Source organism: Streptomyces violaceorubidus (assembly GCF_000717995.1).
GTDB classification, from domain to species: Bacteria; Actinomycetota; Actinomycetes; order Streptomycetales; family Streptomycetaceae; genus Streptomyces; species Streptomyces violaceorubidus.
In genome coordinates this window covers 1-57,671 of record NZ_JODM01000030.1, presented here as the reverse complement: position 1 = coordinate 57,671, position 57,671 = coordinate 1, and the positions used below count along the sequence as shown (strand labels likewise).

38 protein-coding genes and 2 pseudogenes (1 of these 40 running past the window's edge) are annotated in these 57,671 nt (G+C 73.0%); 15 read left to right on the top strand and 25 right to left on the bottom strand.

All coding sequences use genetic code 11. The features are described 5' to 3' along the window. The 3 genes and pseudogenes from IE94_RS0128045 to IE94_RS38470 form a co-directional block, all read right to left on the bottom strand. On the bottom strand, positions 1–523 hold the 5' portion of the coding sequence (locus tag IE94_RS0128045) for a M23 family metallopeptidase (RefSeq protein WP_030189652.1). Its footprint begins 653 nt before the window's first position; only the first 523 of its 1,176 coding nucleotides appear in the window; its start codon is at positions 521–523; its stop codon lies beyond the left edge, outside the window. Between the two features lie 159 nt (positions 524–682). Beyond that, a complete protein-coding gene (locus IE94_RS0128040; protein WP_030189649.1) occupies positions 683–3,367 on the bottom strand; it encodes a SpoIIE family protein phosphatase in 2,685 nt (894 codons plus the stop codon). A gap of 273 nt (positions 3,368–3,640) precedes the next feature. Further along, positions 3,641–4,080: pseudogene (locus IE94_RS38470) on the bottom strand (family 4 glycosyl hydrolase); the annotation flags it as partial. A gap of 191 nt (positions 4,081–4,271) precedes the next feature. Here IE94_RS38470 and IE94_RS0128035 point away from each other — a divergent pair. After that, the gene (locus IE94_RS0128035; protein WP_030189647.1) at positions 4,272–4,493 is read left to right on the top strand and encodes a hypothetical protein; all 222 of its coding nucleotides are present in this window, start codon (positions 4,272–4,274) and stop codon (positions 4,491–4,493) included. Between the two features lie 16 nt (positions 4,494–4,509). Here the strand turns inward: IE94_RS0128035 and IE94_RS0128030 are convergent, their stop codons facing one another. The 5 genes from IE94_RS0128030 to IE94_RS0128010 all read right to left on the bottom strand — a co-directional run bounded on the left by IE94_RS0128030 (position 4,510) and on the right by IE94_RS0128010 (position 10,738). Next, positions 4,510–5,931 (bottom strand): cellulose binding domain-containing protein, encoded by a 1,422-nt coding sequence (locus IE94_RS0128030; protein WP_030189645.1) that lies wholly within the window; start codon positions 5,929–5,931, stop codon positions 4,510–4,512. Next, positions 5,928–7,544 (bottom strand): beta-N-acetylhexosaminidase, encoded by a 1,617-nt coding sequence (locus IE94_RS0128025; protein ID WP_030189643.1) that lies wholly within the window; start codon positions 7,542–7,544, stop codon positions 5,928–5,930. Before IE94_RS0128025 ends, IE94_RS0128030 begins: the two co-directional genes overlap by 4 nt. 76 nt (positions 7,545–7,620) lie before the next feature. After that, complete coding sequence (locus IE94_RS0128020) at positions 7,621–8,478, bottom strand: carbohydrate ABC transporter permease (protein WP_030189641.1); 858 nt, start codon at positions 8,476–8,478, stop codon at positions 7,621–7,623. Then, positions 8,475–9,407, bottom strand: a complete 933-nt coding sequence (locus IE94_RS0128015; RefSeq protein WP_030189639.1) for a carbohydrate ABC transporter permease — start codon at positions 9,405–9,407, stop codon at positions 8,475–8,477. Before IE94_RS0128015 ends, IE94_RS0128020 begins: the two co-directional genes overlap by 4 nt. Before the next feature lie 62 nt (positions 9,408–9,469). Further along, positions 9,470–10,738, bottom strand: a complete 1,269-nt coding sequence (locus IE94_RS0128010; protein WP_030189637.1) for an extracellular solute-binding protein — start codon at positions 10,736–10,738, stop codon at positions 9,470–9,472. Positions 10,739–10,963: 225 nt separating this feature from the next. On the opposite strand from IE94_RS0128010, the gene IE94_RS0128005 reads away from it, so the two are divergent. Together IE94_RS0128005 and IE94_RS0128000 are read left to right on the top strand one after the other, a co-directional pair. Continuing rightward, positions 10,964–11,809 (top strand): GntR family transcriptional regulator, encoded by an 846-nt coding sequence (locus tag IE94_RS0128005; protein ID WP_030189635.1) that lies wholly within the window; start codon positions 10,964–10,966, stop codon positions 11,807–11,809. Positions 11,810–12,013: 204 nt separating this feature from the next. Then, positions 12,014–13,438, top strand: coding sequence for a Gfo/Idh/MocA family protein (locus IE94_RS0128000; protein WP_030189633.1), 1,425 nt, complete (start codon positions 12,014–12,016; stop codon positions 13,436–13,438). 52 nt (positions 13,439–13,490) lie between these two features. Here IE94_RS0128000 and IE94_RS0127995 read toward each other — a convergent pair whose 3' ends face one another. Beyond that, positions 13,491–14,243, bottom strand: a complete 753-nt coding sequence (locus IE94_RS0127995) for a hypothetical protein (protein ID WP_030189630.1) — start codon at positions 14,241–14,243, stop codon at positions 13,491–13,493. A 330-nt stretch (positions 14,244–14,573) separates the two neighbouring features. On the opposite strand from IE94_RS0127995, the gene IE94_RS0127990 reads away from it, so the two are divergent. Continuing rightward, the gene (locus tag IE94_RS0127990; protein ID WP_003978336.1) at positions 14,574–14,777 is read left to right on the top strand and encodes a cold-shock protein; all 204 of its coding nucleotides are present in this window, start codon (positions 14,574–14,576) and stop codon (positions 14,775–14,777) included. A 179-nt stretch (positions 14,778–14,956) separates the two neighbouring features. On the opposite strand, the gene IE94_RS0127985 is transcribed toward IE94_RS0127990, so the two are convergent. From IE94_RS0127985 to IE94_RS0127915, 14 genes and pseudogenes are all read right to left on the bottom strand, one after another. Further along, positions 14,957–15,775, bottom strand: a complete 819-nt coding sequence (locus IE94_RS0127985) for an SAM-dependent methyltransferase (RefSeq protein ID WP_030189629.1) — start codon at positions 15,773–15,775, stop codon at positions 14,957–14,959. Positions 15,776–16,055: 280 nt separating this feature from the next. Beyond that, a complete protein-coding gene (locus IE94_RS0127980) occupies positions 16,056–16,790 on the bottom strand; it encodes an SDR family oxidoreductase (RefSeq protein WP_030189628.1) in 735 nt (244 codons plus the stop codon). 223 nt (positions 16,791–17,013) lie between these two features. Further along, positions 17,014–17,592: a TetR/AcrR family transcriptional regulator gene (locus IE94_RS0127975; RefSeq protein WP_030189627.1), complete on the bottom strand. Its 579-nt coding sequence runs from the start codon at positions 17,590–17,592 to the stop codon at positions 17,014–17,016. 224 nt (positions 17,593–17,816) lie between these two features. Next, positions 17,817–19,048 (bottom strand): annotated as a pseudogene (locus IE94_RS36145) (globin domain-containing protein). Positions 19,049–19,205: 157 nt separating this feature from the next. Beyond that, complete coding sequence (locus IE94_RS0127965; protein ID WP_030189626.1) at positions 19,206–20,381, bottom strand: YncE family protein; 1,176 nt, start codon at positions 20,379–20,381, stop codon at positions 19,206–19,208. Next, complete coding sequence (locus IE94_RS0127960; protein ID WP_030189624.1) at positions 20,378–21,031, bottom strand: ankyrin repeat domain-containing protein; 654 nt, start codon at positions 21,029–21,031, stop codon at positions 20,378–20,380. Before IE94_RS0127960 ends, IE94_RS0127965 begins: the two co-directional genes overlap by 4 nt. A gap of 454 nt (positions 21,032–21,485) precedes the next feature. Then, entirely contained in the window at positions 21,486–22,139 is a 654-nt protein-coding gene (locus tag IE94_RS0127950) for a maleylpyruvate isomerase N-terminal domain-containing protein (protein ID WP_030189620.1), read from the bottom strand. 110 nt (positions 22,140–22,249) lie between these two features. After that, positions 22,250–23,341, bottom strand: a complete 1,092-nt coding sequence (locus tag IE94_RS0127945) for an AI-2E family transporter (RefSeq protein WP_030189618.1) — start codon at positions 23,339–23,341, stop codon at positions 22,250–22,252. Positions 23,342–23,474: 133 nt separating this feature from the next. After that, positions 23,475–24,998 (bottom strand): glycerol kinase GlpK, encoded by a 1,524-nt coding sequence (gene glpK, locus IE94_RS0127940; protein WP_030189616.1) that lies wholly within the window; start codon positions 24,996–24,998, stop codon positions 23,475–23,477. A gap of 148 nt (positions 24,999–25,146) precedes the next feature. Next, on the bottom strand, positions 25,147–25,977 hold the full coding sequence (gene nadE / locus IE94_RS0127935; protein ID WP_030189614.1) for an ammonia-dependent NAD(+) synthetase: 831 nt from the start codon (positions 25,975–25,977) through the stop codon (positions 25,147–25,149). A gap of 134 nt (positions 25,978–26,111) precedes the next feature. After that, positions 26,112–29,120 carry a 3-keto-alpha-glucoside-1,2-lyase-like domain-containing protein gene (locus IE94_RS0127930; RefSeq protein WP_030189612.1) on the bottom strand — a complete coding sequence of 1,003 codons (3,009 nt, stop codon included), beginning with the start codon at positions 29,118–29,120 and terminating at the stop codon, positions 26,112–26,114. Between the two features lie 187 nt (positions 29,121–29,307). Beyond that, complete coding sequence (locus tag IE94_RS0127925; protein WP_030189610.1) at positions 29,308–30,627, bottom strand: DEAD/DEAH box helicase; 1,320 nt, start codon at positions 30,625–30,627, stop codon at positions 29,308–29,310. A 130-nt stretch (positions 30,628–30,757) separates the two neighbouring features. Continuing rightward, on the bottom strand, positions 30,758–31,717 hold the full coding sequence (locus IE94_RS0127920; protein WP_030189609.1) for an alpha/beta hydrolase family protein: 960 nt from the start codon (positions 31,715–31,717) through the stop codon (positions 30,758–30,760). Between the two features lie 130 nt (positions 31,718–31,847). Then, complete coding sequence (locus IE94_RS0127915) at positions 31,848–32,282, bottom strand: PGPGW domain-containing protein (protein ID WP_030189608.1); 435 nt, start codon at positions 32,280–32,282, stop codon at positions 31,848–31,850. A gap of 304 nt (positions 32,283–32,586) precedes the next feature. On the opposite strand from IE94_RS0127915, the gene IE94_RS0127910 reads away from it, so the two are divergent. Next, a complete protein-coding gene (locus IE94_RS0127910) occupies positions 32,587–34,452 on the top strand; it encodes a CocE/NonD family hydrolase (protein ID WP_030189607.1) in 1,866 nt (621 codons plus the stop codon). 38 nt (positions 34,453–34,490) lie between these two features. Next, positions 34,491–34,730, top strand: coding sequence for a DUF5302 domain-containing protein (locus IE94_RS0127905; protein WP_030189601.1), 240 nt, complete (start codon positions 34,491–34,493; stop codon positions 34,728–34,730). 85 nt (positions 34,731–34,815) lie between these two features. On the opposite strand, the gene IE94_RS0127900 is transcribed toward IE94_RS0127905, so the two are convergent. Next, a complete protein-coding gene (locus tag IE94_RS0127900) occupies positions 34,816–35,763 on the bottom strand; it encodes a methionyl-tRNA formyltransferase (RefSeq protein WP_030189599.1) in 948 nt (315 codons plus the stop codon). Between the two features lie 174 nt (positions 35,764–35,937). Here IE94_RS0127900 and IE94_RS0127895 point away from each other — a divergent pair, with 174 nt between their 5' ends. The 8 genes from IE94_RS0127895 (at position 35,938) to IE94_RS0127860 (ending at position 56,126) form a co-directional block, all read left to right on the top strand. Then, a complete protein-coding gene (locus IE94_RS0127895; RefSeq protein ID WP_030189596.1) occupies positions 35,938–37,293 on the top strand; it encodes a lysine N(6)-hydroxylase/L-ornithine N(5)-oxygenase family protein in 1,356 nt (451 codons plus the stop codon). Between the two features lie 11 nt (positions 37,294–37,304). After that, positions 37,305–38,369: a FecCD family ABC transporter permease gene (locus tag IE94_RS0127890; RefSeq protein ID WP_030189595.1), complete on the top strand. Its 1,065-nt coding sequence runs from the start codon at positions 37,305–37,307 to the stop codon at positions 38,367–38,369. 11 nt (positions 38,370–38,380) lie between these two features. After that, positions 38,381–39,472, top strand: coding sequence for a FecCD family ABC transporter permease (locus tag IE94_RS0127885; protein ID WP_425337988.1), 1,092 nt, complete (start codon positions 38,381–38,383; stop codon positions 39,470–39,472). Between the two features lie 38 nt (positions 39,473–39,510). Then, a complete protein-coding gene (locus tag IE94_RS0127880; protein ID WP_030189591.1) occupies positions 39,511–40,371 on the top strand; it encodes an ABC transporter ATP-binding protein in 861 nt (286 codons plus the stop codon). 90 nt (positions 40,372–40,461) lie between these two features. Further along, complete coding sequence (locus IE94_RS0127875) at positions 40,462–41,514, top strand: iron-siderophore ABC transporter substrate-binding protein (protein WP_030189589.1); 1,053 nt, start codon at positions 40,462–40,464, stop codon at positions 41,512–41,514. 2 nt (positions 41,515–41,516) lie between these two features. Beyond that, positions 41,517–43,322, top strand: coding sequence for an ABC transporter ATP-binding protein (locus IE94_RS0127870; RefSeq protein ID WP_030189587.1), 1,806 nt, complete (start codon positions 41,517–41,519; stop codon positions 43,320–43,322). A gap of 53 nt (positions 43,323–43,375) precedes the next feature. Then, positions 43,376–54,439: a non-ribosomal peptide synthetase gene (locus IE94_RS0127865; protein WP_030189585.1), complete on the top strand. Its 11,064-nt coding sequence runs from the start codon at positions 43,376–43,378 to the stop codon at positions 54,437–54,439. Further along, entirely contained in the window at positions 54,426–56,126 is a 1,701-nt protein-coding gene (locus IE94_RS0127860) for an ABC transporter ATP-binding protein (protein WP_030189583.1), read from the top strand. Before IE94_RS0127865 ends, IE94_RS0127860 begins: the two co-directional genes overlap by 14 nt. 48 nt (positions 56,127–56,174) lie before the next feature. Here the strand turns inward: IE94_RS0127860 and IE94_RS0127855 are convergent, their stop codons facing one another. Continuing rightward, positions 56,175–57,266: an alpha/beta hydrolase-fold protein gene (locus tag IE94_RS0127855; RefSeq protein WP_030189582.1), complete on the bottom strand. Its 1,092-nt coding sequence runs from the start codon at positions 57,264–57,266 to the stop codon at positions 56,175–56,177. A gap of 89 nt (positions 57,267–57,355) precedes the next feature. Between IE94_RS0127855 and IE94_RS0127850 the strand changes: the two genes are divergently transcribed. After that, entirely contained in the window at positions 57,356–57,568 is a 213-nt protein-coding gene (locus IE94_RS0127850; RefSeq protein WP_030189581.1) for an MbtH family protein, read from the top strand. Positions 57,569–57,671 lie beyond the last annotated feature (103 nt).

Here is a 57,671-nt window from a genome sequence, read left to right as displayed (position 1 = left end):
CCATGATGGCGTCCGCCGGGTCGCGGGGGGAGGAGTGCCCGTTGCCGTCGTCGTCCTTGCCCCAGGCCCGCCACTCGCTGTCGGTGAAGGCGGCGATGCCCTTCTGCCCCGAGAGTTCGTCCGAGTCGTCGCTCCAGCCCGAGAGCTGGTCGATCTGCGCGGCGAGCACGGACGGCTCCAGCACGGTGCAGGCCGAGGCGGCCCTGCGCAGCCACGGGACGTAGGACGGATCGATGTCGGCCCCGGCGGACGCGCCCGCCTCGGAGTCCTCGGACCCGGTATCGGGCAGTCCGCCGAGGGCGAGGAAGGCGGCCACTCCGGTGACGGTCAGGAGCGCCGGCAGCAGCAACAGGGTGACGGGCCCCGGCCCCCGGCGCTTTCGCCCGCGGGCCCGCTCCGGCGGATCCAGTGGCTCCGGCTGCTCATGCGGCTCCGGCTGCTGCGCCGGCTCCGGCTGGTCTGCTGCCGGTGGGGCGCCCGTGTCGGCGGCCGTCTGCGCCACGGTCAGCCGCTCGTCGTTCATCTGGCCGCTCGCCGGGACGTGATGCTCACGCGGGGACGCTATCGCCGCCCCGGTGGGGTCGTCAGGAGCCGTGGAGGCAGAAGGAGATGCCCGAACGGGCACGGCCCACGGCGCCCGTCCGCCCGGCCGGGGCACACGGACGACGACCTGTCCCGGCCGTCACCCCCGGGGCGACCCGGGCCCCGCGGCCGAGGGCGGCGAGGGACGGACCGCGAGGACCGCGATGTCGTCCGCGTTGTCCGCCCCCAGGCCGATCAACAGCTCGTCGCAGAAAGTCTCCAGGGGCTCGCGGGCCAGATCGGCGGCGCGTCGGCGCAGCCGGTCCAGGGCGCTGTCGAGGGGCTCGTCGCGGCGCTCGACGAGTCCGTCGGTGTACAGCAGGAGCGTCGAGTGGGCCGGCAGCGCGTCGACGGCCGTGCCCCGGGCCGCGTACGGGTCCATGCCCAGGAGCAGGCCCGCACCGCCGTCGAGGTAGCGGGTGTGGCCGTCCCGGGTGGTGAGCAGCGGCGGCGGATGGCCGGCGGAGGAGTGGGTCAGCTCCCAGGGGCCCTCGGGAGGGCCCTTGATCAGGCCGTAGACGCAGGTGCCGGTCGCCTCCCGGTGGAGGCTGTGGTTCGCCAGGTCCAACCGGCGCAGCACCTCCGCGGGCGGCTCCTCGCGGTCCACCGCGATGCCGCGGAGCATGCTGCGCAACTGGCTCATCGCGATGGCCGCGTCCAGGTCGTGCCCCGTCACGTCGCCGATGACCAGCGCGGTGTTCCCGCCGGGCAGGACGAAGCTGTCGTACCAGTCCCCGCCGACCTGCGCGGTGGTCGAGGAGGCGGCGTAGCGGGCGGCCAGCCGCAGCCCCTCGACCTCCGGCAGCACCGGCAGCAGCGAACGCTGGAGCCGTTCGGCGATGGAGCGGGTGTCCTGGTAGAGGCGGACGTTGTCCACGCCCAGCGCGAGACTGTGCACCAGGTCGTCGACGAGCGTGAGGTCCTCCTCCGTGAACGGCCGCCCGCCCGAGGCGCGGACCAGGGTCAGGGCGCCGAAGATCTTGCGGCGGGCCCGCAGCGGGGCGACGACGGCGCTGCCCGCCCCCAGCTCCCGGAACAGGTCGGCATACGTCCTGTCCAGCGCGCTCTCGGTCTGGCCCGCCCGCGGTGCCTCGGTGAGCAGCAGGGGCCCGGCGCCGCGCAGCACCCGGGCGAGCGGCCCCCGCGACTCCTCGGAGACCTCCGGGAGCGTCCCCTCGTACGCCCCCGGACGCAGGGCCCGGGGATCCCGGTGGACGACACAGACCCGGTCCACCCGGGCGTCGGCGGTGAACAGGTCCACCACGCACCAGTCGGCCAGCCGCCGCGTCAGCAGCCGGCCGGCGCGTTGCAGCCCCTCGTCCAGGTCCAGCGTGTTGTTGAGCTGCGCCGCGAGTTCGGCCAGGAGGGTGAGCCGGTCCAGCGCCGCCATGCCGCCCCGGACACCGGCCGCCCCGGCCCCGGCCCCGGCCCCGCCTCCGGACTCCGGAACGGCCCGGGACCGGCCTCCGTCGGGCTCCCCGACCGCCGCCTCCCGGATCCTGCCGGGAGTGCGTGGACCGTCGGTGAACGTGGTCGCCCGGGGGACGAGCTGGGCGACGAAGACGGTGCGGCCGTCGGCCGTCTCCTGCGTCTGGATGTACAGCCGCACCGGGACCAGCCTGCCGTCACGGTGCAGCGCCGGAAGGGGCACCGAGCGCCCCACGATGCGGGTGCGGCCGGTGAGCAGCATCGCGGTGAACGCCGCCGTGTGCCGGCCGCGCAGATGCTCGGGGACGAGGGTGGTGAGACGACGTCCGACCAGGTCGTCGGGGTCCCAGCCCAGCAGGTCCGCCGCGGCCCCGTTGGCCGCCACGATCCGGTTGCCCTCGTCGGCGGCGACGGTCGGCATCCTGCTGGCCCGCACCTGGCCCACGTCCCACGGGACCAGCTCGGCCGAGCTCACCTCCGGCTCACGGGCGATCACGGTCCACGCGGTGGGCCCGCCCCCGGTCAGCTGCCCGACGATCTCGTCGAAGAGCCAGTCCTGGAAGGCGCGGCCGCGCGGCAGGGCCGGAAGCGTGAGCAGCTGCTCCTCCCGCGCCCTCGCCTCGGCCAGGGCGAGCACGCGGCGCAGCGTCCGCACCGCCGGCAGGGCGTCGGCCGACAGCGCAAGGCGCAGGGTGCGCAGACCGGACTCGGGGGCCTGTTCCTCCAGACCGGCCGTCACACCGGCGCTGATCACGTTGTTGACGTCGTTGGCCGCCGCGAGATCCTCGGGGGGCACCCCGAGGGGGTCGCCCGCGGACGCGGCGAAGGTCAGCTCGCGCAGCACCGCGTGCCGGTGCTGCCGGCACGCGGACTCCAGGGCGGTCGGCATGTCGACGAGCGTCACCGTCCGTTCGGCGCGCCGCGGCGGCACCGTGGTCTCCCACCCGGCCGACGGCGGCGCCGGACCGTCGTGCCACAGCTCGAACCACACCGTCTTGCCCGCCCCGCCGCCGTGGGTCCCGAAGCGGGAGGCCAGCTGCTCCACCAGCGTCAGCCCCTGACCCGTGCCGGAATACGGCGAGCAGCGCTGCGGTACGAGGCCGCGGCTCGGCCGCCGGTCCCCGACCCGTACGCGCACCCGGCCGTCCAGGCGCGCCACGCTCACCTCGACCTCGGTGCGCGCGTGCAGCACCGCGTTGGTGACCAGCTCGCTGACCAGGAGCTGGGCCGTTCCCACCAGGTCGGACGGGGCACCGTCCAGCGCGGCCCGCACGAACCGACGGGCCGCCGCCACGCTCCGGGGCCCGTCGGGAAAACGCCGTGACACCGCCGCCGGCGGCGGATCGGGGTAACCCATGACCTCAGTGTGGGCCCCGCACGGCCCGCCCCGCAGCGCGCGCCGGTCCTGCGCGCCCCGCTCCCGGCGATGCTCCTGTCCGCCGGTCGGGTGAAGCCACCTGCCGAAAGGCCCGGGAAGAGGGGAGGGGGAGGCGGTCGGGTGCGCGAGGTGGGCGCCGACCGGCGGGCGCCGGGGCTGGCAGGCGGCGGACTACTCCGATAGCTTGCAGGTGCGGCCCCGCGTTCTCCCCCGTACGCGGGGCCGCACCAGCGCGGCCGCGAGGCGGTCCGCTCAGTGGGCGAGTGCGCCCCGCAGTCCCGGCTCCAGCCGGTCCCCGTGAGCACGGACCATCTCGTCGCACAGCTGCCGGATCTCCTCGACCCTTGAGGGTCGCCCCCGTCGCCGGGTCGGCCATCGCCGCGTGCCTGAGGTGTCGCGGGTCGTCCTCCGTCGTCGCCCGCGCCACCAGGTCGGCGGTGCTGAGGTAGGCCCGGTCGAGTGCCGCCGGCTGCGGGGGCGGCGCGCCGACGCGGGTGGGCCGGACGCCCGCGGAGTCGACCAGGCACCGCACCTCGACGGCGCCCCGGGCGGGGAGGTTCTCGATCAGACCGTGGTGCGGCACGTTGCCGCAGACCGTGCGGGGCGTGCCCGTCACGATGCTCCGGATGTGCGGGGCGTACTCCACGGGTGCCCTCGACGGCGAGCGGTGCCCCGCACGCCGGCGCGTGGCGCGGCGACGAAACCGGCGTCTCGGGCTGCGGGCGACCCGGGCCAGGTCCGACCCGAGGACGTCGGCATGCGTCGGTTCCCGGAGGTCCGGGAACGATGGATACGGGCCGGGTGGGAGCCGTGATCACGGAGCTCGCGCGGGGCTGGTAGCGTCGCGTGGTCGCGGCGGGCGGCGCGAGAGAGGTGTCGGTGCGTGGGTGAGCGGCAGGACCGTGACTGGGTGGCGATGACCCCGGGCGACTTCGACCGGGACGCCCCGCTGGTCCTCAACGTGGGCACCGGTCCCGCCACCGTCCCGGCCGAGCCCGACGAGTACGGCACCGCCCCGCTGTTCGGCGAGACGGCACCCGTACCCGGCACCCGGCCGCGCCACCGGCGGGGACGGCCCACGGCCCGTCAGGAGCGGCTGTTCTGACCGTCCCCGCCAGGGTTCACGGGGCGGGCACCTCGTCCACGAACCCGGTACCGGCGGCGCGGTACCCGGCGACCTTCGCGGCCACCTCGGCCGGGGTGAGCACCCGGTCCTTGACGTGCAGGACGTAGTCCACCTGCTGGTCGTAGGCGCGCCAGGTCGTCGACGTCTGGCCGTTCAGGTCGATCAGCCACTGGTTGAAGTTGATCGACATCGGCCGCTCCGGCAGGTACTGCGCGTCGTGCGTGCCGAACAGCTGCCCGTCGACGTAGTAGGTGATGGCGCCGCCGTCGATCGTCACGACCAGGTCGTGCCAGCCGGCGTAGCTGCTGCGCTGCTCGGAGTGCTGGTTGACGGCCTGCCAGGGATCGGGGTCGTAGGTCTCCCAGGAGGTCGTGTAGAGGATGTTCGCCGGTTCGCCCCACCCGCCGTTCGGCAGGTACTCGAAGTCGTACTCGGCGTAGTCGTCGGCCATCGGCGCCTTGAGGTCGTTGATGGTGAAGAAGGTCTGCACCAGATGGTCCCCGTCGGGCCCGGACCTGGGCACGTCGGCGAACTTGACCCGTGCCGCATAGGTGCCGTCCTTGAACTTCACGGACTTGGTCAGGACCTCGGTCTGCGTGGTGGACGCGCCGGTTCCGGCGGTGGACGTCTCCAGGTTCATCACCGTGTTGCCGCCGGCCGAGACGAAGGTGACCTTCGAGGGGTCCCAGGTGGCGCCGGGGACGCCGGGCCCGCCGGAGTTGGAGCGCACGCTCCAGCCGTGCGCCGAGATCGCGGGGTCGGTGTGCGAGGCGTAGTCGAAGTCGTCGAACAGGGTCTGACCGCCGCCGGGCGGGTCCGTGGGGTCCGTCGGATCGGTGGGGTCGTTGCCCTGCGGAGCCGCACCCCAGACGGTGGCACCGGCCAGTTGGGCGGTCACCTTGTCCCAGTTCGCGTACGAGGTCCGGGCGCCGTCGAAGGAGTAGTCGTCGCTCTGCCGCAGCGTCTGCCAGTTGCTCTGGTAGAAGCGCAGTTGCAGGTCGCCGGTGTCCGCCCCGGTTGCCAGCGTGCCGGCGGCCGAGGTGAAGCCGACCTCCAGGTAGCGGTCGGCGGTCGCGGTCGGGTTGCCCAGGGTGCCGAAGGTGCCGGTGACGGCGGCGCAGCCGCGCACCGCCCAGGAGCACGCGAAGCGGTAGGAGGCGTTCGGGGAGTCGGCCTTGAAGTAGTAGCGGATCTTCACCTGGCTCAGCTGCACGGTGGACGAGCCGGTGTTGCGGACCTTGAACCAGGGTTCGGCCTGGTCCGCGGTGGCTCCGCCCGCGCTGGTGCGGTACTGGACGGCGAGTCCGTCGGCTGCGGGAGCGGCCTGGGCCGGGAGCGCGGTGAGGGCACCGCCGCCCAGGACGACGGCCACGGCGAGCGCCAGGCGGGCGCGGCCTGAGGTGGGTCGGTTCGTCATGCGGGATCCTTTCGGCGCGGCTCCCGCCTGTGCGGGAGCGTCGGATGGTGCGGGGTGTGGGGGAACGACAGGGGGAGCCCGGCCGGAGGGGCGGCGTGCGGCACGTCCAGGGCGTCCAGGCGGGCGCGGTGCCCGGCCAGCCGGGTCGTGAAGTCCCGCCAGCCCGACGAGCCGTCCCAGACCCGGTCGGCGAGCGCGCACAGCCGGGGGAAGGTGAGGTACTCGACGTGCTCGGGGGTGCGCACGAACTCCGTCCACAACTGGCCCTGGGCGCCCAGCACCCGGGACGCCGCCTCCCGGGTCGGCGGCGCGAGGTCCACGTCGTGGACGGCGCGCAGGTCGACGACTACTCCCGGCTGGGCGGGCGGTTCCCCGGGCCCGGTGCCGCGCGCGTAGTCGAAGTAGGTCGCGCGGTGGTCGGCGTGCACCACCTGGTGCCCGCGCAGTGCCGCCGCCCGGGCGTGCGCCGGTTCGCGCCAGCTCATCACCGTGCAGTCCAGGGGCAGGGCGACCCCGCTCTCGGCCCAGACCACCGGCCTGCGGCCGGCGCGCACCAGGTGCTCGGACAGCCGCGCGATGAACCAGGGGTGCAGCTCACGGGGCCCCGCCAGCCCCTCACGGGCGGCACGGGCCCGCGCCGCCGGACTGCGCTCCCACTCCGCGGTGGGGACCTCGTCCCCGCCGAGGTGCACGTAGGGCGAGGGGAAGACGTCCATCACCTCGTCCAGGACGTCGCGGAAGAACTCCAGGACGTGGTCGCCGGTGCCGAGCACGTTCTCGCACACGCCCCAGTGCGTCCACACCTCCAGTCGACGGGTGGGGTCGGTGCCCAGCTCGGGGTGTGCGGCCAGGGCGGCGCGGACGTGCCCGGGCAGACCGGTCTCCGGCACTACGCTCACACCGCGCTCCGCCGCGTAGGCGACCAGGTCCCGCAGCTCGGCACGGGTGTAGGAGCCGCCGTGCGGCACACCGTCGAACCGGTCGCTGCCCGCCGGACCCACCATCGACTCCGCGCGCCGGCCGCCGACCTCGGTGAGCCGGGGGTGGGCGGCCACCGGCATCCGCCAGCCCTGGTCGTCGGTGAGGTGGAGGTGGAAGACGTTCAGCTTGTGCAGCGCCAGCAGGTCGACGTAGCGCCGCAGATAGGAGACCGGCTGGAAGTGCCGGGCGACATCGAGCATGGAACCGCGCCAGGAGTGGCGGGGCACGTCGGTGATCTCCACGGCCGGCAGCTCCCACGGCACCCCGCGCACCGGCCGCCCCGACAGGGCGTCGTAGGGCAGGAGTTGCCGCACCGTCTGCACGCCGCGCAGCAGCCCGGCCGGGCGGGCGGCCCGCAGCAGGGCGCCCTGGGGGCTCACGGTCAGGCCGTACCCCTCCTCGCCGAGGCCGGTCAGCGCCGGGTCGAGGGCGAGCACGAAGGAGCCGTCGGGCGCGGAGTCCAGGCGGAGTCCGGTGGCCGGGGCGAGGAGGGTGCGCAGCAGGGCCGCGGCGGCACCGGCCCCCGGGGTGACCCGCAGCCGGGTCGTGCCGTCGAGGCGGAAGCGGCCGGAGCGGGTGGAGAGGCGGCGGGGGCGGGGAACGAGGGCCAGTTCGGGGCGTGGCAGGTCCACGGGGCGACTCCGGTGGTCGGCGGTGCGCGGCGGTGAGGGGGAGACAAGGGCCGGGCGAGCGGGACGGCGGACGCGGTCAGCCCTTGACGCCTCCCGAGGCCAGCCCGGCCGTCACATGCCGTTGCAGGGCGAGGAAGACGATCAGCGCGGGGAGCGCGAAGAGCGTGGAGGCCGCCATGGTGGCCCCCCAGTCGGTGCCGAAGGTCGACTGGAACGAGGAGAGCCACACCGGCAGCGTGCGGCTGTCCTGCTGCTTGATGATGAGGAAGTTGGCGTAGGTGAACTCGTTCCAAGCCGTGATGAAGCCGAACAGCGAGGTGGCCATGAGCCCGGGGGCCAGCAGCGGGAACGCCACCCTGCGGAACGCCCCGGCCCTGGTGCAGCCGTCGACCTGTGCCGCCTCCTCCAGCTCCGGCGGGATGCCCGCGATGAAGCCGCGCAGTACGACCACCGTGAACGGCAGCGTGATCATGAAGTAGATCAGGGTCAGGGTCACAAGGCGGTCGAGCATCCCGGTGTCGCGGGAGATGATGTAGATCGGGATGATCAGTGACTCCCAGGGCGCCATCTGCGCGACGAACACCGCCAGCATGAACTGCCGGCGACCGCGCCAGCGCATGCGGGCCACGGCGTAGGCGGCGCCCAGCGCGACCAGCAGGGCGAGCAGGACGGCACTCAGGGTGACCAGGATGCTGTTGCGCCAGAACAGCGCGAAGCCGTCGGCGCCGACCGCCTTGCGGAAGTGCTCGAACGTCCAGGCGCCGGGCACCAGCCGGGGATCGTAGGACTGGATGTCCGTCGACGGTTTGAACGCGGTCGTGACCATCCAGTACACGGGGAAGAGGCAGACGACGACGGTGAGCGCGGCGGCGGCGTTCAGCGGGAGGCGGCGCAGCGTGCGGCGCGCCGGGGGACGGGGACGCGGGGTGCTCACGGCTGCTCGCCCTCCTGACGGAACAGTTGGCGGAAGTAGAGGACCAGCACGCCGCTCATCAGCAGGACCGTGAGCATCGAGGCGGCGGAGCCCAGGTCGTAGCGCTGGCGGGCCAGCGCGGTCTGCACGGCGTACACCGGCAGGATGGTGGTGGCCTCGCCCGGTCCGCCGCGGGTCATCACCCAGATCTGCACGAACGCCTTGAAGGTCCAGATCACTTCGAGGGACAGGACCAGCATGAAGATCGGCCGGATCAGCGGGAACGTGACGGATCGGAAGACGCGCGCCGCGCCCGCGCCGTCCATGCGGGCCGACTCGTACAGTTCCGCCGGCACCGTGACCAGCGCCGAGTAGAGCGTGATCGCGGCGAAAGGCACGGACTGCCAGACGATCAGGACCACCACGATGCCGGACGCGGCCGCGCCGTGCGCGAACCAGGGATAGCCCTCGTACGACGCGAACCCGAGACCGGTGAGGACCTTGTTGACGATGCCGAACTCGGAGTGGAACAGCCACTGGAACACGGTGGTGGCCGCGACCACCGGCACCGCCCAGACCAGCACCAGGGAGCTGAGCACCACGGTCCTGGCCACCCGCCCGAGCCGCTCGGTCATCAGCGCGACCAACGTGGACAGCACCATGATCGCGACGACCTCGACCGCCATGAACACGAAGGTCCGGCGCACCACCTCCCAGAACTCCGGGTCGCCGAGCAGCGTGCGGTAGTTGCGCAGGCCGACGAAGTCGGCGTCACCCAGGACGAGTTGCCGCAGTCGGAAGTCCTGGAGGGAGATGAGCACGGCGCGGGCCAGCGGATAGAGCAGCAGATACAGCATGCCCAGCACGGCGGGGGCGATGAGCAGGTACGGCCAGAGGGTCCCCCGGCCCGCGGCGCCGCGCGGCACGCTCCGCTCCCGGACGGTCGACACGTCGCCTCCTGGTCTCGTGTTCGTGGTCGTGTTCGTGGTCGTGGTGTCGGGGCCGACGGTGGTCAGGAGTCGCTGCCCAGCGTCTCGGTGATGGTCCGGGAGGCCTCGGCCGCCGCGGACCCGGCGTCCTCGCCGGTGAGCACGGCCGTCATGTACTCCTTGATCGGGTTCTTGGCCTCGACCGCCGCCCACTGGGGCGTGTTGGGAGTGGCGTGCCCGTTGGCGGCACCGGCCGCCATGGCCGCGGTACCCGGGTCGTCGGCGACGGCGCCCGCCAGGGTGGTCTTGTTCGGTACGTAGCTCATGGCGACGGCGAGCTTCTTCTGCCAGGCATCGCCCGTCAGTTCGCGGATGAGGGCGAACGCCTCCTCCTGGTGGGCGGCGACGGCCGGGACGACCAGGTCGGAACCGCCGGTGAACACGGCGCCCGGACGGTCGGCGGTCTTGCCGGGGATCGGGAAGAAGCCGAGCTTTCCCTTGAGTTCCGGGTTCTTCTCCTCGACGACCTTGGCCCCGCCCGGCACGGCGATGATCTGGGCGACCTGCCCCTTCGCCATCACCTCGGCCTGCGGCGGCTGGGCCTCGTCCGAGTCCTTGGGCCCCTTGCCGAGGGCCTGGAGCTGCCGGTAGAAGTCCATGGCCCGCAGCGCTCCCGGGCTGTCGAGACCGCCCTTCCACCCGCCCCCGGACTTCACGGCCAGGTCGCCGCCCTCGTCCCAGACGAAGCCGGACAGCACGTACCAGTTCTGCCCCGGCAGGTAGATGCCCTGGGTCCCGCCCCCGTCGAGCTTGCGGGTGGCGGCGATCCACTGCTCCCTGGTCCTGATCCGCGTCGCGTCGATCCCGGCCTTCTCGAACAGGTCGGTGCGGTGGATGACGACCCGGTTGGCCGCGTAGTAGGGAATGCCGTACTGCTTGCCCTCGTACGAGCCCGGCTCGGCGAGCCCCTCCAGCCAGTCGCCGCCGCCCAGTTCCCCGACGCGGTCCGAGAAGTCGGTGAGGCCGCCGCTCTGGGCGTACTGGGCGACCTGGGTGTTGCCGACCTCGATGACGTCCGGGGCGTCGTTGCCGGCCAGTGCCGCGGTCACCTTCTCGCCGATGCCCTCCCACTCCTGGATCTGGATCCTCAGGTCGATGTCGGGGTGGGCCTTCTCGAAGCCCGTCTCGAACTCCTTCTGGAACTGTGCCGAGACACTGTCGCGCATGAGCCACACGTCGAGGGCGGTCCTGCCGTCCCCGGCACCGTCGGAGGTGCCGCCGGACGAGGAGCAGGCGGCGAGCCCGGCGCTGAGCACCAGCGCGGAGAGCAGGGCGAGCGAACGGTACTTCACGGTTCACCTCTGGGAGAGCTGGAAGGGACGACGCACCCGCACTTGACCAGTAAGGGGCACGGGACTTACCAGTCGGCGTTGGTCGAAGGTGGCATGGACCAATGAGGGCGTCAACCCCCCACGTATGCCCGGGTTTTCGGTCGATCGGACGTGGGGGTGGCTGGTTCGCGCCCGAGGTGGACAGGTAAGCTCTGTTGACCAGCAGACCAGTTACGGGAGTACTGCATGGAGATCGACGCCGCCGCCTCGGGTGCGGTGCTCAAGCGGGAGCGCGTCCGCGACGCGGTCCTGGAACTCATCGAGGAGCGGCGCCCGGGGGACGCGATTCCCTCCGAGCGCACCCTGTGTGCCGAACTCGGCGTGTCCCGGCCCACGTTGCGCGCCGCGGTCGACGAACTGGTGGTCGCCGGACTGCTGGTGCGCGAGCACGGACGGGGTATGTTCGTCGCCGCCGAGAAGATCACCCAGGAACTGGTCTCCGACCGCCGGGCCTTCAGCCTCCCGCAGGCCGCCGGCGCCTGGACCAGCCGGCTCCTGGAGGTCCGCACCCTGCCCGCGGGGGCCCGGGTGGGCCGCAAGCTGCGCATGTCACCGGCGGCCCGGATCCACTACGTGGCCCGACTGCGGCTGGTCGACGGCTCGCCCATGGCCATCGAGTACCTGCACGTCCCCGCCGACCTCGTCTCCGACCTGACCAGTGACGAACTGGAGCAGGGCGACCTGTACGAGCACCTGGGCGAGCGGCACGACGTCCGGGTCAGCGAGGCCGTGCAGTCCATCGAACCCACCGTGGTCACGCGTGCCGAGGCCGACCTGCTCGACGTGCCGGAACTCTCCCCGGCGCTCCTCTTCGAGCGCCTGACCACCGACACCCGGGGCCGGCCCGTCGAGTACGTGCACTCCCTCTACCGGGGCGACCGCTACCGGATCGTCTCCCGGCTCACCCTGGGCCCGCGCGACCAGACGCCGCCCTCGGACGAGGGGCACCATCCGGGGATCCCGCCGGGGGACTTCGCCACCAAGGACCCCGTCACGCTCTCGACGCGGGGGGTGGTGCAGGACGGCATGTAGCGCCACCTCGGCTCCGCGGAAGCGCACGGAACCGCGTGGAACACCGCGGCAGTGCTCGGAAGTGCTCGGAACGGCTTTGTATCGAGCACATATTGACATGTCACGGCTGACGCCGCAGAGTCAGGCCCGAAAGTGTCCGACAGCCCGACGTTGCCCGACCGCGCCCCGACCGTGATGCGAACCGCCACGAGGAGTGTTGCCGTCATGTCCGAAACGCCCGCTGTCTCACGCCGACTGCTCCTGGGCTCAGCCGCCGCCACCAGTGCCCTCGCGGCCGGGATCGGGGCCGCGGCCCCGTCCGCGTCGGCGGCCGCCGAACCGGCGCCCCGCCGCCGGCCCGGCCAGAGGTCGATGATCGGCGTACCGTTCGCCGCCCACAGAACCGTCCGCGTCGCGGTCATCGGCCTCGGCAACCGGGGCGGTGGCATGATCACCGGCTGGGCGGCCGTGCCCGGCTGCACCGTGACCGCCGTCTGCGACATCCGCCCCGACCGGGCCGAGCGCGCCGCCGACCGCCTGGAGAGCAAGGGCAACCCGCGCCCCGCCGCGTACGGCGGCACCGCCGACTCCTACGCCCGGATGCTCCGCCGCGACGACATCGACCTCGTGTACGTCGCCACGCCCTGGGAGTTCCACTACGAGCACGGCCGGGCCGCGCTGCTCAGCGGCAGGCACGCCGTCGTGGAACTCCCCGTCGCGACGGAACTGCGCCAGCTGTGGGACCTCGTCGACACCTCCGAGCGCACCCGCAGGCACCTGCTCCTGTCCGAGAACTGCAACTACGGCCGCAACGAACTGGCCATGCTGAAGGCGGCGCACGACGGCCTGTTCGGAGAGCTGACCAACGGCCACGGCGGCTACCTGCACGACCTGCGCGAACTTCTCTTCTCGGACACCTACTACACCGACTCCTGGCGGCGGCTGTGGCACACCCGCAGCACCGCCTCCTTCTACCCCATGCACGGGCTGGCCCCGATCGCGGCGGCCATGGACGTCAACCGCGGCGACCGCATGACCACCCTGCGCGCCACCGCGACGGCCCCGAAGGGACTGGCCGACTACCGGGCCCGCTTCGTCCCGCGCGACCATCCTTCCTGGAAGGAGACCTACATCAACGGTGACCTGGTCACCTGCATGATCGAAACGGCCCGGGGCAGGACGATCCGGGCGGAGCACGACGTGAGTTCGCCCCGGCCCTACAGCCGGATCAACAGCCTCGCGGGCAGCCGCGGCATCGTCGAGGACTACGCCGGACCCGCACCGACCGGCGCCCGCGTCTACGTCGAGCCGGACCACAGCGGCCACACCTGGCGCGACTTCGAGGGCTACCGCAAGGAGTACGACCACTGGCTGTGGCAGAAGGTCGGCGACGACGCCGCGAACAACGGCGGCCACGGCGGCATGGACTACGTCCTGCAGTGGCGCACCGTCCAGCTGATGCGCGCGGGACTGGTGCCGGACATCGACGTCTACGACTCGGCCGCCTGGTGCTCGCCCGTCCCGCTCAGCGTCACGTCGCTGGCCGCGGGCGGCCGGCCCGTCGAGATCCCGGACTTCACCCGGGGCGCCTGGCGCGCGCGCAGGCCCGGCCTCGACTCGGCGCCCACCGACATGCCGCCCGTCGGCTGACCCCGGGCGCCGCGCACCGGCACGCCGTGAGGCGTCGCCCGCAGGGTGCGCCCTACCGCGCCAGGACCTCCCGCGGGCCCATCACGACGACCGGCTCCTTGTCCGGGTCCAGGGAGGTCAGCAGCGCGCGCATGTGCTCCTCGCTCAAGGACACGCAGGCGTTGGTCGGCCCGTCGTGGTCCACGTGGATCCAGACGCCGCCGCCCCTGTCCTCGCCCATGGGGCGGGTCTTGTCCAGCGGGGTGGTGCCGGGCACCCGGTTGTAGTCGATGGCGACCACGTAGTCGAACGATCCCTCCAGGGGCTCGCCCAGGTACCCGGTGCCCGACACGGAGAACTCCGGGTCCTCGTCGTAGGGGAGCCGGGTCCCCGGGTCGGGCAGTCGGCCTCCCGCGTCGCTCAGGCCGAAGACACCGATGGGCGAGTGCAGGTCGCCCGCCTCGTGGTCGTCGGTCCAGCCGCGCAGGCCGTTGTGCGCGGGCCAGGGACCGGCGACCGCGCGCCAGCCCTCGGCCGGGAAGCGCTCGTAGAGCACCACCTCGGCCCGCGACGAGCTCTCGGCCTCGCCGGTGACCACCAGGGCCTGCCGGGTGCCGTCCGGGAGACGCTCCCGCATGACCGGACCGACCCCGGGCAGCGGACGGGGGAAGGAGCGCGGGGGAGCGGGGCGCGGGGCCGTGGAACTCCCGGGTGCGTGCGCGTCCTGCGAGGAGGGTCCCGCGGGCGCCCGGGTGCAGCCGGTGGCCAGCACGCCGGTGCACATGACAGCGCCGATCACCAGGGCCAGCGCTTTCCTGACGGTCATATCGATCTCCGACTCCGTGTGTGGACTCTTCATAGCTAGACCACTTCCGGAACCGGGTCGTGCGGCCGCCTCGCGGTCTCCCCCGGATGGCGCAGCGGAGCCCCGTGCGGCGGCGGCCGAGGACTCGGGTCGGCAACAAGGTTCCTCCTCAGACCCCTTACTCACTGGTGAGGCTCGGACATGCCGTGTAGCGTCAGCAGCAGATGTCGTGGTTCGCCCAGACCGCCCGCGCCGGAGTGCGGGCGGTTTGCTGTGCAATGCCGGAGGACCAGGACGACCACCTCCGGGTTCGCGCGGTGCGGATCCGATAACGGCTGAAAGGCAAAAGGCATGGCCAGCGGAACTGTCAAGTGGTTCAACTCTGAAAAGGGCTTCGGCTTCATCGCGCAGGACGGCGGCGGCCCCGACGTCTTCGCGCACTACTCCAACATCAACGCTCAGGGCTACCGCGAGCTGCAGGAAGGCCAGGCCGTGACCTTCGACATCACCCAGGGCCAGAAGGGCCCGCAGGCGGAGAACATCACCCCCGCCTGATCGGGAGATCGCCGAGCAGGGCGGGGTCCCGGGGACGTTCGTTCCCCGGGGCCCCGCCCTGTGGCATGTCGTCCCCGCGCCGTTGGTCCGCTTGGGCGAACCGCCGACAGCAGGGCGGCCGCCCCGTTTCGCCGAGTCGGGGATCGGCCGGCGCTTGCGGGCCGGCGCGGGTCAGGAGGTCACGGCTTGCGGGCGAGTCCGCCGTGTTCGCCGATGGGCTTGGCGTCGTCGTCGGCATCCGCGTCCGGACGCCACCGGGTCACCGGGACCACGCCCGGCTCGACCAGCTCCAGACCGTCGAAGAACGCGGTGATCTGGTCGACGCTCCGCAGGATGTACGGCGCGGCACCGCTCTCGTTGTAGGCGTCCTGCGCCCGGTCGAACTCCGGGTCGACGCCCCGCGAGCCGTCGTTGATCGAGAGGTAGCTGCCGGACGGCAGGGCGTCGACGAGCCGCGCGGCGACGGAACGTGCCTGGTCGTAGTCGGGGATGTGGCCCAGGATGTTGCTGAGGATCAGCGCGATGGGCTGGTCGAAGTCCAGCGTCTCGGCGGCGGCCGCGAGGACGGTGCCGGGGTCGAGCACGTCGGAGTCGATGTACGCGGTCGCGCCCTCGGGCGTGGAGTAGAGCAGCGCACGGGCGTGGGCGAGGACCATCGGGTCGTTGTCGACGTAGACGATCCGGCTCTCCGGCGCGATGCGCTGGGCGACCTCGTGGGTGTTGTCGGCGGTCGGCAGCCCGGTGCCGATGTCGAGGAACTGCCGGATGCCCGCCTCGGCGACCAGGTGGGTGATGTTGCGGCGCAGGAAGGCGCGGCTGCTGCGCGCGATGGTGACGATGCCCGGGAACACGGCGGTGTACGCGTCCCCGGCCTGCTCGTCGACCGGGTAGTTGTCCTTTCCGCCCAGCCAGTAGTTCCAGATCCGGGCCGAGTGCGGCACGGAGGTGTCGATCTTCTGCTGCGCGGCGTGGCCGGGAGTCGTCGAGGGGTCGCTCATGGGTGCGGTCCGTCTTTCAGCCGAGGCGTGGATGCTTGAGCACAACCTACGTCGCAACGGACCGTTTCTGTACACCGGTTGGCCGACAGGACCGGACGCGACCGGGCGCCGTCGGGCCGGCGGCGGCCCTCGGCGGCGCGGTGCGCCCGTCACCGGCATCACCAGGGAGTACAGGGAGGTGGCGGCGAGCAACAGGCGGTTGTTCTTCGGGCCGCCGAAGGCGATGTCGGAGACGGGACCGGGCACCCGGGGGAGGTGAAGGTGCGGCTGCCCGGCCGCGCTACTGCGCGCTGGCGGCGGGGCGCACCACGATCTCGTTGACGTCCACCTCGGCGGGCTGTGCGACGGCGAAGGCGATCGCCGACGCGATCGCGGACGCCGGAACGGCCACCGAGCGGTAGGTCTTCATGTCCTCGCGCGCCCGCGGGTCGGAGATGGAGTCGGCCAGCTCGGACTCGGTGACCCCCGGGGAGACCACACTGACCCGGATGTCTCCCTCCGACTCCTGGCGCAGCCCCTCGGACAGGGCACGCACGGCGAACTTGGTGGCGCAGTAGACGGCGGCGGTCGGCACCACCTCGTACGCGCCGACCGAGGCGATGTTCACGACGTGCCCGCCGCCCTGCTCCCGCATGACCGGCAGGGCGGCCGCGATGCCGTGCAGCACCCCGCGGACGTTCACGTCGAGCATCCGGTCCCACTCGTCCACCCTCAACTCCGACAGCGGCGAGAGCGGCATCACCCCGGCGTTGTTGACCATCACGTCCACCCGTCCGAAGCGCTCGACCGCGGCCGACATGAAGGCCCGTACGTCGGCGGCGTCGGTGACGTCGAGCCGCCTGAAACCGGCGGTGCCCCCGTCGGCGGTGATCCGCCCGGCCAGCTTCTCCAGGCGCTCGGTGCGGCGCGCGCCGAGGAACACCCGGTGGCCCTCGGCGGCCAGGCGCAGGGCCGTCGCCTCACCGATCCCGCTGCTCGCGCCGGTCACCAGGACGACCTTGGTGGTCTGCGTCATGACGATGTCCTTCCCACACATACGTGCTGCCGCGGTCGGCCGACCGCACCGCCGAGTCTGGGCGGGGCGACGGGACCGGACCAGGACGGTTCCTGCCTGGGTGCGGCACACCCGGGCAGGGCGCGCGGAACACGGCACCGCGCCGCGAGGAAGGTCGGATCCCCGTCCTCGTCGGGGGAGGGGGGAGGGGGGAGGTGGGGGAGACCGAAGGACCGGGCCGGGGCTAACCGGCGTCCGCACCCCGTACGGACAGGGTGCGGAGCACGTCGAAGCACTCGCTGAGCAGGGGCCGCAGCGGCAGCTCCTGCCCCTGGTCGATCCAGCGCCCGAAGGCGACCTTGAGCACGCCGATCGCCGCCTCGGCGGCCAGCCGCGCCGCCAGTTCGTCCACCCCGCGGTCACGCAGCGCGTCGGCGAGCGCGCCGGACAGCGACGCGAGCTTGATCAGCTCCCTCTCCCGCAGCTCCGCGTTGGCGTCGATGACGCTCTGCCGCAGGCGGACCAGCTCGCCGCGCTCCTCGAAGGCGCCGGCCGCCGCGTCGAGGGCGGCGGCCACCGCCTCCATCGGCGTCGCCGTCGGGGACGCCGCCGCGACGGCGCCCACGCACAGCTCCTCCAGCCTGCCGGAACCGGCGAAGAGGACCTCGCGCTTGTCGGCGAAGTGCCGGAAGAACGTCCGCTCCGTCAGGCCCGCACGCTTGGTGATCTCGGCCACCGGGGTCTGCTCGTAGCCGCGCTCGACGTACAGCTCCAGCGCCGCCTGTTCCAGGCGGCCGCGCGCGTTCGGCTCCCATCGACCCATGCCGGGGAGTCTACGCGAGGACAGGCACTGTCATGCGGTGCGCACCGGACCCCGCCCGGACCGGCACCGAGGCACCGTTGCCCGGGAGCGGCCTGCTCCGAACGAACCACTACCGGCTCCCGGACGAGGAACGCCTCGCACTCCCTCTGCGGCACCTACGGCTCGTACGCGCTCGCCCTGCCCCTTCCGGCCGCGTGACCGGGGGCAGGGCTGAGCCGCCGTCGTCAGGCCCGCGTCGGTGCCGCGTCCGTCATGTCCGCCGGCCACAGGTCGGGGCCGAAGACCTCGTACCGGATGCGGCGGGCCGGGACACCCGCGGCGAGCAGCCGGGCCCGCACCTCGCGCATGAACGGCAGCGAGCCGCACAGGAACACCGCGGCGCCGTCCGGCAGTTCGAGGCCGGAGAGGTCCATCAGGCCACTGCGCGCCTCCGGTTCCTCCGGGCCGGGCCGCTCGTACCAGAACACGGCGCGGCCGTCCGGCAGCCGGCCGACCAGCTCCCGCGTCTCGGCGCGCAGGGCGTGCTCGGCGGGGGACCGGTCGGCGTGCAGGACCAGCACCGGACGGGTCGACCCCAGCGCCGCGAGGTGGGACAGCATCCCGGTGAGGGGCGTGCAGCCGATGCCCGCCGAGACCAGTACGACGGGGGCGGAGTCCTCGGCCTCGTCGAGGACGATGTCGCCGGACGGCGTCGACAGGGTCAGCTCGTCGCCGCGGCGCACACCTCGTCGAACAGCAGGTTGGAGACCTCGCCGTCCGGCGACCCCTCCGTGCCGAAGACCCGTTTGACGGTGATCCGGCGCAGATCCCCGCCGGGCGCCGAGGACAGGCTGTACTGGCGCAGCTGCCGCACCCCGTCCGGCATCCGCACGCGCACGCTGACGTACTGGCCGGCCCGGGCGCGCGGGGCGGGCTTCCCGTCGGCCGGGCTGATCACGAAGGACACCACGTCCGGCGTCTCCGTGCGCCGCTCCACCACCGTCCACCGGCGCCAGATGCCCTCGGGCCGCAGTCCCGCCTCGGGGGAGAGACGCGCCTCCATGGCGATCAGCGCTCCGGCCATCAGCCAGTACACCTCGTCCCAGGCCGCCGCCACCTCCGCGGTGACCGCGTCGCCCAGGACGTCGGCTATCGCGGCGAACAGGTACTCGTGCACGATCGTGTACTGGTCGTCGGTGACGCCGACGGAGACGTGCTTGTGCGCGATGCGCTCCAGCAGGGCGTCCGGACGGGTGGCCGGGTGGTCGAGCAGCGCGCCCGCGAACGCGGCGATCGAACCGGCCAGCGCCCTGCGCTGCGCGCCGCCGGCCTGATTGCCCCGGTTGAACAGCCCGTCGAGCAGCTGCGGCCGGTCCTGGAACAACGTGCCGTAGAACCGCGACGTGATCTCGTCGAGCGCCTCGGACACCGCGGGCAACGTGGCCCGGACCACGGACGCGGACTCTGCGGAAAGCATGGAACCTCCCGTGAAGGAATGGGGGAGCGGGAACCGTGGTACAGAGAGCCAGATTACGTATCCGTGTATCACCAAGCGGCCGGTATTCCAGCCGAGTTGGGCCGCAGGCGCTCGCCGGGGGACCGACGGACGGCCGACCAGGGCCGCCCCCGATGGCTCACGTGCTGCCCGGTCCCCCGCCGGCGAGGACCGCGACGGCCAGGGGACGCTCGCCCACCGGGAGCCGGGTCACCCGGCCGGTGTCGAGGTCGACGACGCTCAGGCCGTTCCAGTAGCCCTCGCGGGTGAAGCCGCCCGAGACGTAGGCGGTGGCGCCGTCGGCCGAGAGGGCGACGGTCTCGTGCGGGCCGTCCAGGGCGATGACCCGTTCCTCGCCCTCGGGCGTGCGGACGGTCAGGGACGGGCCGTCGTCCTCGGACGGGTCGATCGGCCCGGTGCCCACGACGTAGAGGGTGCCGTCGGCGCCTGCCGTGACGCCGTGCTGGTGGGTGTTGGCGGTCATCTGCTCGATCCGGACCCGCCCCGTGCCCGGGTCGACCACCGCCAGCCGCTCACCCTCGTACGGCAGCAGCAGGGCCCCGTCGGAGGGGCGTACGGCGGTGTAGTGCGGCTTGAGCCAGGAGCCGAGGCCGCCCTCGGTGCCGTACGGGGCGACCTCGATGCGGCGCGCCGTCCAGTCTCCGGTGTCGACGACGCTCACGTCGAACGAGTCGTGGTTGGTCGCGTAGACCTGCCGCCCGTCGCGCGAGACGTCGACGTCGAAGGGACGGCGACCGACCGGCACGACCTCCGTCACCTGCCGCCGCCCGGTGTCGACGACCTCCAGCGTGCCGTTGCCGCCGGGGACGTTGACCCCGACGTAGAGGCGGCGCCCGTCCGGGGACAGGGCGATGCCCATGCCACCGCCCCGGTACTCGCCGGTCGTCACCGGGCCCGTGTCCGTCCGGTACGGGATGAGGGCGGTGCGCTCGCGGGTGCGGGTGTCCACGGCGGCCACGCCCTCCGCGGTCGCCACCCACGCCGTGCCGTCCTCGCCCAGGGCGACCCCGTACGGTGCCGTGCCGACCCGGACCGAGCCCAGGTCGGCCGCCCCGCCCCGCCCGGCGGGGTCGACGAAGGTGACGGTGTCCGCGCCGAAGTCCGTGACCAGCAGGGTGCCTCCCGGCGTGCGTGCGGACGCGCCGCCGGAGTCGGGTGTGCGCGGGGAAGCGGAGGCGGGCGGGGCGGAGACCGGGGACGCGGCCCCGTCGTCGCCGTCCGCCGCGCATCCGGCCAGCGTCGCGGTGACGGCGGCCAGCGCGGCCAGGCGGCCCGCGAGGGAACGCCGGTTCACCGCCGCCCACCCTCCGCGCGAGGGGAGTCGCCGTCGCGCGACTCGGCCCGTCGCAGCAGGTCCGCGACGGCCTCGAAGCCCCTGCGCTCGGCATGGGCACGGGCCGTGACACCGTCGCCGTCCGGCAGCGAGGGGTCGGCGCCCGCGGCGAGCAGGGCCCCGACGACCTCCTGGTGCCGGCGGTCACCGTCGCCGAGGACGACAGCTTCGAGGAGCGCCGTCCAGCCGAGCCGGTTCACGTGGTCCACGTCGATGTCCGTCTCCGCGAGCACGGCCCGTACGTAGGCCACGTGGCCGCGTTCGCTCGCCGGAATCACCGAGACGCCGCCGAAACGGTTGGTCAGCGTGACGTCCGGACCGCCCGGCAGCAGCGCCCGCATCATCGCGACGCTGCCCGTGACCCCGGTGACCAGCCACGCGCTGTCCTCGCGCGCGTCCTGCGCGTTGACGTCCGCGCCGGCCTCGACCAGTGCCTCGGCGACCGCGACCCGGTCGGCCAGGGCGGCCCGCAGCAGCGGCGTGCGGCCCTGTTCGTCGCGCAGTTCCCGGTCGGCACCGGCCCGCAGCGCCGCCCGGACGGCGTCGGCGTCGCCGCGGCCAACGGCGTCCGAGAGGGCGAGGTCGGCGGGGGTGGGTGGCTTGGCGGTCATGGTCGGACAGCTCCGCGGTGTCGGGGACGTGTGCCTCCAGCGTGGACCCTCGGGGCTTCGGCGGGGGTCGGCGCACCGGCTCGTCCGCGCCCGCCGGACGGACGACCGCCCTGTCGTCCGATCGGACGACCCGCCGGGACCACTGCCCGACCCACCGGCCACCGGATGCCCCGCCGCACGGCCCCGGCCCTCTGGGTTCACCGGACCGGGGGCGATCGCCCGGCTTCGTCCGACCACAAGACGGCCGGTCCGTCCTTCGGGGTCCACTGGGCGGCCTGCGGGTCTTCCGGGTCTGCCGGAGTGTCGACCTCCGGCTCCGGCTCCGGGTTCCGCCGGCCCGTCGGCCCGCTGACCTTCCGGGTCCACCGGACTGCCCGCCGGCCCTCCGGGTCCACCGGACCGTCGGCCACTCGTGTCCACCGGCCACTCGTGTCCACCGGCCCGCCCCAGCCGGTCAGCCGACGGGAAACGGAAGCCGCGCGGCCAACGCGCCCAGCGCGGACACCTCCGCCGAGGTCGGTGGCCGTCGGCCGGTGCCGACCAGCAGGGCGTCACGGTCGGTGAACGACGCGGGGAACGCCGCACCCACCACCGCTTCCAGCAGCTCCCGCGAGCGCCCGAGCCCTTCAGCGGGCGGCGCCGCCGCCTCCGGGAGGTGCGCGACCAGGTCGAGGTGGTGCAGGGACCACTCCAGGACGTACGCCGAGAGGTAGTCGCCCGCCGTGAGCACCTGGCCCTGGGTGCCGACCCGACCCGTGGGGTCTGCCAGCGCGGCGGCCCGCCCGGCGGCGGCACCGACGTCGTCGAGGTGGAACCTGAGCAGCTCCGGCTGCTCGTAGGCGGCGGCCAGGCGCACGGTCAGCGCGTCGAGCGGATCGTCCCCGGTCGGGGGCTCGACGACCCGCCAGTACGTTACCGCGTCCCGGGTCGGCTCCTCGGCGGTGGGGGTGGCCAGGGTGATCAGGACGTCCTGGGCGTCGATGACCAGGTGGCACACCAGGTCCCGGACGAGCCAGCCGGCGCAGCCCGACGGCCGGGCGAAGTCCTCGTCGAAGAGGTCGGCGACCGCGGCGAGCAGGGCCGACCAGGAGCGGTTGAAGAGATCCACGCCCGACAGCCAACACCACCGCCCGCCCGGCCGCGAGCCCCTTCGCAGGAGGGGGCCCGCCCCGCGCGTACGGGGCACCGTCACGGACCTGCGACGCCCCGTCCACCGGCTCAGCCGTCGACGGTCGCGGCCTCCTCGGGCGGCTCGGTCAACTGCTCGCGCACGTAGTTCCACACCACCGCGATCACGGCGGCGAGGGGGACGGCGAGGAGGCTTCCCACGATCCCGGACAGGCTGCCGCCCAGCGTCACCGCCAGCAGGATCACCGCCGCGTGCAGACCGAGGCCGCGGCTCTGGATGATGGGCTGGAAGACGTTGCCCTCCAGTTGCTGCACGACCACGATGATCGCGAGGACGATGAGCGCGTCCATCAGACCGTTCGACACCAGGGCGATCAACACGGCCACGAACCCCGCGAACAGGGCGCCCACGATGGGCACGAACGCGGACACGAACGTCAGGACCGCCAGGGGCAGCACCAGCGGCACGCCCAGGATCCACAGGCCGAGGCCGATGAACACGGCGTCCAGCAGCCCGACCAGGGCCTGCGACCGGACGAAGGCGCCCAGGGTCTCCCAGCTGCGCAGGGCGACGACCGGGACGTCGGTGGCCAGCCGGCCGGGCAACTGGCGGGCGAGCCACGGCAGGAAGCGCGGCCCGTCCTTGAGGAAGAAGAACATCAGGAAGACGCCCAGGACAGCGGTGATCAGGCCGTTGACCACCGCGCCCACCCCCGTCGCCACCGCGGTGGTGATACTGCCGACGCTGTCCTGGATGCGTGCCACCCCCGCGTCGACGGCGCCGGTGATCTCGTCGTCACCGATGTTCAGCGGCGGTCCCGCGGCCCACTCGCGCAGCCGCTGGATGCCCTCGACCACGCCGTCGGTCAACTCGTCCGTCTGGGAGGACATCGGCACGGCGATCAGCGCCACGATGCCGAGGACGACCAGCAGGAAGGCCACCGTCACCACCGAGGCGGCCAGTGCCGGACGCCACCCGTGCCGTCGCAGGAAGCGGGCCGAGGGCCACGTCAGCGTGGTCAGGAGCAGACCGACGAGCAGCGGCCACACCACCGACCACATACGGCCGAGGACCCACAGGGTCACCGCGAGCATGACGAGTATCAGCAGCACCTCGCCCGAGACGCGCGCGCTGGTGCGCAGCGCGGCCCGGGTTCTCGCGGCGCTCAATCCGGCAGACATGGGATCACCCTAGAGGGGCGCCCCGACGACTGGCCCACCAGTCCGACGCTTTCGAGTCCGATGCCTTCGAGGCGCGGGGCCGCGCGGGGAGTTGACGGCCGGTGATCCGCACCCCGAGGGGGCTCGGATCAGCTCAGCTCTCCGGGACCTTGACCCAGTCGAGCGTGCGCTCCACCGCCATCTTCCAGCCCGCGTACCCCTCCGCCCGCTTCTCCTCGGACCACTGGGGCTCCCAGCGCCTGGACTCGCTCCAGTGGGTGCGCAGTTCGTCGGTGTCCCGCCAGAATCCCGTGGCCAGTCCCGCCGCGTAGGCCGCGCCGAGGGCGGTGGTCTCCGCGACCACGGGACGGCTTACGGGGACACCGAGGACGTCCGCCTGGATCTGCATGCACAGGTCGTTGGCGGTCACCCCGCCGTCGACCCTGAGCACGTCCAGGTGGACCGCGGAGTCCTGCTCCATGGCCTCGACGACGTCGCGGCTCTGGTAGCAGATCGCCTCCAGCGTCGCCCGTGCCAGGTGCGCGTTGTCGTTGTACCGGGCGAGGCCGACGATCGCGCCCCGCGCGTCGGAGCGCCAGTACGGGGCGAACAGACCGGAGAAGGCGGGCACGAAGTACATGCCGCCGTTGTCCTCGACGGTGCGGGCGAGTTCCTCGCTCTCGGCCGCCGTCTTGATGATCTTCATCTGGTCGCGCAGCCACTGCACGGCGGACCCGGTCACCGCGATGGAGCCCTCCAGCGCGTAGACCGGCGGGTTGTCGCCGAACTGGTAGGCCACGGTGGTCAGCAGGCCGTGCTGGGAGCGGACCAGCTCGGTGCCGGTGTTGAGGACCAGGAAGTTGCCGGTGCCGTAGGTGTTCTTGGCCTCGCCGGGGGAGAAGCAGACCTGGCCGACGGTCGCCGCGTGCTGGTCGCCCAGTACTCCGGTGATGGGCACGGCGGCGCGCAGCGGCCGGGAGGTGCGGGTCGTGCCGTACGCCTCGGGGTGCGAGGAGGGGTTGATGGTGGGCAGCATGCCGCGGGGGATGCCGAAGAAGCCCAGCAGCTCGTCGTCCCAGTCCAGCGTCTCCAGGTCCATCAGCATGGTGCGGCTGGCGTTGGTCACGTCGGTGGCGTGGATGCCGCCGTCGGGGCCGCCGGTCAGGTTCCACAGGACCCAGGAGTCCGTGTTGCCGAACACCGCGTGCCCCTGCTCCGCCGCCTCGCGGACACCGTCGACGTTCTCCAGGATCCACTGGATCTTCCCGCCGGAGAAGTATGTCGCGGGCGGCAGCCCGGCCTTGCGGCGGATGACGTCGCCCCGGCCCGACCGCTCCAGGTTGGCCGCGATGGCGTCGGTGCGGGTGTCCTGCCACACGATGGCGTTGTAGTAGGGGCGGCCGGTGCGCGGGTCCCAGACCACCGTGGTCTCCCGCTGGTTGGTGATGCCGATGGCCGCCAGGTCGGTCCCGGAGAGTCCGCCGTTGCGCAGGGCGTTCTGCATCACCGAGTTGGTGCGCTCCCAGATCTCCACCGGGTCGTGCTCCACCCATCCGGAGCGGGGGAGGATCTGTTCGTGCTCCAACTGGTGCTTCGCGACCTCGTTGCCCCCGTGGTCGAAGATCATGAACCGGGTACTCGTGGTTCCCTGGTCCACCGCGCCGATGAAGTCCGCCATGTTCGCTCCGTCTCTCCGGCCGGTGTCGGTCCTGGTGCGGGCACCTCCTCGGCCAGACTAAGACGACTTCCGGCAAACCGCACATAAAGGACAGGAGCGGTGTGCGGCAGCCGCCGGTGGAGGGCCCCCGCCCCCCACCGGCCGCGGGTCAGGGAGCGATCGGCAGCCGGCGCTTGTGGTCGGTCTGCCGGTAGCGGGTGACGATCGTCTCGAAGGCCTGCTCCTTCACCGGCTTGCCCTCCAGGAAGTCGTCGATCTCCTCGTAGGTGACTCCGAGGGCGTCCTCGTCGGCCTTGCCCGGGGCGAGGGTCTCCAGGTCGGCCGTCGGAATCTTGCGGACCAGCTCGGCGGGCGCGCCCAGCGCGTCCGCGACGGCGCGCACCCGGCGCTTGGTGAGGCCCGTCAGCGGTACGACGTCGGCGGCACCGTCGCCGAACTTGGTGAAGAAGCCGGAGACCGCCTCGGCCGCGTGGTCGGTGCCGACGACCAGCCCGCCGTGCGCTCCGGCCACCGCGTACTGCGCGATCATGCGCTGGCGGGCCTTGATGTTGCCGGCCACGAAGTCCTGGTGGGCGGCGTCGCGGAAGGCCACGTCCGCGGCGAGCAGGGCGTCGAGCGCCGCGTCGCTCGCGGGCTTGATGTCCACGGTCAGCACGTGGTCGGCCCGGATGAACGAGAGGGCGAGCTGGGCGTCGTGCTCGTCGGCCTGCACCCCGTGCGGCAAACGCATCGCGTAGAAACGCGCCTCGTGCCCCGCGGCGCGGGCCCGCTCCGCGGCGAGCTGGCACAGTCTGCCCGCGGTGGTCGAGTCGACCCCGCCGCTGATGCCGAGCACGAGGGCGCGCAGACCGGTGGAGGTCAGCCGCTCGGCGAGGAAGGCCACCCGGCGCTCGATCTCCCGCTCGGCGTCGAAGGTCTCGGCGACCTCCAGTTCCCGGGCGATCTCCTTCTGCAGGGCGATGGACGCCGGCTCGCTCAATTCCGCTCCTTGTTCGACGGGCAGGACGGTTCTCGTTTCACCCTACCCAGAGGCGCCCGGGGAACGCGGACCCACCGTCCGGTGGAGCGGGAGGTGCGGGGCGGCCGTCAGGAGCCGCCCCGCACGGCGACGGGTCAGTCCAGCGGTTCGATGCGGATGTCGCGGAACCGGACCTTGTTCCCGTGGTCCTGCAGCCGGATCGCCCCGGCGGCCGGCGTCTCGGCCCGGCCGGCCGCGGTGGGTCCGTCGAGGGCGACGTCGTCGTGGACCGTCCTGCCGTTCCACACCACCGTCACCCGCGCGTCGGCGGTCTTGGCGCCGTTCTCGTCGAAGCGGGCGGCACGGAAGACGATGTCGTACGTCTGCCAGGTCTCCGGGGCCGTCGCCGCGTTGGTGTCGGGTGCCTTCTTGAGGTAGATCGCCCCGGCCTCGTTGGTGTCCAGGGTGGTGTCGTCGAAGGAGTCGAGGATCTGGAGCTCGTAGCGGTCCTGGAGGTAGATGCCGCTGTTGCCGCGGTCCTGGCCGGTCACCTCGTCCGGCAGCAGGGGCACACGGAACTGAACGTGCAGCTTGAAGTCCTGGTAGGCGTCCTTGGTGCGGATGTCGCCGCAGCACACCTCCATCGACCGCTCCTCGGCCAGAGGCCAGGCCACCTTCCTGCCGTCCGTGTGCTGCCACTGTTCCTGCGAGGCGGCGGTGCCGTCGAACAGGGCGACCGGGGCGCCGTGCGGGCGCACGGTGATCAGGTCGAGGTTGACGTGGCCGGTGTCGCCGGGGTCGTAGCGGTAGGAGAGCGTGTTGTGTCCGGCGCGCAGCCGCAGCGACTCGGTCCGGGTGGACCAGGTGTCCCAGTCCCCGGTGGACGGGAGCTGCGTCTGGCGCACCTTCTTCCCGCCGGCGTACAGGGACAGCGACTTGGTGCCCTCGAAGGGGTTGGGACCGTTGGAGTAGCGCAGGCCCACGTCGTAGGTGCCGGCCTTCGGGACGGTCACGTCGAAGGTCGTGGTGACCTTGCCCTCGGTGGCGTAGCGGTCGACGAAGCCGCTGCCGGAGTAGCCGGTGTGGTCGGTGTTGACGCCGGCCCTCCCCGTCAGACGCGCCTCCTCGGCCTCGTACAGGGTGGCCGCCGGCGGCTGCGCGCCCGGCATCTCGTTGAGGGTGTACCAGGCCTCGGTGCTCCACAGCGCCTCACCGGAGGCCGAGGTGAACGGGCGCGGGGAGCGCACGTGCACGACGCGGTCCGGCTTCAGGCCGTCCAGCCGCAGCCGCACGGTGCGGCCGTCGTCCGAGAGCGTCGCGGACCGTACGGCCAGCTTCTCCTCCGCGATCTTCGGGCCGCCGTAGTCGCCGGTCGGCGTGTAGCGCCACTGCTCGGCCTCGTAGCGGGCGGCCAGCTCCGCGGCCGTCTCCCCGGACACCGGCTGGGTGTACGTGAGGTCGAAGCCGCCCGGCACGGCCCGCATCCTCTGGACGTCGAAGGTGTTGCCGCCGTTGGGCGTCAGCTTCTGCAGGCCGAACTTCAGCTTGCCCTCCTGCCCCCAGTTGCCGTCGGCGCCCAGGCCGCCGGTGTAGATCGCGCCGTCGGGGCCCAGGGAGACACGGTTGACGCCCGCCTCCAGGCCCTGCGTGTAGCGGAAGACGGCGCCCTGGTACTGGCCCTTCACCTTCTCCAGGTAGGCGCGCTGGAGGCCGCCGTAGGTGACGTCGCCGATCAGCATCTGGCCCGCGAACCTGCCCTTGGTGAGGTACAGCGGGGTGGAGGGCGAGTTGCCGATCTCGTTCTGCGGCAGCCACAGCACCGGCTCGGTGACGGGGGAGGACTCGAAGGGGCCGGCGGGCTCGGTGTAGTGGTTGAAGAAGCGGTCCTGCTTGATCTGGACGAGCTTCGAGGCCGGCAGCCAGCCGCCCTGGTTGTCGGTGGCGAACAGGTCGCCGCCCGGCCCCCAGCCGATGCCGTTGGGTGTGCGCAGCCCGCCCGCGATCGGGCTGATCTTCCCCGTCTTCTTGCTGATCCTGTAGGTCGTCCCGCGGTTGGGCGCGGGCTGCGGGGTGGTGGTCGCGCCGCCGAGGTCGATGGCGACGGAGAGGTTCACGTAGAAGTAGCCGTCGCGGTAGAGCAGGCCGAAGGCGAACTCGTGGAAGTTGCCGCCGTAGGGCCAGGTGGCGACCGTGCGGTACTCGTCGGTCACGTCGTCGCCGTCGCTGTCGACCAGCCGGGTCAGCTCGTGCTTCTGCGAGACGTAGAGCGAACCGTCCACGTACTTGATGCCCATGGGCTCGCGCAGCCCGCTCGCCACCTTCTCGACCCGCACCTTGTCGCGGCTGGTCTCACCGGTGACGTTGTCCAGGAGGTACACCTCTCCGGCAACGTTGTCGGTGCCGCCCCAGGTGCTGATCGCCAGGCGTCCGTCGGGCAGCCAGTCCATGCCGGTGACCTGCGGTTCGAAGCCGTCGGGGCGCAGGTCGGCGAGGTCGAGGTCGGGGCGCACGGAGGTGAGCGGCAGACCGTCGCCGGGGGTGTCGCGCCCGGCCTCGCACTCCTTGCGGCCCGGCGCCGTCACCCGGACGACCCCGGCGTCCGTGCTCAGCGCCTCGGTGGGTACGACGCTGAACTCGCTCTCGCCCGGCGGCATCCAGGACAGCTGCACCTGCTGGCCGCCGCCGCGGTCGAAGTGGTCGATGCGCAGCGGGTGCGCGCCCGCGGTGAGGTCGACCGTGCCGTCCTTGGGCTCCGCGCCGTGCAGTCCGTCGTGGTCGATCACCGTGGCGTCGTCGAGGGTCAGCCGGGAGCCGTCGTCGCTGACGAGCCGGAACACGTAGGTGCCGTCGCGCGGGGCGTGAAGGTAACCGGACGCCTGGGAGACGAAGTTGTCGGCGATGCCGCCGAAGTCGGCGGTGGTGGACCAGTCGACCGTCGGCATCAGCTTGTCGTGGTTGGGGGTCTGGCCCGGCTTGAGGGTGCACAGCTCGTTCAGCGGCGTCTGGACGTCGAACACGCGCAGGGTGACGCCGGGTTCCTGCGGCGGGATGTCGGCGGGCGCCGCCGAGGACGCCGGGGCGGCCCAGGCGCCGCCGAGCGCGACGGCCGACGTCAGCAGGAGGATGAGGTGTCTTCGGGCACGTGAGAACAGCCGTGGGTGCATTGGTCCTCCGGGAGGTGGGGACCGGACCGTGCCGGATGTCGCTCCGGTCTTGTGCGGTAGGACGGACGTTCCGCCGCCAAGGTAGGAGACTTCTGCTTGACATGTCCATACTTTGTCATCGGTGTGTTCAAAGTTCTGGGCGTCAAGTCCCCTCCCCGGGACGGGGATCGGCCTCGCGGGTCGGCGGTCAGCGTCCCCTGCGCACCCGGGCGGCCGCGCGCGCCTCCGCCTCCCTGCGTGCCTCGACGGCCTTGCGGGACCCCTTCGCGGCGCGGCCCGGGCGGGTGCCCATCCCGCGGAAGGGCGCGTTGCCGCGCTCCTGGGCCGGTCCGGTCGGCGGGCGCTTCGCGCCGGTGAGGGCCGTCAGCCTCTGCTCGCCCGAGCGCACCGGGGTCACCGTCGGCCGGATCCCGGCCTCGGACATCATCCGGTTCACCTCGCGCCGCTGGTCGGGGGTGACGAGCGTGACCACGCTCCCCGTCCGCCCGGCCCGCGCGGTACGCCCGCCGCGGTGCAGGTAGTCCTTGGCGTCGGCCGGCGGATCGACGTTGACGACGAGGTCGAGGTCGTCGACGTGAATGCCCCGCGCCGCGACGTTGGTGGCCACCAGCACGGTGACCTCGCCCTCCACGAACCGGGCGAGGGTGTGGGTGCGCTGCGGCTGCGACTTGCCGCTGTGCAGGGCGGCGGCGGGCACACCGGCGGCCCGCAGGTGCCGGGTGAACCGGTCGACTCCCGCCTTGGTGTCCAGGAACATCAGCACCCGGCCGTCGCGGGCGGCGATCTCGGTGGCGGTCGCGTACTTGTCGGCGGGGTGGATGGTCAGCACGTGGTGCTCCATCGTGCTCACCGAGGCCGACGCCGGGTCGACCGACGCGAGGACGGGGTCGTGGAGGTGGTCGCGCACCAGCTGGTCGACGTCGCCGTCGAGGGTGGCCGAGAACAGGAGCCGCTGCCCGTCGGAGGGCACCTGCTCCAGGATGCCGGTGACCTGCGGCAGGAACCCCAGGTCGCACATCTGGTCCGCCTCGTCCAGCACCGTGATCCGCACCTGGTCCAGTCGGCAGTCCCGGCGGGAGACCAGGTCGGCCAGGCGGCCCGGCGTGGCGACGACCACCTCGGCGCCGTCGCGCAGCGCCTGGGTCTGCCGGTTGATCGACAGACCGCCGACGACCGTGGTCAGGCGGACGCCCAGCGCCCGTGCGTACGGCGTCAGCGCGTCGCTCACCTGCTGCGCCAGTTCCCGGGTCGACACCAGGACGAGGGCCGACGGACGCTTCGGCTCCGCGCGCCGGCCGGCGGTCCGGGCGAGCAGGGCGAGCCCGAAGGCCAGGGTCTTGCCGGAGCCGGTCTGCGCCCGGCCGAGGACGTCGCGCCCGGCCAGGGCGTCGGGCAGGGTCGCCGCCTGGATCGGGAACGGCCGCGTCACCCCGAGGGCGGTCATCGTCTCCACCAGCACCGGCGGCAGCCCGAGGCCGTCGAAGGATGCGGTCGGCTTCGCGTTCATGGGGGACCTTTCTGATCAGGCGCCCGGAACGCGACCGGGCCCGTACCCCTCGGTACGGACCCGGGCGCCTCAAAGCGTGCCGCCATTTTACCAGCGGGCCCGCCCTCGCCCCGCGGACGGGCGGGCGCTCCTACTTGGACTCGACCCGACCGAGCGGGCCCGGCCCGGCCGCCAGATCGTCGCGCGCCCTCTGCCAGGCGGTGTCCCCCGGATACAGCTCGGAGCGCAGGTAGGCCCAGGTGAGCCGCTGCACGGCGGCCACCCGTACGGGGTCCTCGTCGGTGGTCTCCGCGACGTCGTACCCGGCGACCCCGCCGAGCCCGTGCTCCGCGCCGAACAGGGTCAGCAGGGACTTGGGGCCGGGGGAGAGGGTGTACGGGTCGGCATGCCACTCGGGGCCGGACACCGTCAGGTGGGCGGAGTCGTCCTTGTCGCCGGCGACGACGAGGGCGGGCGTGGTCATGCGGGAGAAGTCCGTGGTCAGGAAGAAGGGCATGGTCGCGGCGGCGGACGGGCTGAGGGCGTCGCCGCCCCGGCCGGGCGCGGCGAGCAGCACGCCGGCCCCGACGCGGGGCTCGGCCAGGTCCACCTCCGTGCCGTCGTCCGGATCGGTGAGCCGGGCGCCGAGCAGCAGGCTCGCGGTGTGTCCGCCCATCGAGTGCCCGGCGACCGCGACCCTGCTCCGGTCCAGTCGGCCGGAGAGCTGCGGGACGGCCTCCTCCAGGACGTCGAGCCCGTCGAGGACGTGCGTCATGTCCTCGGCGCGCGACCGCCAGAACAGGGGCGCCCCGGGGGTGGCGGGATCCAGGGCCAGGGTCCGCGAGCTGAGGTGGGTCGGCTGGACCACGACGAAGCCGTGCGCCGCCCAGTAGTGGGCGAGCGGGGCGTAGCCGTTCAGGGAGGAGAGGTGGTTCGAGTAGCCCTGGCCGTGCGAGAGCAGGAGGAGGGGCAGGTCGGACCCGGTCACGGGGGCGGAGACCCGCACCTGGAGGTCCACCGGCCGCCCGGGGGCCGGCAGCACGACCGGGGCGACGGAGAAGACGGGGGCGGGCGGGGAGATGACGTCGGCCGGGTGGGTCGGTGCGCTCATGAGGCGGGTGTCCGTTCGATGGATCGACTGCGGAGACAGCGAGGCCGTGGGGAGGGGAAAGGCGGCGCGTCGGCGCGACAAGAAGCGGGACGTTGTCCCGGTTAAATATACGGAACGCTGTCCCGTTTGGTCAACGCGCGCTCTCCGGGTCCGCAGGCGTGCCGCGCCGCGCCGCCCGGACACGGCGGTGGCTCCACCCGAGCAGAGCGAACAGCACGAAGCCGGAGAGGATCAGACTCGCGCCGGTGGCCCATCCGGAGTACGGCAGCTCGGGCACGAGACCCCAGGCCAGACCGGCGGCGAGGAGGAACAGCCCCACGAGCACGGAGCCGGCGATGCGCCAGCGGGAGGAGACGCTCTCCTCGGCGGCACGCATCGCCCGGACACGGACCGGAGCGACGTACCGGTCCAGCGCCGGAACGGCGCGCGCCAGCAGCACCACCCCGGCGAGGACGAGCAGCAGACCCGGCCCCGGCAGCACCAGCAGCGCCACGCCGATCAGCAGCAGGACGGCGCCGAGGGCGCCCAGGGCGGTGCGCCGGATCGATTCGACACCCCGCGCCATGGCGCCCCACTCTCCTGCGGTCGGCAAGGAATCCGGTTCTGTCGGCGTGCCCACCCTAGGCCGGGACCGGGGCGCGGGCGATTTCGGCGGGGCCTCTCGGCGGGCCCGGCGGCACCCGGACCGGGCAGCCGGGAGGCGAAGTGACGCGCCGTCCTGCAGGCCCGCCCAAGACGGCAGCCCGGTCATGTCCGCCAACGCCCGATGTGGCAGGGCTGGTTGGGATTCGGCCCCATCGACGCGCGCGGACTTCGCTGCTAGACCTGCACCACCCGTACCACCTGCACCCGCCTTCCAGGAGGAGCATGTGAGACCACGTCGCGCGGTCGTCCGGACCGCATCGGCACTCGTCGCCGCCCTCGCCCTGACCGTCGGCCTGGGCAGCACCGCCGTCGCGGCGCACGAGGCGGAGGCCGGGGCACCCGCCACCGGGACCGGCCCCGTCACGCACGAGGAGAACGACCGCGTCCCGGAGGGCTCGGTCTGGACCCAGCACTACTTCCCGTCCTCCGACCGCTCGGGCACCCGGCTGCACGCCGACGTCCTGCTGCCCGAGGGGCTGAAGCGGAAGGAGAGGGTTCCGGTCATCGTGTCGATCGGTCCGTACTTCGCCCACGCCGGCCAGACCGGTCCCGAGGGCTGGTCCCGCACCGGCCCCTCCGCCCGCTTCCAGGACTTCATCGAGGGCACCGACCTGTTCGACCAGGGGTACGCCTTCGTCATGGTGGACCTGCGCGGCTTCGGCGGCTCCACCGGCTGTCTGGACTGGGGCGGCCCCGGCGAACAGGCCGACGTCAGAGCCGCGATCGACTGGGCCGCGAAGCAGCCGTGGTCCACCGGCGCGGTCGGCATGTACGGCAAGTCCTACGACGCCGTCACGGGCCTGATCGGCAACAACCTGGACCAGCGTGCCCTCAAGGCCGTCGTCGCCCAGGAACCCGTGTGGGACATGTACCAGTACATCTACTCCAACGGGGTGCCGCGGCCGAACGTGACGGGCACCGCCGACGCGTACAACTCCATCGCCTCGATGCCGCCGATGGCGGACGACGATCCCCGCTACCAGGAGGCCGCCCGCTACGAGGAGAGTCATCCGGAGTGCCTGACGGAGAACTCGGCCGGCTACCGCATATCCGACCAGCGGGACGAGCACTGGACCTCCCGCGACCTGGCGAGGATGGCCCGGGGCAGTGACACCCCGCTGTTCGTCACGCAGGGCTTCGTCGAGAACAACACCAAGCCCGAGGAGATGGAGGAGTACCTCGACAACCACCGGGGCCCCGAGCGCGGCTGGCTCGGCCAGTGGGACCACGTGCGCGGCGGCGACCGCGTCGGGGACGGACGCCTGGCCATGGGCCGTGCGGGCTGGTACGACGAGACCCTCGCCTTCTACGACCAGTACCTGAAGGGCGCCGGGCCGAGCGTGCGTTACCCGGCCTACGCCGTCGAGGACTCCACCGGAGCCTGGCGGGCCCAGCGCACCTGGCCCGTCACCGAGCGGTCGGTCACCGTCGCGCTCGGCGGCGGCTCCTACGTGGACGACGGCGGCGCGTCCGCCCGCGCGGCGCTGACCGCGTCCGGCGGTCCGGCACCGAAGGCCCCGCCGCGGCCGACCGGCAGGTGGGACATGGAGAACGCGCCCGCGACCGAGCAGCCGGCCCCGGCCGGGCTGGCCGCGGAACTGGCGAAGCGTCAGCGCGCCGGTGAGGCCGCCTCCAGCTTCTTCGTCTGGTCGAAGCCGCTCACGAGGGACACGCGCGTCACCGGCACCCCGCAGGTCTCGCTGACGGCCCGCGGCGAGGGCAACGTCATGCTCAAGCTGTACGACGTCGCCCCCGACGGCACCGCGGTCATGTTCGACGAGCAGGTCTCCCTGGTGAAGTCCGGCCGGATGGGCGTCGACCTGAAGGCGACCGACTGGACCCTCGCCGCCGGACACGTCCTGGCCGTGGAGATCGGGTCGATCCAGACCGGTTCCTGGCGGGACACACCGTCCGGCGAGACCATCGAGGTCAGTGGTGCGAAGCTGCGCCTCGCCCTGGACGACCCGGCCGACGACATCGCCACCCAGGGCGACCGGTCGCCGTACCTGGACACGTATCTGCGCCAGTACACGGTGAGCCTGCCGGTGGGCCCGGGCGCATTCTCGTTGGTTCCGGGCGGCAGGTCGTGACAAGCTGTGCTCCTGTAGTCCGAGCCCAGGAGGTCGTCATGACTGAAGAGTCTTCATCGCAAACAGGTTCGGAAGCGGCGGAGGACCAGAGCCCCGCACTGGCTCCCGACGCCGACGGTCAGTACGACCTGAAGGACAAATTCCGCCAGGCACTGGAGCGCAAGCGCGGCAAACAGGCGGAGGCCGCCGCCCTCGCGGCGGGCGCCGACGTGGCGAAGATCCGGGGCACTCACGGCCCGGCCGCCAGCCAGCGTTCGTTCCGGCGCAAGAGCGGCTGAGGCCGCGCGCGACCGTCCGGGGCAGGGCCCGACCGTGGCAGCACGGTCGGGCCCTGCCCGTCGTGGAGGGGGCCGGTCGGGGTGCTCAGGGGCGGGCGGTCAGATAGCCGCCCATGGAGGTGAAGTACTCCGTCGCGGCCAACTCCCTTCCGTCCTGGGTGCGTACCCGCGTCACGGCGAGGCCGTGGTTGCGGCCCCGGCGCGCGTCGGCTCCGGCGACGATCACCACGCCCTCGCCCTCGCGGTAGAAGATCCGGCCGGGCGTACCGCCGTAGCGGGCCTCGGAGACCACCGCGGCGAGGATCTCCAGCCGCCGCCCCCGGTGGAAGGTGAAGGCGCTGGGGTACGGCTCGGACTGGGCGCGGACCAGGCGCTCCAGGTCCTCGGCCGGCCAGTTCCAGTCGATGCGGATGTCGTCGGCCGACCGCTTGTGGAAGAAGCTCGCCCGGGACCGGTCCTGCGGGGTGAACTCCGTCTGCCCGGCCGCGATGAGCCCGAGGGCGCCGAGGGTGACCGGGGCGATCAGGTCGACGGTCTTGTGGAAGAGGTCGGTGGCGGTGTCCGTCGGACGGACCGGCACCGCCTCCTGCCGGACGATGTCACCGGCGTCCAGTTCGCCGTTCATCATGTGCGCGGTGACGCCCACTTCGCTCTCGCCGTTGATCAGCGCCCAGATCAGCGGGGAGAAACCGGCGTACTTCGGCAGCAGCGAGTCGTGCACGTTGAGGGTGCCGTGTCGCGGGAGGCCGAAGATGCGCGGGGGGATCCAGGTCCGCCAGTTGTTGGCCACGATGATGTCCGGATCGGCGTCCTTGAGACGCTCGAACAGGTCGTCGTCGTCCGGGCGGTTGCGGATCAGCACCGGGACGCCGTGCTCCTCGGCGAGATCGGCGACGGAGTCGCTCCAGATCTTCTCGTACGCGTGCTCGCTCCCAGGATGCGTGACCACGAGGACCACGTCGTGCTCGGAGTCCAGCAGTGCTCGCAGGGTGCGGTGCCCCCAGGTCTGGTAGCCGAACATGACGACCCGCATGGGGTTCCTCCTCAAGGCAGGGGCTGACCCGGGCAGTTAAGCAAGGCTTACCTTACTCTGCAATATCCCTGCGCAGCAGACCAGTTGGCGCGAATCGTCCGTCGGCAGCCCTATCGACAGCCGTATCTCGTTAGCTTAGGCTCACCTAAGTTTTCGGCGTACGAGGGGAGTGACATGTCACAGGATCTTCCTGCTGACCCCACGCTCGTCCACGACCTCATCGGTATCGGCTTCGGGCCGTCCAATGTCGCCATGGCGATCGCGATCCGCGAGCACAACGCACGGGCCGGCGGGCAGGAGGCGCTCGACGCCCGCTTCTTCGAGCAGCAACCGCGCTTCGGCTGGCACCGCGGCATGCTGATCGACGACGCGACCATGCAGGTGTCCTTCCTCAAGGACCTGGTGACCCTGCGGAACCCGGCCAGTGAGTACAGCTTCCTCTGCTACCTGCAGAGCAAGGGGCGGCTGATCGACTTCATCAACCACAAGAACCTCTTTCCGCTGCGCATCGAGTTCCACGACTACTTCGAGTGGACCGCGGCCAAGGTCGCCGACATGGTCTCCTACGGCCACGAGGTCGTCGGCGTCGCGCCCGTCGAGCGGGACGGAGTCGTGGACCACCTGGAGGTGACGGTCCGTTCCGGGGAGGGGCTGGAGGTCCACCGGGCGCGCAACCTCGTCGTCGGCACCGGGCTGCGCCCCCTCGTGCCGGAGGGTGTGGAGCGCGGCGACCGCGTCTGGCACAACTCCGAACTGCTGGCCAGGGTGGACGCGTTGGAGGGCACCTCGCCCTCGCGGTTCATCGTCGTCGGCGCCGGGCAGAGCGCCGCGGAGAACGTCGCCTACCTGCACCGCCGCTTCCCCGCCGCCGAGGTCTGCGCGGTCTTCGCACGCTACGGCTACAGCCCCGCCGACGACAGCGCGTTCGCCAACCGGATCTTCGACCCGGCTGCGGTGGACGACTACTTCACCGCTCCCGGCAGCGTCAAACGCCGGCTGATGGACTACCACGGCAACACCAACTACTCCGTGGTGGACATCGATTTGATCGACGACCTGTACCGGCAGATGTACCGGGAGAAGGTCCTGGGCACCGAGCGGCTGCGCTTCCTCAACGTGTCCCGGCTCTCCGACGTCAAGGAGACGCCGGACCGGGTGCGTGCCACCGTGACGTCGCTGGTCACCGGAGAGGAGCGCCTCCTGGACGCGGACGTCGTGGTCTTCGCCACCGGGTACGGACCGGCCGACCCCCTCGGCCTGCTCGGCGAGGTCGCCGACCGCTGCCTGCGCGACGCCGAGGGCCGGGTGCGCGTCGAGCGCGACTACCGCGTCGCCACCGACCCCGCCCTGCGCTGCGGCATCTATCTCCAGGGCGGCACGGAGCACACGCACGGCATCACCTCGTCCCTGCTGTCCAACACCGCCGTCAGGGTCGGCGAGATCCTCGAGTCGCTCCTCGACGGGGGTCTCAAGTCCGCCGCGGACGAGGCCCGTACGGTCGCCGACGGAACCGGCACCGGCACGCGTTAGGGTACGACGCCATGACCACGACTGGGGCCCGGCGCCCCGCGACCGGCCCGCAGGGCCCAACGGAGGCCCGGCGGCGCCGTGTTGCCGGGCTGGGTGTGCTCGCGGCGCTCCTCGTGGTCGCGGCGGCGGCGTCGCTGGCCGTCGGCGCGCGTGCGCTCAGCCCCGCCGAGGTGTGGCACGGGCTGTTCGCGGTGCCCGAGTCCGACCAGCGGCTGACCGAGATCCGGCTCATCGTGCGGACCGTACGGGTGCCCCGCACGGTGCTCGCCGTCGTGGCCGGCCTCGCGCTGGGCGTGGGAGGGGCGCTGATCCAGGGGTACACGCGCAATCCCATCGCCGACACGGGGCTGCTGGGGGTGAACTCGGGTGCCTCGTTCGCCGTGGTGTCGGGGATCGCCGCCTTCGGGTTCACCGACCCGTTCCAGTACGTCTGGTTCGGCTTCCTGGGCGCGGCGGTCGCCGGTGTCGTCGTGTTCGGGCTGTCGAGCATCGGCCGCGGGGCGGGCAACCCGCTCACCCTCGCGCTGGCAGGGCAGGGGGTCACGGTGTTCCTCGCGGCGATGACCACGGCGGTCGCGCTGACGGACAAGGCCTCGCTGAACGCCCTGCGGTTCTGGAACGCGGGCTCGCTGACCGGGGTCGGCTTCGACGTCATCTGGCCCGTGTCCGCCTTCGTCGCCGCCGGGCTGCTGCTGGCGCTGACCACGCTGCCGTCCGTCAACCTGCTCCATCTGGGCGAGGACGTCGCACGGGCCCTCGGGGTGAGTGTCGCGCGCACCCGCACCGTCGGCATCGTCGCCATCACCCTGCTGGCCGGGGCGGCGACGGCGGCCTGCGGCCCCATCGCGTTCCTCGGGCTCATGGTGGCCCACGTGGCCCGGTACCTGACCGGCCCGGACTACCGCTGGCTGGTGCCCTGCGCCGGTCTGCTCGGGGCCCTCGTGCTGCTGGTCTGCGACATCGTGGGGCGCCTGGTGGTGCGGCCGGGGGAACTGGACGCCGGGGTCGTCGTCTCGCTCCTCGGCGCACCGTTCTTCGCCGTCCTGGTGTGGCGCGGGAAGTTCAAGAACGCGTGAACGGGGCGGACGTGACGGCGAACGGGGCGGGCAGGGCAGTGGAGGCGAAGGCGGACCCACGGGCCCCGGTGGCGCCCGGTGTGCGGTTCGGCGGCGTGTCGTTCGTGTGGCGGCCCCGGATCGCGGGTGTCACCCTGCTCCTGGCGGTGGCGGGCTTCCTGGTGTTCTGCGTGTCGATCGGGGTCGGGGACTTCCCCATCGCCCTGCCCAGGGTCCTCGCCACGATCCTCGGCCGGGGCGAGCAGGTCGACGAGTTCGTGATCATGGACCTGCGGATGCCCCGCGCCCTCGCCGGGCTCGTCGTCGGCGTCGCGCTCGGGGTCTCCGGCGCCCTCACGCAGTCGATCGCCCGCAATCCGCTGGCCAGCCCCGACGTCCTCGGCATCACCAGCGGTGCCGACGCGGTCGCGGTGTTCCTGGTGACCGTGTCGGGTGGTGCCGCGACGGCCGTCACCGACCTTGTGGGCCTGTCGGCGGCGGCACTCGCGGGCGGCCTCGGCACCGGGCTGCTGGTGTACTTCATGGCGTGGCGCCGCGGGATCGACGGCTTCCGGCTCATCCTCATCGGCATCTCGGTGAACGCCGTGATGCAGGCGATCACCACGTGGCTGCTGGTCACCGCCGACATCCGGGACGTGGCGCGGGCCCAGGCGTGGCTGGTCGGCTCGCTGGACAACCGGTCGTGGGGCGAGGTCCACGTCGCGCTGTGGTGCACCCTCGTCCTGCTGGTCGTCGTGGCCTGTGTCGCCTTCCAGTTCAAGCCGCTGCACTTCGGCGACGAGGTCGCCGCCGGGCTCGGCGTCCGGTACGGCGCGGTGCGCGCGGTCCTGCTGCTGTGCGCGGTGCTGCTGGCCGGCGTGGCGGTGAGCGCGGCGGGACCGGTGCCGTTCGTCGCGCTGGTGGCGCCCCAGGTGGCGATGCGGCTGGCCCGGTGCCCGACCCCGCCGCTGGTGGCCTCCGGTTTGGTGGGAGCGCTGCTGCTGACCGGCTCCGACCTGGTCGCGCGCACCGCGCTGCCCGTCTCGCTGCCCGTCGGCGTGGTCACCGCCGCCGTCGGCGGGCCCTTCCTCGTCTATCTGCTGGTGCGGGCGAACCGCAGATAGCTGGTACAAAGTAAGGCGAGCCTAATCGAGGGGGCCTTGTGGTCGTTCAGTCCATCACCGGGACCGAAACGGAAGGTGACGGCGCCTCACGGCTGGCGGCCCGGGGCGTCACCGTCGGGTACGGGGCCCGGTCCGTCATCGACGGTCTCGACGTGGCGATCCCGCCCGGGGTGATCACCACCATCATCGGACCGAACGGCTGCGGCAAGTCGACCCTGCTGCGCACCCTGTCCCGGCTGCTCAGGCCGACCGGCGGAACGGTCGTGCTGGACGGCGAGGACATCGCCGCGCTCAGGACCCGCGACGTGGCCAAGAAGCTCGGACTGCTGCCCCAGGCGCCGGTGGCCCCGGAGGGGCTGACGGTGTCCGACCTGGTCGCCCGGGGCCGCCACCCGCACCAGAGCTGGCTGCGGCAGTGGTCCTCGGACGACGCCGAGGTCGTGCGGCGGGCGCTGGCCATGACCGGCGTGTCCGACCTCGCGGACCGTCCCGTGGACTCGCTCTCCGGCGGACAGCGCCAGCGCGTGTGGATCTCGATGACCCTGGCCCAGGGCACCGACCTGCTGCTGCTGGACGAGCCCACCACCTACCTGGACCTCGCGCACGCGGTCGACGTGCTCGACCTGGTCGACGACCTGCACGAGTCCGGTCGCACCGTGGTCATGGTGCTGCACGACCTCAACCTGGCCACGCGCTACAGCGACAACCTGGTCGTCATGAAGGAGGGCGCCGTCCTGGCGCAGGGCCACCCGCGCGACGTGATCACCGCCGACCTGCTGCGTGAGGCGTTCGGGCTGCGCGCCATGGTGATCGACGACCCGGTCGGGGACCGCCCCCTCGTCGTGCCGATCGGACGTACCCACGTCGAACTCGCCACGAAGGCAACCGAGTTGTTGTAGTGAGGGTAGGCTAACCTCACTCGGGCGCGATAAGGTTGGCTGCCCTCAGAGGGGGCGCAGTGGACGGCGCGACAGCAAAGGGATCTCCGGATGCTCCTCAGAACGACGCGTACGAAGCCCTGGCGACGACTCGCGGCGGCCCTGTCCGCGACCGTGCTCGGCGTCGGACTCCTCGCGGGATGCGGTTCCGACTCGGACGACCCGGCGGACGGGGCGGGCGGTGGCACCCCGGCCGCGGCCGGTGCCTTCCCGGTCACGGTGGAGCACGCGTTCGGAACGACGGAGATCGACAAGGCGCCCGAGCGGGTCGTCTCCGTCGGCTACACCGACGACCAGACCGTCCTGGCCTTCGGCATCAAGCCCGTCGGCATGGTCGACCAGTACCCGAACCCGGCCGGGCAGAGCCCCGACATCAACACCCAGTGGCCCTGGGTGAAGGACAAGTGGGGGGACACCGAGCCCGAGGTCGTCATGAAGAACGGTGACACGGGGCCCAACTACGAGAAGATCGCCGCGCTGCGCCCCGACCTGATCGTCGCGGTCTACTCTGAGATCGACCAGGCCGCCTACGACAAGCTCTCCAGGATCGCGCCCACGGTGGGGCGCACCAAGGGCGAGAAGGAGCCGTTCAGCGCTCCCTGGCAGGACAACGCGCTGCACATCGCCAAGGCGCTCGGCAAGGCCGAGGAGGGCCGGAAGATGGTCGCCGACATCCAGGGCAAGCTGGAGGCGGCCAAGCAGGCGCACCCCGAGTTCGCGGACAGGACGGCGGTGGTGCTCTCCTGGTACAAGGACTCGGTGGCCCCGTTCACCTCCACCGACGTGCGCGGGCGGCTGGTGACCGGCATCGGCTTCCGGTACCAGACCGGGATCGACAAGGTCGCCGGCGGCGACTTCTACACCACGCTCTCGCCCGAGCGCGTCGACCTGGTCGACGTGGACCGCGTCTTCGTCATCAACGACAAGGCGGACCAGGACGCGTTGAAGAAGTTCGAGCTGTTCACCAATCTGGACGCCGTCAAGAACGGCAAGGTGTCCTACCTGCTGGACAGCGAGGGCCCGGCGGTCGGCGCGGCCATCTCGCAGGGCACCCTGCTGTCCATGCCGTACGCCGTCGACGAACTCGTCAAGTCGGCCGGGTAGGTGTGAGCACCACCGACAACCGCGTCGCTGCGGCCCCGGCCGTCCTGCGTACGGCGAGCGGACGCGAGGCCGGGCGATGGGTCGCGGCCCACTGCCGCGAGGTGCCGTGGCTGACGGCCGCCACGGTGCTCACCACGGTGGCCGGGGCGGCGCTCCAGGTCCTCCCGGTGCTGCTGCTGGGCCGCGTGGTCGACGCGGTGGCCGGGGGCGGGTCGCGGTCCGTCCTGGTCGTGATCGGCGCCCTGATGGTCGCCGCGGCGCTGCTCGGCGCGGCGGCGACCGCGGTGTCGACGTACCTGATCGGGCGGCTGGGCGCCGACCTGCTCGCCCGGCTCCGGGAGGGCGCCGTCCGCGCGGTGCTGGCCATGCCCAGTGCCCGCGTCGAGCAGGTGGGCCGCGGCGACGTGCTGTCCCGGGTCGGCGACGACGTCGCCGTGATCTCCAAGGGCATCCGCACCGCCGTACCCACCGTCTTCTCGGCCGGAGTGCTCGTCGCCATCGCCACGGCCGGCATGTTCGGCCTCGACTGGCGGCTCGGCCTGGCGGGCGCCGGCGCGCTGCCCGCCTACGCGCTGGCCCTGCGCTGGTACCTGCCGAGGTCCGCCCCGCTGTACCGCAGGCAGCGGATGGCCCAGGCCGATCGGGCGCAGGCCCTGATCAGCGGCCTGAACGGCATCGACACCGTCCGGGCGTACCGGCTGGAGGACGCCTTCCGCCAACGGGTCACCCGCGAGTCGTGGCGGGTGCGCGAGCTCGGCATCGAGGTGTTCCGGTTCTTCGGCCGGTTCGTCGGCCGGGAGAACCGCGCCGAGTTCATCGGGCTGACCCTCATGGTCGTGGTGGGCTACGCGCTGCTGGAGGCGGGCGCGGCCACGCTGGGCGAGGTGTCGGCGGCCCCGCTGCTGTTCCACCGTCTGTTCACCCCGCTGGGCGCCATCATGTTCACCTTCGACGAGGCGCAGAAGTCCGGCGCGAGCCTGACCCGCCTGGTCGGTGTGCTGGGGGAGGACGCGGCGGACCGGCTGGTGGGCGACGAGTCCGTCGGCGCGGCGGCCGGCCCGTACCCGGTGACGGTGCGGGGGCTGACGTTCACCTACCCGGGTGCCGAGGAGCCGGTGCTCAGGGACGTCGACCTGACGATCCCGGCGGGTGGCTCGCTCGCCCTCGTGGGGGCGACGGGCGCGGGCAAGACGACCCTGGCGGCACTGGTCGCGGGCATCGGGACCCCGCAGGCGGGCTCGGTGCGCGTCGGGCGGACCGACCTGGCGGAACTCGACGAGGCGGGGGCGCGGGCCCTGGTGAGCATCCTGACCCAGGAGACCCACGTGTTCTCCGGGCCGCTCGCCGACGACCTGCGGCTGGCCGCGCCGCGGGCGACCGACGGCGAACTCCTGGGCGCCCTGCGCACCGTGGGCGCCGGACCGTGGGTGGAGGCGCTGCCCGACGGGCTGGACACGCTCGTGGGTGAGGGCGGAGAGCGCCTGGACGGGACCAAGGTCGCCCAGATCGCGCTGGCCCGGCTGGTGCTCGGCCGGGCGCCGGTGGTGGTCCTCGACGAGTCGACCGCGGAGGCGGGCAGCGAGGGTGCCGCCGAGTTGGAGCGGGCGGTGCTGGCCGCGTGTGCGGGCCGCACCACGCTGTTCGTGGCGCACCGCCTGACCCAGGCGATGGCGGCGGACCGGATCGCCGTCCTGGACGCCGGACGGGTCGTCGAGGAGGGCACCCACGCGGAGTTGGTGGCCCTGGACGGCCGCTACGCACGGCTGTGGCGGGCCTGGCGCGAGGGCGGCGGGCGGGGTGTTAGGTGAGCCTAAGTTAGGTTAGCCTGCCTTCATTCCTTGGAAGGGGCGTTGAGTCTTCGATGATGGAACCGACCGCTTCTCTCGTACGGCTTTCCCCCAGGCACCTGACCGGCATCCGCCGGCGCACCGGCGACTTCTCGGACCAGGTCATCGCCGAGGCGTGCGCCGTCTCCCTGGCGTACTGGGCCTCCGGCCGCGGCCCCGCCGGACTCGACCTCACCGCGGGCACCCTGTTCACCGACGTACTCGGCTGGACCGACAACGGCGGTACGGCGCCCGGCGGTTGGACCGTCGGCGCGGGCGGGCGGACCATCACCCTGCCGGCGGACGTCGAACCGGACGACGCCCAGCTCGCACTCGACGACCTCGCCGACTTCCCGGACCGTCCGCTCGGCACCGTCGGCCCCTGCGGCCCGGAACAGCGGCTGGAGGACCTCGCGCGGTGGAACGACACCGACGCCGACCGGGTCCGCCCCACCCTGGTGGAGATGTTCCAGGAACAGGCACGCGCGAGGCCGGACGCCGTGGCCGTGGTCGACGAGCACCGCACCCTGACCTACCGCCAGACCGACGAACTCTCCGCCCAGTTGGCCCACCACCTGCTCGCCCGCGGGCTCACCGCCGAAGACGTCGTCGGCATCCGTCTGGAGCGCTCCGCCGAGATGGTCGTCGGGCTGCTCGCCGTGCTCCGGGCGGGGGGCGCGTTCGTCCCGCTCGACCCGCACTGGCCCGCCGAACGCCGGGCCGTCGTCATCGAGGACGCGGGCATCGTCCTCCAGCTCAACTCCTCGGGCGAGCACGCCCGGACGGAACCGGACGCGGTGCCCGTGGACCTCGGCGACTGGCGGTTCGGCGACCACCCCACCGGCGGGACCGGGATCACCGCCCACGGCGACGCCCTGGCCTACGTGATCTTCACCTCGGGCTCGACCGGGCGGCCCAAGGGCGCCATGATCCGGCACGAGGCGATCAGCGAGCGCCTGCTGTGGCAGATCCACGAGATCCTGGGCTTCGGACCCGGCGACGCGGCCCTGTTCAAGGCGCCACTGTCCTTCGACATCTCCATCAACGAGATCTTCCTGCCCCTCGTCAGCGGCGGCAGGCTCGTGGTCCTGCGCCCCGGCGGCGAACGCGACCCGCACCACCTGCTGAGCGTGATCGCCGAGCAGCGCGTCACCTTCACCTACCTCGTCTCGTCCATGCTGGACGTACTGCTGGAGATGGCGGGGGACTCGTCTCGCCTCGACAGCCTCCGGCACGTCTGGTGCGGCGGCGAGGTACTCACGCCCGAACTGTACGAGCGCTTCCGCACCCGGCTCGACATCCCCCTGTACCACGGCTACGGCCCCGCCGAGACGACCATCGGGGTCTCGCACGTCGCCTACCGGGGGGCCGCCGAACGCCTGTCGACGTCGATCGGCCGGGCCAACCCCAACACCCGGCTCTACGTCCTCGACGACGAACTGCGCCCGGTGCCGGTCGGCGTCGGCGGTGAACTGTACGCGGGGGGACTGCTGCTGGGGCGCGGCTATGTGAACGCGCCGGGCCTGACGGCCTCCCGGTTCGTGGCGAACCCCTTCACACATGACGGCTCCCGGCTGTACCGGACCGGCGACCTCGCGCGCTTCGCCCCCGACGGCTCGCTCGACTTCCTCGGCCGCGCCGACAACCAGATCAAGATCCGCGGCATGCGCCTGGAGATCGAGGACGTCGAGACCGGACTCGCCGAACACCCCCAGGTGCGCCACACCTGCGTCGTCGCGAAGAAGAACACGGCGGGCGGCACCTACCTGGTGGGATACGTCATCCCGGTGGCCGGCCACCAGAACCTGCGCGCGGACGACGTCAGGGCGTGGGCCGGCGAGCACATGGTGGAGTACATGGTGCCCACCCACGTCGTCGTGATGACCGAGTTCCCGCTCACCGCGCACGGCAAGCTCGACCGGAACGCACTGCCCGAACCCGTGATCACCACGGCCGGTGTCGTCCCGCCCACCACCGACGAGGAGCGGACGGTGTGCGCGGCGGTCGCGGCCGTGCTCCAGCTGGACCGGGTCGGGGTCGACCAGGACTTCTTCCGGCTGGGCGGCGACAGCATCCTGGCGATCTCCCTGCTCGGCGCGCTGCGCGACGCCGGCCTCTACGTGAGCGCCCGGCAGATCTTCACCCACAGCACGGTGGGAGCGCTGGCGGCGGTCGCGAGCCGCGAGGACACCACGGCCGTGGACCACCGCGACGTGGCGACCGGAACCGTCGTCGGATCACCGGTCGTGCAGTGGCTCGGCGAGACCACGGACGCGATCGACGGCTTCGTCCAGTCGGTCGTGCTGGGCACCCCGGCGGACCTGACCGCCGACGCCCTCGACGCGCTTCTCGCCGCCCTCGTGCGTCGGCACCCCATGCTGCGGGCCCATCTCGTGCGCGGTGACCGCTGGAGCTTCGACGTCCCGGAGGCGGACCCGGACGCCGTCGTTGACCTCTGGCAGGAGAGCGACCGGCCGCTCGACGCGTGCCTCGCCCTGGCCACCGGGGAACTCGACCCGGTGAACGGCACGATGCTGCGCGCCGTCTGGCGCCGCGAGGCGAGGCAACTGGCCCTCGTCGTCCACCACGTGGTGATCGACGGCGTGTCCTGGCGGGTGCTGATGGACGACCTGGCCACCGCCTGGCGACAGTTCGCCTCGGGCCGGCCGGTCGAACTCCCGCCGGAGGGGACGTCGTTCCGGCGCTGGACCCAGTTGCTGGAACGCGCGGCGTTCGACGCCGACAGCGCCTGCTTCCGTCGTCCCCTGCCGGGACCCGACGAACCACTGGGCAGACGCGCGCTCACCGAGGACGACACCGTGGCGCGCGAACGGGTCCGGACCGTCACGGTCGGCGCCCGGACCACGGCCGCGCTCCTCGGCGACATCCCCGCGAAGTTCCACGCGGGCGTCAACGACGTCCTGGTGACCGCGCTCGCCGTCGCCCTCGCCCGCCACCGTCGCGACCTCGGCCAGGAACAGACCTTCGCGCACATCGAACTCGAGGGCCACGGCCGCGAGGCCGCGTTCGTCGCCCCCTCCGCAGGATTCGAACCGGAACTCTCCCGCACCGTCGGCTGGTTCACCACCCTCTTCCCGGTGACCGTCGACCCCGGCACGGCCCCGGACCCCACCGCCCCCGAGTACCTGGCCGCCGCCCTCAAGGCGGTCAAGGACGGCCTCGCGCGCGTGCCGGACCACGGCGTCTCCTACGGCGCCCTGCGCCATCTGGCCCAGGTCGCCTTCGACGCGCCCGCACCCCAGGTGCTCTTCAACTACCTGGGCCGCTTCGACGCGGGCTCGTCCGGCGACTGGCAACTCGTCCGCGCCACAGGGCAGCTGGGCGAGAAGCGCGACCCGCGGATGCGCCTGCCCCGTGCCCTGGAGTTCAACGCGATCGCCGAACCCGGCCCCGGCGGCGCCCACGAACTGACCACCGCCATCTCCTGGCCCGACGGTATGTTCACCGACGCGGACATCGCCACCCTCGGGGCCTACTACCAGGAGGCCCTCACGGGTCTTGCCGCGCTGGAGGACGGCGGCCACTCGCCCAGCGACTTCCGCCCGCTCCCGCTCACCCAGGCCGACGTCGACGCGCTGGACGGTCCGGCGCTGCGGGACATCCTCCCGCTGACCCCGCTCCAGGAGGGCCTGTACTTCCACTCCGTCTACGACGACGACGCCACCGGCAGCTACGTCGAGCAGCAACTGCTCACCCTGGAGGGCGAGGTGGACCCCGCCCGGCTGGCGACGGCGGCCACCCGCCTGCTCACCCTCCACCCGAACCTCGCCGCGCGCTTCGTGGCCCTGGCCGACGGCCGTGTGGTCGCCGTGCTGGAGAGCGGGGTCGAGGCACCCTTCACCACGCTGGACCGCCCCGGCATCACCGACGACGAGATCCGCGCCCTCGCCGAGCGGGACCGCCGCGCCGGATTCGACCTGGCCACCGGCCCCCTGACGCGGTACACCCTCGTCCGCGCCGGGGCCGGCCGGCACGTCCTGGTGCAGACGGTGCACCACATCGTCGCCGACGGCTGGTCGGTGCCGCCCATGCTGCGCACCCTGCTGGCCGAATACCACGCGCCGGGTTCCGGACGCGTGCCGGGCGGCTTCGCCGACCACGTACGCCGTCTCGCCGCCCGCGAGGACCAGGTGAGCGACCGGGTGTGGGACGAGCAACTGGCGGGGCTCCCCGGCCCGTCGCTGATCGCCGAGGGGCACCCGCCCTCCGCGCACTTCGCCGACCTCGCGGTGCCGGCGGACACCGACGTCGACGCGGCCGCCCGGTCGGCCGGTGTGCCGCTGAGCGTGGCCGTGCACAGCGCCTGGGCCCTCACCCTGGGCGGCATCCTGCACAGCGACGACGTGGTGTTCGGCTCCACGGTGTCGGGCCGCGACGCGGACGTGCCCGGCATCGAGGACATGGTGGGCCTGTTCATCAACACGATCCCCCTGCGCGCCCGCTGGGCCGCCGGCACGACCGCGCGGGACCTGCTCGCCGCCGTCCGGGCCCACCAGGGCGCGGTACTGCCGCACCAGCACGTCTCGCTGGCCCGCATCGCGCGCCGGGCCGGCGCGGGCGCGCTCTTCGACACCCTGGTGGTGTTCGACGTGGCGACCGACGTGGCCGCACTGCGGCGACCCGGCGACACCCTCGCCGTCACCGGGATCACCAACGAGGGCGCCCCGCACTACCCGCTGACACTCGTCGTGGAGCGTATGCCGGACGGCCGCCCGCGCTTCAATCTGATCCACGACACCGAGCTGCTGGGGCTCACCGGCGCCCGCGAGATCCTGCGCACCTTCACCCGCAACCTCACCGCGCTGCTCACCCGGCCGGACACCCCGGTCGGCGACCTGGCGTCCGGGGTCCCCGAACCCGTCGAACAGGTCGCCCCGGCCACCCTGGGCGACCTGTTCGACGCCGCGGCCCGCCGCGACCCGGGCGCCACCGCCGTCACCCAATGCGCCCTCGACGGCGCCACCCGGAGCGTGACGTACGGCGAACTGGCCGCGGCCAAGGACCACTTGGCCGCAGTACTGCGCGCGGCCGGAGTCGGCCCCGGCAAACGGGTCGCCGTCGCCGTGCCGCCCTCCGTCGAGCAGGTGGTCGCCCTGGTCGCCGTCGTCGCCGCGGGCGGGGCCTACGTGCCGCTGGACCCGGCGTACCCGGACGCACGCCTGGAGTACGTCCTCGCCGACTGTGCACCGCAGGTCGTCCTCGTGGACCCGGAGCGGCGCGACCGGTTCACGAGCCTGCTGGAGCGCACGGGCGTGCCGGCCCGCGTGCTCGTACCGGGGGAGGGGCACCCGCCCGCCGACGCGGAACCCGGCCCCAGGGCCCGCTGGGACGACCCCGCGTACGTGATCTACACGTCCGGATCGACGGGCCGGCCCAAGGGTGTCGTCGTCGCGCACTCCGGTGTCGTGACGCTGCTCGCCCGCACCCGGCCCGCGATGGCCTTCGGCCCGGACGACGTGTGGGTCCAGTTCCACTCCTTCTCCTTCGACTTCGCCGTCTGGGAGCTGTGGGGCGCGCTCGCGCACGGCGGTGAGCTGCTGGTGCCGGAGTACGGGCTGACCCGCTCCCCGGTCGACTTCCACCGGCTGGTCCGCGAGCGCGGGGTGACCGTGCTCAACCAGACCCCGTCGGCGTTCCACCGGTTCGCCGAGGCCGACCGGCACGCGGGTGAGCCGCTGCCCGCCCTGCGCCGGATCGTCTTCGGGGGCGAGGCGCTGGACCTCGGGCGGCTGCGCGGCTGGGTCGAGCGGCACGGCACCGAGGCGCCCGAACTGGTCAACATGTACGGCATCACCGAGACCACCGTCCACGTCACCCAACGGGTGCTGACCGCCGCCGACTTCGCCCCCGGCGCCGCCACCAGCCCCATCGGCGGACCGGTTCCCGGCCTCGTCACCCACCTGCTCGACGACCGGCTCCGCCCGGTGCCCCCGGGCCGGGTGGGCGCCATCTACGTCAGTGGCGACCAGGTCTCGCTCGGCTACCTGGGCAGGCCCGGGCTCACGGCGGGCAGGTTCGTGGCCGACCCGTTCGGGGCCGACGGCGCCCGTATGTACCACACGGGTGACCTCGCCCGCCGCACGCTCGACGGCGAGCTGGAGTTCGTGGGCCGCGCCGACGACCAGGTGCAGCTCAAGGGCTTCCGCATCGAGCCGGGCGAGGTGGAGTCCGCGATCCGGGACCTCGACGGCGTGGTCGACGCCGCCGTCACCGTCGCCGACAGCGAGGACCACCTGGTCGCGCACGTCGTGGGCCGGGTGCCCGCGGACCTCACCGCGCTGCTGTCGGCGAAGCTGCCCGCGCACATGGTGCCGGGCCGGGTGCTGCCCGTGGACGACCTGCCGCTGACGGTCAACGGAAAGCTCGACCGCGGGGCGCTGACCCGGCGCGCGGCGCCGACGCCGCCCACGAGCGGCGGCGGCGCGCGGCAGGGCGGCGGCGCGCGGGAGGGCGGGGATGCGCGGCAGGGCGGCGATGCGCGGCAGGGCGGCGATCACTGGGAGCGCGGCGATGCGCGGGACGGCGGCGCGCCGGACGGCACGGCCCGCGACGACGGCGCGTCCGGCGACGGGGACGACACGGCGCTCGCGGCGCTCGTCGACATCTTCGCCGCGACGCTGCCCGGCTCCGACCCGCACGCCGACACCGACTTCTTCACCGCCGGGGGCGACAGCATCGTCGCCATCACGCTGATCAACCGGGCCAGGTCGCTCGGCCTGCCGATCGCGCCGCGCGACGTGTTCCTGCTCCGGACGCCCCGCGCCCTGGCCGAGCACCTGGGCACGCGCACCCCGCGGCCCGTGGCGTCCGCGCCCGTCCGCCAGGAGGACGGCCCGCTGCCGCCCACGCCGATCATCCTGCGCCAACGGGAACTGGGCGGATCACTCGCCCGGTTCGCCCAGGCCAGGGCCCTGGCGGCGCCCGAAGGCACCGGCTTCGGCGACGCGGAGCGGGCCGCCCGGGCCGTCGTCGCCACACACCCGGCGCTGCGACTGCGGCTGCGCGTCGACCACGGGGTGTGGTCCCTGCGTACCGAACCCGACCGCGAGGTCACCGTGGTCCGGGCCGGCGGGAGCGACCCGGCGGGCGCGGCCGACCGGGCGGCCGGCCGTCTCGATCCCGAGAGCGGCGACGTCGTCGCGTTCACATGGCTGGAGGCGACCCGGACGCTGGTGATCGCCGTGCACCATCTCGCCGTCGACGCCGTGTCCTGGCTGATCCTGCTGGACGACCTGGCCGGCGCGATGCGCGGGGCTGACCCGGCACCGCAGACCACGCCCTACGCCGCGTACGCCCGGGCACTGACGGACCGGTCCAGCGAAGCGACCGACGACCTGGCCCACTGGATCACCACCCTCCGGGCCCCCGCCCCGCTGCCCGCCGCGGTGAACCCGCGCGAGCGGACGGTCGTACTCGCCCCGGACGTGAGCGACCACGTGACGCGCACCGCACCGGTCGCGCTCGGCCTCGGTCTCACCGAGCTGCTGTGCGGGGCGCTGCGCACCGCGCTCACCCACATCCAGCCGACCCCCACCGACCTGGCGGTCGACCTGGAGCGGCACGGCCGGGTCCCGGCCCGCGACGACCACGACTACACCCGCACCGTCGGCTGGTTCACCGCCGTCGCGCCGGTACGGCTCACCGCGCACACCGACCCCGTCGCCGCGGCCCGCGAGGTCGCCGAACGCCAGCCGGACGAGCACGCGCACGCCGCCTACGGCGGCCTGCGATACCTCAACCCGCAGACCGCCCCGCTGCTCACCGCCCGACCGCAGGTCCTCTTCAACTACCTGGGCCGGGGCGGCGAGTCCGAGGCACCGCGGCTCACGGGCGGCGACCGGGGCACCCCGTACGCGGTCGAGGTGAACGCGTGGACCGACGCGGCCACCGGCAGCCTGCACGCGGCCTTCACCCTGGCCGAGGGCGTTCCCGACGAGATCACCGGCCACTGGCACCACGCACTGGAACGGATCGCCGAGGCCGCCGCCACGGCCGAGCGCACGGCACCGGTCGGCCCCCTGCAACGAGGCCTGTACTTCCAGGCCCAGCTGACGGGCCCGGCCGGACACTACGTCGCCCAGAGCTACTTCACCTTCGAACGGCGCCTGGACCCCGACGCGCTGTCCCGGGCGATGGGGTACGTGCTCGCCCGGCACCCGGCCGCCGGCGCGGGCTTCACCGTCGACGAGGACGGGAACCCGGTCCAGGTCCTCGCCGCCGGCCGCCGCCTCGACGTCCGCACCGTCGAGGCGGCGACGGACACCGAGGCCGACGCCCTGCGTCTCGGGGACCGGGAGAGGGGATTCGACCCCGGCGAGCCGCCACTGATCCGGCTGACCGTGGTGCGGCTGCCCGGCGACCGCGACGGCCTGTTGCTCAGCTACCACCTGCTGCTGTGGGACGGCTGGTCTCGGGAGATCGTCCTGCGCGACCTGTTCGACGCCTACGAGGCCCTCGTCGAGGGCGCACCGCTCGACGCCGTGCCCGCCGCGCCGGGCTTCGAGGACCACACCCGGGCCCTCGCCGCCAAGGACCCCGCCCCCTCGGAACGCTTCTGGGCGCGGCACCTGGCCGGGCTGTCCGGCCCGACCCTGCTCGCCGGACCGGCGCCCGACCTCCCCGACGACCTCCCCCGCGCACTCGTGCACACGCTGACCGCCGAACGGTCGGACGCGCTGAGGGCGGCGGCCAGGACGTACGGCGTCACGCTGAACTCGGTGCTGACCGGCGCCTTCGGTCTCCTCCTCGGCGCCCGCACCGGCCGCGCCGACGCCGTCTTCGGCGTGACCGTCTCCGGCCGGGAGGGCGAAGGGCTGGCCGACACCGTCGGCGTACTGCTCAACACCGTGCCCATGTGGACGCGGGCCCGGCCGTACGACACGGTCCATGCCTATCTGACCGCGGTGCAGGCGGCCCGAGTCGAGGCCATGGAGCACGAGCACCTCGGGCTCGGCGAGATCCAGCGGGCCGCCGGCCACGACACGCTCTTCGACAACCTGTTCGTCCTGCAGAACTTCCTGGACCTGGACGCCTTCGCCGAGATGAACGCCCGGCACGGCATCACCTCCGTGCGGGCCGAGGACTCCACCCACTACCCGTTCACGTGGGTGGTCACCCCGGGCGACCGGCTCACCGTCAAACTGGAGTACCGCGACCACGACACCGCGGGCGCCCGGCGCCTGCTCGACGACTACCTGCGCCTGCTCGACGACCTCGCCGCGCGCACTGGGTCCCGGGAGCCGGTCGGCTCCCTCCCCGGGCCGGCCCCCGCACCCGGGCCCGCCGCGCGCACCGACATCGGCACGGACACCGTCGTGGACCGCTTCGACCGGGCGGCCGACCGCGACCCGCGACGGACGGCGCTGGTCGCCCACGGCTCCACCATGACCTTCGCGCAACTGCGGGACCGCAGCCGGGCGGTCGCGGGCGTACTGGCCCGGCGCGGCGTCGGACCCGAGACGACCGTGGGCCTCGCCCTCCCCCGCTCGCTCGACTCGATCGTGGCGCTCTTCGCCGTGCTGCGCACCGGCGCCGCCTACGTACCGCTGGAGCTGGACCACCCGGACGAGCGGATCGCCGCGATCGTCGCGGACGCCCGACCGGACGCCGTACTCACGGTGAGCACGGTCGCGCACCGGCTCTCCGGCGACCTCGACCTGATCGAACTGGACGGGCCGCTGCCCGAGGCCGAGCCGTTCGTGACGTTCGCCCCCGAGGACCCGGACCGGCTGCGGCACCCCGCGTACACGATCTACACCTCCGGCTCGACCGGCCGGCCCAAGGGAGTGGTGACCGAGTACGCCGGACTCACCAACATGCTGGTCAACCACCAGCGCCGGATCTTCGAACCGGTCCTGGCCCGGCACGGCCACCGGACCTTCCGCGTCGCCCACACCGTGTCGTTCGCGTTCGACATGTCGTGGGAGGAGCTGCTGTGGCTCGCCGACGGCCACGAAGTGCACATCTGCGACGAGGACTTGCGCCGCGACGCGCCCCGGCTGGTCGCGTACTGCCTGGAGCACGGGATCGACGTCGTCAACGTCACCCCGACCTACACGCAGCAACTGGTCGCCGAGGGCCTGCTCGACGACCCGGCCCGCAGGCCCGCGCTGGTGCTGCTCGGCGGCGAGGCCGTCACCCCGGCACTGTGGCGGCGGCTGGCCGAGACCGAGGGCACCGTCGGCTACAACCTGTACGGACCCACGGAGTACACGATCAACACCCTCGGCGTCGGCACCTTCGAGTGCCCCGACCCCGTGGTGGGCGTCGCGATCGACAACACGGACGTGTACGTGCTGGACCCCTGGCTGCGGCCACTGCCCGACGGCGTCCCCGGCGAGCTGTACGTCACCGGCACCGGCATCGCGCGCGGCTACCTCGGCCGGACGGCGCAGACCGCGCACCGCTTCGTCGCCTGCCCGTTCGGCGTCCCCGGCGAGCGCATGTACCGCACCGGGGACCTGGTGGTGCGGCGGCCCGACGGCAACCTGATGTACCTCGGGCGCACCGACCAGCAGGTCAAGATCCGCGGTCACCGGGTCGAACCCGGGGAGGTCGAGGCCGCGTTCGCCGCCCACCCGGCGGTGCGCTTCGTCGCCGCCGTCGCCCAGCCCGACCCGCAGGTCGACGGCGCCCACCGGCTCGCCGCCTACCTCGTGCTGGAGGCCGGCGCCGACCTGGCCGGAGTCGCCGCCGAAGTGGGCGCCGGGCTGCCGGACTTCCTGCGCCCCACGCACTACGCCCGGGTCGACGCCATCCCGCTGACCGTGAACGGCAAGGCCGACACCAAGGCGCTCCCGGCGGCCAGGCCGCTGGGCGCGCTGACCACGGCGGGGGAGCGCGCACCGCGGACGGAGACCGAGACGACGGTGTGCGAACTCTTCGCCGAGGCCCTGGACCTGGACGACGACGAGGTGAGCGCCGTGAGCGACTTCGTGGCCCTCGGCGGCCACTCCATGCTGGCGGTGCGGCTGAACGGGCTGCTCCGCCGGGAGTACGGTCCAGTGATCACGATCCGCGATCTGTTTATCCTTCGAACCCCGGAAGCGATTGCCCGCCACCTCGATGACCACTCCTGACGCACAGCGGCCCCGAGCGGGGTCCGACATCCTCCGAACCGCCCTGCGGCGCAACATCGGCGCGATGGCCTGGGGCACCGTCCTCATGGGCCTCTACCAGGCCGGTGAGACCGCCTTCCCCATCGCGCTCGGCCTGATCGTCGAACACACCCTGCGGGATCGCGGCCTCGGCGCGCTCGGCGCCTCCGTCGCCGCGCTGGCCGTCATCATCACGACCGTGTCCCTGTCCTGGCGGTTCGGGATGCGGATCCTGCAGAAGGCCAACACGACCGAGGCGCACCGCTGGCGGGTCCGGGTCGCGGGCTGCGGACTCCAACCGGTGGCCCGGGAGGTCGACCTCAAGTCCGGCGAGGTGCTGACCCTCGCCACCGAGGACGCCGACCAGACCGCCGACATCATCGAGGTGGTGCCGCTGCTGATCAGCTCGCTGGTGGCGGTGCTGATCGCGGCGGTCGCGCTGGGAGTGGCCGATCTGCGGCTCGGGCTGCTGGTCATCGTGGGAACCGTCGCGATCCTGTCCGTCCTGAGCGTGATGTCCAAGCGCATCGGCTCCAGCACCCGCGAGCAGCAGGCCCGGGTGGCACGGGCGGGCGCCAAGGTCGCCGACCTCATCACGGGACTGCGCCCGCTGCACGGCTTCGGCGGCAACCACGCGGCGTTCCGCTCCTACCGCGAGGTCAGCACGGAGGCGAAGCGCCAGTCCGTCACCGTCGCCCGGGTGAGCGGCGTCTACGCGGGCACCGCACTGGCCCTCAACGCGGTGCTCGCCGCCGCCGTGACCCTCACGGCGGGCTGGCTGGCCTTCCGCGGCCGGATCACCATCGGTGAACTGGTCATGGCCGTGGGCCTCGCGCAGTTCGTCATGGAACCGCTGAAGCTGTTCTCGGAGATGCCGAAGTACGTGATGATGGCGCGCGCCTCGGCCGAGCGGATGGCCCTGGTCCTCGCCGCACCGCCGGTGACGGCGCCGGGGACGGGGCGGCCGGAGCCGGGCGGGGAGCTGGAGGTTGACTGCGTGCGGCACGGCGCACTGCGCAAGGTGCGGTTCCGGGTCCGGGCCGGCGAGTTCGTGGCCGTCGCGGCGTACCAGCCGCGCGCGGCGGCCGACCTCGCGGCGGTCCTCGCGCTGAACGTGCCGCCGGACGCGTACGAGGGGGCGGTGCGGGTGGGCGGCCGGGACCTGGCCGACCTGGCGGTCGAGGAGGTCCGCGAGCACCTGCTGGTCAACCCGTACGACGGCGAGATCTTCGCGGGCACCCTGCGTTCCAACATCGACCCGTCGGGCACCAGCCTCACGGTCGGCGAGGCCGTCGAGGCGTCGATGCTGACCGACGTCGTCGCCCTGCACCGCGACGGGCTCGACCACGCCGTCCGCGACCGGGGTGCCGACCTCTCCGGCGGGCAGCGCCAACGGCTGTCCCTGGCCCGCGCGTTGGCCGCCGACACCGACGTCCTGGTGCTGCGCGATCCGACGACGGCCGTGGACGCGGTGACCGAACAGCTCATCGCGCGGGGTGTCGCCAAGCTGCGCCGGGACCGCACCACCCTCGTGATCACCAGCAGCCCCGCCCTCCTGGACGCCGCCGACCGCGTCCTCGTCCTGGACGACGGCGTCATCACCGCCGAGGACACGCACCGCAACCTCCTCGCCACCGACGAGGCCTACTGCCTGGCGGTGACGCGGTGACCCGGTGACCCGGTGACGCGATGACCCGGTGGGCGGTCGGGGCGGCGCCTATCCGAGGGCCCAGGCCACGTCCCGGAGCAGCGCGTGCCGCCAGCCCGCGCGGTCGTGGCCGGAGGCCGACCTGGAGACCCGCACGGTCGCACCGGCCTGTTCGGCGAGGGTCTCCACCAGGGCGCAGTGGGGGAGCATCCGCGTCTCGTGTTCCCCCACGTCGAAGGCGATCCGCAGACCGGACAGGTCGGGACGCGCGCGCAGCCGCGCCGCGAGAGTGCCGCCGACCGGCCCGCCCAGGGGGTCCGCCCGGTCCGCGGCGTCGGGCGTCCACCACAGCGACGCCGACTGACAGGCGACGAGCGACACCAGCTCCGGGAACTCCAGCGCCGCGTACAGGGCGCTCAGACCGCCGAGGCTCTGCCCCGCGACCACCGTGCGGCCGGGATCGGCACGCACCCCGCTCCCGGCCACCAGGGGCAGCAGCTCGTCCCGCACCGCCTCCCACAGCGCGGGCCGGCACCCGAACTCGCCCTCGCGGTCCCGGGCCGGGAGGAAGACCAGGGTGACCGGGGGCATCTCCCCGCATCCGAAGGCCGATTCGAAGGCAGCCGCAGCCGGGTGCAGGTACAGCCAGTCGTCGCCGTCGAGCAGCAGGACCAACGGCCCGCCCCCGCCCACCGGATGGACCCGCACGGTACGCCGGCCGCCCAGCCGCTCGCTGGTCCAGCGCAACCGGGTGCTCGGCAGCGGCAGGACGTCGGCGGCGCCGACCGGGGGCCAGTGCGGCTGGGCCGGGGCGTCCGGCGTGGCGGCGAGGGACCGGTCGCCGCCCGCGCCCGCCGGGTTGCACGGATCGACGTACACCTCGTCGCCCACCTGGAACTGGTACGTCACCCGCAGCCGCTCAGGCATGCGCACCTCGGCGTACCAGCAGTCCGTGTCGCCCCACCGCCGCAGGGGCACCGGATCCGACCAGCTCTCGAAGACGATGGTCGCCGCCCGCGCCCCGCGCCGCAGGAACAGGGTCGCCCACCCGTCACCGTCGGGTACCGCCACAGGTGTCGTCACGGCGGCCCAGAAGGTGTCGGTGCCGGGCACCCCTGGCAGTCCGAACGCGGCGAAGGGATCCGGCCCCGCCCGCCTCATGAACGTCTCCTTGTGGAGCGGGAATCCAGAAGGTTAAGCTCATCGCGCATTAGGCGAGCCTAACCTAATTCCATCCGGAGGTAGCGGGTATGAGCACCAATCCCTTCGACGACGCCGACGGCCGGTTCCTCGTCCTGGTGAACGACGAGGGCCAGCACTCGCTCTGGCCGTCCTTCGCGGCGGTGCCCGGAGGATGGACGACCGTCTTCGAGGAGAACACCCGGGACGCCTGCCTGGCCTACGTCGAGGCCAACTGGACCGACCTGCGCCCGCGTTCCCTGACCGCTGCCGCGGACGACTAGGGCTTGTTGCGAAAGTGGATCTTGTTCGTTGATGATCACGTCCTGTGAGACGTGGGGATCTGACGAATGGCCAGTGGGCCCGGCTTGAGCCTCTGCTGCCGAC

Bases quoted from the DNA above. Each gene is read 5' to 3' on its own strand.
- IE94_RS0127915 (WP_030189608.1), bottom strand. From the start codon at position 32,282: ATGGCGCGGGGTGTCGAATCGATCCGGCGCACCGCCCTGGGCGCCCTC.
- IE94_RS0127895 (WP_030189596.1), top strand. From the start codon at position 35,938: ATGTCACAGGATCTTCCTGCTGACCCCACGCTCGTCCACGACCTCATC.
- IE94_RS0127855 (WP_030189582.1), bottom strand. From the start codon at position 57,266: ATGAGGCGGGCGGGGCCGGATCCCTTCGCCGCGTTCGGACTGCCAGGG.
- IE94_RS0128000 (WP_030189633.1), top strand. From the start codon at position 12,014: ATGTCCGAAACGCCCGCTGTCTCACGCCGACTGCTCCTGGGCTCAGCC.
- IE94_RS0127990 (WP_003978336.1), top strand. From the start codon at position 14,574: ATGGCCAGCGGAACTGTCAAGTGGTTCAACTCTGAAAAGGGCTTCGGC.
- IE94_RS0127960 (WP_030189624.1), bottom strand. From the start codon at position 21,031: ATGACCGCCAAGCCACCCACCCCCGCCGACCTCGCCCTCTCGGACGCC.
- IE94_RS0127980 (WP_030189628.1), bottom strand. From the start codon at position 16,790: ATGACGCAGACCACCAAGGTCGTCCTGGTGACCGGCGCGAGCAGCGGG.
- IE94_RS0127920 (WP_030189609.1), bottom strand. From the start codon at position 31,717: ATGAGCGCACCGACCCACCCGGCCGACGTCATCTCCCCGCCCGCCCCC.
- IE94_RS0128040 (WP_030189649.1), bottom strand. From the start codon at position 3,367: ATGGGTTACCCCGATCCGCCGCCGGCGGCGGTGTCACGGCGTTTTCCC.
- IE94_RS0127930 (WP_030189612.1), bottom strand. From the start codon at position 29,120: ATGCACCCACGGCTGTTCTCACGTGCCCGAAGACACCTCATCCTCCTG.
- IE94_RS0127865 (WP_030189585.1), top strand. From the start codon at position 43,376: ATGATGGAACCGACCGCTTCTCTCGTACGGCTTTCCCCCAGGCACCTG.
- IE94_RS0127905 (WP_030189601.1), top strand. From the start codon at position 34,491: ATGACTGAAGAGTCTTCATCGCAAACAGGTTCGGAAGCGGCGGAGGAC.
- IE94_RS0127860 (WP_030189583.1), top strand. From the start codon at position 54,426: ATGACCACTCCTGACGCACAGCGGCCCCGAGCGGGGTCCGACATCCTC.
- IE94_RS0128005 (WP_030189635.1), top strand. From the start codon at position 10,964: ATGGAGATCGACGCCGCCGCCTCGGGTGCGGTGCTCAAGCGGGAGCGC.
- IE94_RS0127945 (WP_030189618.1), bottom strand. From the start codon at position 23,341: ATGTCTGCCGGATTGAGCGCCGCGAGAACCCGGGCCGCGCTGCGCACC.
- IE94_RS0127875 (WP_030189589.1), top strand. From the start codon at position 40,462: ATGCTCCTCAGAACGACGCGTACGAAGCCCTGGCGACGACTCGCGGCG.
- IE94_RS0127850 (WP_030189581.1), top strand. From the start codon at position 57,356: ATGAGCACCAATCCCTTCGACGACGCCGACGGCCGGTTCCTCGTCCTG.
- IE94_RS0127975 (WP_030189627.1), bottom strand. From the start codon at position 17,592: ATGGGTCGATGGGAGCCGAACGCGCGCGGCCGCCTGGAACAGGCGGCG.
- glpK (WP_030189616.1), bottom strand. From the start codon at position 24,998: ATGGCGGACTTCATCGGCGCGGTGGACCAGGGAACCACGAGTACCCGG.
- IE94_RS0127900 (WP_030189599.1), bottom strand. From the start codon at position 35,763: ATGCGGGTCGTCATGTTCGGCTACCAGACCTGGGGGCACCGCACCCTG.
- IE94_RS0127995 (WP_030189630.1), bottom strand. From the start codon at position 14,243: ATGACCGTCAGGAAAGCGCTGGCCCTGGTGATCGGCGCTGTCATGTGC.
- IE94_RS0127890 (WP_030189595.1), top strand. From the start codon at position 37,305: ATGACCACGACTGGGGCCCGGCGCCCCGCGACCGGCCCGCAGGGCCCA.
- IE94_RS0127985 (WP_030189629.1), bottom strand. From the start codon at position 15,775: ATGAGCGACCCCTCGACGACTCCCGGCCACGCCGCGCAGCAGAAGATC.
- IE94_RS0127925 (WP_030189610.1), bottom strand. From the start codon at position 30,627: ATGAACGCGAAGCCGACCGCATCCTTCGACGGCCTCGGGCTGCCGCCG.
- IE94_RS0128030 (WP_030189645.1), bottom strand. From the start codon at position 5,931: ATGACGAACCGACCCACCTCAGGCCGCGCCCGCCTGGCGCTCGCCGTG.